At 56.4% G+C, this 57,671-nt stretch carries 53 protein-coding genes and 1 riboswitch (1 of these 54 running past the window's edge); of the genes, 50 read left to right on the plus strand and 3 right to left on the minus strand.

What is annotated here, in order from left to right; genetic code table 11:
• The first annotated feature begins 88 nt into the window (after window positions 1-88).
• The 24 genes from D7024_RS08225 to D7024_RS08345 all read left to right on the plus strand — a co-directional run bounded on the left by D7024_RS08225 (window position 89) and on the right by D7024_RS08345 (window position 25,615).
• Window positions 89-316, plus strand: a complete 228-nt coding sequence (locus D7024_RS08225) for a hypothetical protein (RefSeq protein WP_121451352.1) — start codon at window positions 89-91, stop codon at window positions 314-316.
• A 114-nt stretch (window positions 317-430) separates the two neighbouring features.
• Window positions 431-1,282, plus strand: a complete 852-nt coding sequence (locus tag D7024_RS08230) for a radical SAM family protein (RefSeq protein WP_125185637.1) — start codon at window positions 431-433, stop codon at window positions 1,280-1,282.
• Window positions 1,283-1,579: 297 nt separating this feature from the next.
• Window positions 1,580-1,990 (plus strand): glycosyltransferase, encoded by a 411-nt coding sequence (locus D7024_RS08235; protein WP_121452519.1) that lies wholly within the window; start codon window positions 1,580-1,582, stop codon window positions 1,988-1,990.
• A gap of 36 nt (window positions 1,991-2,026) precedes the next feature.
• Window positions 2,027-3,958: a hypothetical protein gene (locus D7024_RS08240; protein ID WP_125185638.1), complete on the plus strand. Its 1,932-nt coding sequence runs from the start codon at window positions 2,027-2,029 to the stop codon at window positions 3,956-3,958.
• Between the two features lie 19 nt (window positions 3,959-3,977).
• Window positions 3,978-5,114 (plus strand): glycosyltransferase family 4 protein, encoded by a 1,137-nt coding sequence (locus tag D7024_RS08245; protein WP_121451355.1) that lies wholly within the window; start codon window positions 3,978-3,980, stop codon window positions 5,112-5,114.
• Window positions 5,115-5,203: 89 nt separating this feature from the next.
• On the plus strand, window positions 5,204-7,144 hold the full coding sequence (locus D7024_RS08250) for a GmrSD restriction endonuclease domain-containing protein (RefSeq protein WP_121451356.1): 1,941 nt from the start codon (window positions 5,204-5,206) through the stop codon (window positions 7,142-7,144).
• 58 nt (window positions 7,145-7,202) lie between these two features.
• Complete coding sequence (locus D7024_RS08255; protein ID WP_207666911.1) at window positions 7,203-7,535, plus strand: DUF1848 family protein; 333 nt, start codon at window positions 7,203-7,205, stop codon at window positions 7,533-7,535.
• A gap of 1 nt (window position 7,536) precedes the next feature.
• Window positions 7,537-8,535, plus strand: coding sequence for an AAA family ATPase (locus tag D7024_RS08260; protein ID WP_121451357.1), 999 nt, complete (start codon window positions 7,537-7,539; stop codon window positions 8,533-8,535).
• A 23-nt stretch (window positions 8,536-8,558) separates the two neighbouring features.
• Window positions 8,559-10,880, plus strand: coding sequence for a S8 family peptidase (locus D7024_RS08265; RefSeq protein ID WP_121451358.1), 2,322 nt, complete (start codon window positions 8,559-8,561; stop codon window positions 10,878-10,880).
• Between the two features lie 130 nt (window positions 10,881-11,010).
• The gene (locus D7024_RS08270; RefSeq protein WP_121451359.1) at window positions 11,011-12,441 is read left to right on the plus strand and encodes a sugar transferase; all 1,431 of its coding nucleotides are present in this window, start codon (window positions 11,011-11,013) and stop codon (window positions 12,439-12,441) included.
• Between the two features lie 295 nt (window positions 12,442-12,736).
• Window positions 12,737-13,015: a sugar phosphate nucleotidyltransferase gene (locus tag D7024_RS15370; RefSeq protein WP_279221021.1), complete on the plus strand. Its 279-nt coding sequence runs from the start codon at window positions 12,737-12,739 to the stop codon at window positions 13,013-13,015.
• The gene (locus D7024_RS08280) at window positions 13,012-13,437 is read left to right on the plus strand and encodes a sugar phosphate nucleotidyltransferase (protein ID WP_165859315.1); all 426 of its coding nucleotides are present in this window, start codon (window positions 13,012-13,014) and stop codon (window positions 13,435-13,437) included. The genes D7024_RS15370 and D7024_RS08280 overlap by 4 nt, the downstream gene beginning before the upstream one ends.
• A 24-nt stretch (window positions 13,438-13,461) precedes the next feature.
• On the plus strand, window positions 13,462-14,850 hold the full coding sequence (locus D7024_RS08285; protein WP_121452521.1) for a phosphomannomutase/phosphoglucomutase: 1,389 nt from the start codon (window positions 13,462-13,464) through the stop codon (window positions 14,848-14,850).
• Window positions 14,851-14,943: 93 nt separating this feature from the next.
• Window positions 14,944-15,912 (plus strand): Rpn family recombination-promoting nuclease/putative transposase, encoded by a 969-nt coding sequence (locus D7024_RS08290; protein ID WP_121451362.1) that lies wholly within the window; start codon window positions 14,944-14,946, stop codon window positions 15,910-15,912.
• Between the two features lie 53 nt (window positions 15,913-15,965).
• Window positions 15,966-17,045, plus strand: coding sequence for a mannose-1-phosphate guanylyltransferase (locus D7024_RS08295; protein WP_243113734.1), 1,080 nt, complete (start codon window positions 15,966-15,968; stop codon window positions 17,043-17,045).
• Between the two features lie 398 nt (window positions 17,046-17,443).
• Window positions 17,444-19,186, plus strand: a complete 1,743-nt coding sequence (locus tag D7024_RS08305) for an SWIM zinc finger family protein (protein ID WP_125185639.1) — start codon at window positions 17,444-17,446, stop codon at window positions 19,184-19,186.
• A 114-nt stretch (window positions 19,187-19,300) separates the two neighbouring features.
• Window positions 19,301-20,302, plus strand: a complete 1,002-nt coding sequence (galE, locus tag D7024_RS08310) for a UDP-glucose 4-epimerase GalE (RefSeq protein WP_121451366.1) — start codon at window positions 19,301-19,303, stop codon at window positions 20,300-20,302.
• Window positions 20,303-20,418: 116 nt separating this feature from the next.
• Window positions 20,419-21,201: a sugar phosphate nucleotidyltransferase gene (locus D7024_RS15170; RefSeq protein ID WP_243113735.1), complete on the plus strand. Its 783-nt coding sequence runs from the start codon at window positions 20,419-20,421 to the stop codon at window positions 21,199-21,201.
• Window positions 21,202-21,343: 142 nt separating this feature from the next.
• Complete coding sequence (locus tag D7024_RS08320) at window positions 21,344-21,610, plus strand: type II toxin-antitoxin system Phd/YefM family antitoxin (protein ID WP_121451367.1); 267 nt, start codon at window positions 21,344-21,346, stop codon at window positions 21,608-21,610.
• Entirely contained in the window at window positions 21,607-22,044 is a 438-nt protein-coding gene (locus D7024_RS08325; RefSeq protein ID WP_121451368.1) for a type II toxin-antitoxin system VapC family toxin, read from the plus strand. Before D7024_RS08320 ends, D7024_RS08325 begins: the two co-directional genes overlap by 4 nt.
• A gap of 106 nt (window positions 22,045-22,150) precedes the next feature.
• Complete coding sequence (locus D7024_RS08330) at window positions 22,151-22,732, plus strand: Uma2 family endonuclease (protein WP_121451369.1); 582 nt, start codon at window positions 22,151-22,153, stop codon at window positions 22,730-22,732.
• Window positions 22,733-22,802: 70 nt separating this feature from the next.
• Entirely contained in the window at window positions 22,803-23,159 is a 357-nt protein-coding gene (locus D7024_RS08335; RefSeq protein ID WP_125185640.1) for a hypothetical protein, read from the plus strand.
• 92 nt (window positions 23,160-23,251) lie between these two features.
• Window positions 23,252-23,617: a hypothetical protein gene (locus D7024_RS08340; RefSeq protein ID WP_125185641.1), complete on the plus strand. Its 366-nt coding sequence runs from the start codon at window positions 23,252-23,254 to the stop codon at window positions 23,615-23,617.
• Between the two features lie 114 nt (window positions 23,618-23,731).
• On the plus strand, window positions 23,732-25,615 hold the full coding sequence (locus D7024_RS08345; protein WP_121451372.1) for a tetratricopeptide repeat protein: 1,884 nt from the start codon (window positions 23,732-23,734) through the stop codon (window positions 25,613-25,615).
• Between the two features lie 83 nt (window positions 25,616-25,698).
• Here D7024_RS08345 and mntA read toward each other — a convergent pair whose 3' ends face one another.
• A complete protein-coding gene (gene mntA, locus D7024_RS08350; RefSeq protein WP_165859316.1) occupies window positions 25,699-26,145 on the minus strand; it encodes a type VII toxin-antitoxin system MntA family adenylyltransferase antitoxin in 447 nt (148 codons plus the stop codon).
• Between the two features lie 258 nt (window positions 26,146-26,403).
• On the opposite strand from mntA, the gene murJ reads away from it, so the two are divergent.
• Complete coding sequence (gene murJ / locus D7024_RS08355) at window positions 26,404-28,008, plus strand: murein biosynthesis integral membrane protein MurJ (RefSeq protein WP_279221022.1); 1,605 nt, start codon at window positions 26,404-26,406, stop codon at window positions 28,006-28,008.
• Between the two features lie 153 nt (window positions 28,009-28,161).
• Here murJ and D7024_RS08360 read toward each other — a convergent pair whose 3' ends face one another.
• Complete coding sequence (locus D7024_RS08360) at window positions 28,162-29,520, minus strand: DUF1015 domain-containing protein (protein WP_121451375.1); 1,359 nt, start codon at window positions 29,518-29,520, stop codon at window positions 28,162-28,164.
• Entirely contained in the window at window positions 29,513-29,860 is a 348-nt protein-coding gene (locus D7024_RS08365) for a nucleotide pyrophosphohydrolase (RefSeq protein ID WP_121451376.1), read from the minus strand. Before D7024_RS08365 ends, D7024_RS08360 begins: the two co-directional genes overlap by 8 nt.
• 231 nt (window positions 29,861-30,091) lie before the next feature.
• On the opposite strand from D7024_RS08365, the gene D7024_RS08370 reads away from it, so the two are divergent.
• The 25 genes from D7024_RS08370 to gatA all read left to right on the plus strand — a co-directional run.
• Window positions 30,092-30,793, plus strand: a complete 702-nt coding sequence (locus D7024_RS08370) for a hypothetical protein (RefSeq protein WP_121451377.1) — start codon at window positions 30,092-30,094, stop codon at window positions 30,791-30,793.
• Between the two features lie 108 nt (window positions 30,794-30,901).
• The gene (hpt, locus tag D7024_RS08375) at window positions 30,902-31,465 is read left to right on the plus strand and encodes a hypoxanthine phosphoribosyltransferase (RefSeq protein ID WP_121451378.1); all 564 of its coding nucleotides are present in this window, start codon (window positions 30,902-30,904) and stop codon (window positions 31,463-31,465) included.
• A gap of 36 nt (window positions 31,466-31,501) precedes the next feature.
• On the plus strand, window positions 31,502-33,046 hold the full coding sequence (guaA, locus tag D7024_RS08380; RefSeq protein WP_121451379.1) for a glutamine-hydrolyzing GMP synthase: 1,545 nt from the start codon (window positions 31,502-31,504) through the stop codon (window positions 33,044-33,046).
• Window positions 33,047-33,401: 355 nt separating this feature from the next.
• A riboswitch (guanidine-I (ykkC/yxkD leader) is annotated at window positions 33,402-33,515 on the plus strand.
• 362 nt (window positions 33,516-33,877) lie between these two features.
• Window positions 33,878-35,254 (plus strand): NCS2 family permease, encoded by a 1,377-nt coding sequence (locus D7024_RS08385; protein ID WP_121451380.1) that lies wholly within the window; start codon window positions 33,878-33,880, stop codon window positions 35,252-35,254.
• Between the two features lie 58 nt (window positions 35,255-35,312).
• Window positions 35,313-35,846, plus strand: a complete 534-nt coding sequence (gene purE, locus D7024_RS08390) for a 5-(carboxyamino)imidazole ribonucleotide mutase (RefSeq protein ID WP_121451381.1) — start codon at window positions 35,313-35,315, stop codon at window positions 35,844-35,846.
• The gene (gene purB / locus D7024_RS08395) at window positions 35,843-37,135 is read left to right on the plus strand and encodes an adenylosuccinate lyase (protein WP_121451382.1); all 1,293 of its coding nucleotides are present in this window, start codon (window positions 35,843-35,845) and stop codon (window positions 37,133-37,135) included. The genes purE and purB overlap by 4 nt, the downstream gene beginning before the upstream one ends.
• A 25-nt stretch (window positions 37,136-37,160) precedes the next feature.
• Window positions 37,161-37,865, plus strand: a complete 705-nt coding sequence (purC, locus tag D7024_RS08400) for a phosphoribosylaminoimidazolesuccinocarboxamide synthase (protein WP_121451383.1) — start codon at window positions 37,161-37,163, stop codon at window positions 37,863-37,865.
• A 21-nt stretch (window positions 37,866-37,886) separates the two neighbouring features.
• Window positions 37,887-39,308 carry an amidophosphoribosyltransferase gene (purF, locus tag D7024_RS08405; RefSeq protein ID WP_121451384.1) on the plus strand — a complete coding sequence of 474 codons (1,422 nt, stop codon included), beginning with the start codon at window positions 37,887-37,889 and terminating at the stop codon, window positions 39,306-39,308.
• Window positions 39,309-39,376: 68 nt separating this feature from the next.
• Window positions 39,377-40,417 (plus strand): phosphoribosylformylglycinamidine cyclo-ligase, encoded by a 1,041-nt coding sequence (gene purM, locus D7024_RS08410; RefSeq protein WP_121451385.1) that lies wholly within the window; start codon window positions 39,377-39,379, stop codon window positions 40,415-40,417.
• Window positions 40,418-40,432: 15 nt separating this feature from the next.
• Window positions 40,433-41,047 (plus strand): phosphoribosylglycinamide formyltransferase, encoded by a 615-nt coding sequence (gene purN, locus D7024_RS08415; RefSeq protein ID WP_121451386.1) that lies wholly within the window; start codon window positions 40,433-40,435, stop codon window positions 41,045-41,047.
• A gap of 13 nt (window positions 41,048-41,060) precedes the next feature.
• Window positions 41,061-42,593 carry a bifunctional phosphoribosylaminoimidazolecarboxamide formyltransferase/IMP cyclohydrolase gene (gene purH / locus D7024_RS08420; protein ID WP_121451387.1) on the plus strand — a complete coding sequence of 511 codons (1,533 nt, stop codon included), beginning with the start codon at window positions 41,061-41,063 and terminating at the stop codon, window positions 42,591-42,593.
• Window positions 42,594-42,614: 21 nt separating this feature from the next.
• Entirely contained in the window at window positions 42,615-43,877 is a 1,263-nt protein-coding gene (gene purD, locus D7024_RS08425) for a phosphoribosylamine--glycine ligase (RefSeq protein WP_121451388.1), read from the plus strand.
• Between the two features lie 153 nt (window positions 43,878-44,030).
• Window positions 44,031-44,342, plus strand: a complete 312-nt coding sequence (locus tag D7024_RS08430; RefSeq protein ID WP_121451389.1) for a YerC/YecD family TrpR-related protein — start codon at window positions 44,031-44,033, stop codon at window positions 44,340-44,342.
• 120 nt (window positions 44,343-44,462) lie between these two features.
• Entirely contained in the window at window positions 44,463-45,770 is a 1,308-nt protein-coding gene (gene hisD, locus D7024_RS08435) for a histidinol dehydrogenase (RefSeq protein ID WP_121451390.1), read from the plus strand.
• Window positions 45,767-46,840, plus strand: coding sequence for a histidinol-phosphate transaminase (hisC, locus tag D7024_RS08440; RefSeq protein ID WP_121451391.1), 1,074 nt, complete (start codon window positions 45,767-45,769; stop codon window positions 46,838-46,840). The genes hisD and hisC overlap by 4 nt, the downstream gene beginning before the upstream one ends.
• Before the next feature lie 3 nt (window positions 46,841-46,843).
• Window positions 46,844-47,446 (plus strand): imidazoleglycerol-phosphate dehydratase HisB, encoded by a 603-nt coding sequence (gene hisB, locus D7024_RS08445; RefSeq protein WP_279220977.1) that lies wholly within the window; start codon window positions 46,844-46,846, stop codon window positions 47,444-47,446.
• 28 nt (window positions 47,447-47,474) lie between these two features.
• Complete coding sequence (gene hisH, locus D7024_RS08450; protein WP_121451393.1) at window positions 47,475-48,086, plus strand: imidazole glycerol phosphate synthase subunit HisH; 612 nt, start codon at window positions 47,475-47,477, stop codon at window positions 48,084-48,086.
• Window positions 48,080-48,826 (plus strand): 1-(5-phosphoribosyl)-5-[(5-phosphoribosylamino)methylideneamino]imidazole-4-carboxamide isomerase, encoded by a 747-nt coding sequence (gene hisA / locus D7024_RS08455; RefSeq protein WP_121451394.1) that lies wholly within the window; start codon window positions 48,080-48,082, stop codon window positions 48,824-48,826. Before hisH ends, hisA begins: the two co-directional genes overlap by 7 nt.
• Window positions 48,820-49,584 carry an imidazole glycerol phosphate synthase subunit HisF gene (gene hisF / locus D7024_RS08460; protein ID WP_121451395.1) on the plus strand — a complete coding sequence of 255 codons (765 nt, stop codon included), beginning with the start codon at window positions 48,820-48,822 and terminating at the stop codon, window positions 49,582-49,584. Before hisA ends, hisF begins: the two co-directional genes overlap by 7 nt.
• Before the next feature lie 56 nt (window positions 49,585-49,640).
• Window positions 49,641-50,390 (plus strand): bifunctional phosphoribosyl-AMP cyclohydrolase/phosphoribosyl-ATP diphosphatase HisIE, encoded by a 750-nt coding sequence (hisIE, locus tag D7024_RS08465; RefSeq protein WP_121451396.1) that lies wholly within the window; start codon window positions 49,641-49,643, stop codon window positions 50,388-50,390.
• A 192-nt stretch (window positions 50,391-50,582) separates the two neighbouring features.
• Window positions 50,583-52,784, plus strand: a complete 2,202-nt coding sequence (gene pcrA / locus D7024_RS08470; protein ID WP_121451397.1) for a DNA helicase PcrA — start codon at window positions 50,583-50,585, stop codon at window positions 52,782-52,784.
• A gap of 86 nt (window positions 52,785-52,870) precedes the next feature.
• Window positions 52,871-53,731 carry a lipid II flippase Amj family protein gene (locus D7024_RS08475; RefSeq protein ID WP_121451398.1) on the plus strand — a complete coding sequence of 287 codons (861 nt, stop codon included), beginning with the start codon at window positions 52,871-52,873 and terminating at the stop codon, window positions 53,729-53,731.
• A gap of 25 nt (window positions 53,732-53,756) precedes the next feature.
• Window positions 53,757-55,769 carry an NAD-dependent DNA ligase LigA gene (gene ligA, locus D7024_RS08480; RefSeq protein ID WP_121451399.1) on the plus strand — a complete coding sequence of 671 codons (2,013 nt, stop codon included), beginning with the start codon at window positions 53,757-53,759 and terminating at the stop codon, window positions 55,767-55,769.
• 365 nt (window positions 55,770-56,134) lie between these two features.
• Window positions 56,135-56,416: an Asp-tRNA(Asn)/Glu-tRNA(Gln) amidotransferase subunit GatC gene (gatC, locus tag D7024_RS08485; RefSeq protein ID WP_121451400.1), complete on the plus strand. Its 282-nt coding sequence runs from the start codon at window positions 56,135-56,137 to the stop codon at window positions 56,414-56,416.
• A 13-nt stretch (window positions 56,417-56,429) separates the two neighbouring features.
• A protein-coding gene (gene gatA, locus D7024_RS08490; protein WP_121451401.1) for an Asp-tRNA(Asn)/Glu-tRNA(Gln) amidotransferase subunit GatA crosses the window boundary here: on the plus strand, window positions 56,430-57,671 show its 5' portion. Its footprint extends 216 nt past the window's final position; the window shows 1,242 of its 1,458 coding nt (coding positions 1-1,242); it begins with the start codon at window positions 56,430-56,432; the stop codon falls past the right edge of the window.

The following is a 57,671-nucleotide window of genomic DNA, read 5'->3' on the forward strand; positions in this document are numbered from 1 at the left end:
GCCCTAGGGTACAAGGTTACTCTGGAGAAGAAAGAGGATGAGACTGCGGCTTAGGGTAAAGTAGATTTTCGAAGGAGTAGTGATGTGAATGACCCTCGAGGAAATGCGAAGGCACTGCCTTAAGCAAATAGAAATCTGCGGCCCAGACGCCGACGTCGGGTTCGTCCTGCCGCGGATCTGGCGCGGCCAAAAGAAAATGAAGCTGGCCAACGTACCGGGCGCGCCGGTCGGCGAACCGGTCGGGCACGTCAACGGTGGAACAATGTGCTTCTTTTCGGCAAAGGAAGTACTGGTATGGCTGGATAAACTCGCATAAGAATCCTTATGCGAAAAAATCTCCTGGAAAAGTTCGCTTGAGTTGCAGGATCTCGCCCCCTTAAGGGCGAATTTTTTGTTCGCATAAGTTAGCGAAAGGAAAGGGGTGGCCATTTTGCAGGTGAGATCGCCTTCAGGAGTAGTAATGCGGGAGAGAAAAAGTCCGTTTGTCCGCCTGTTTAACAAGACGCCGGCAGGTGTCTGTTGCCCGCATTTCTATGAGCTGATTCTTTCCAACGGCTGCCCCTACGATTGCGCTTATTGCTACTTGCGGTTGACGTTCCGCGGCAATAAGGGACCGGTGATGTTTACTAATCCCTGGGAGCGGGTAAGGGCTGAGATTGACAAGTCCAGTTCGGGTGTTTTTTCTACGGGCGAATTGGCAGACAGCCTTGCGGTGATTCCACCCCTTTTATGGGAGGCTGTGGAATATTTCAGAGAGCAAAAGCACAAGTACCTGCTTTTAACAACGAAAAGTTGTAATATTGGGCTTTTCAGAGAGGTAAAGCCGACCCCGCAAGTTATTATCAGCTTCTCGATCAACGCTCCGGAAATTGCGGCGAAGTACGAGCGGCTGGCCCCTCCTCCGGTTGCACGACTGAGGGCTGCGTTAGAGCTCCTGGAACTGGGTTGGCGGGTTCGTATCAGGCTCGACCCTGTAGTTGTGGAGGGTGGGTTAGAAATATACCGCCCGATTTGCCGGGAGATCTCCAGTATCGGGGTAGAGCGGGTGACGGTGGGTACGCTCAGACAGTATCCGGGACTTTACCGTTTTGCTCCTGATGCCCCGCGGTGCGGTCTCCGTAAAGCTTTGGACGGGAGGATGAGGTATCCCGTATCGGTACGTGCGGGAGTATATCGAGCGATAGCTGAATGGCTCGGCTTCGAACCCGCTCTTTGCAAAGAAACGGATGAGGTTTGGAAATTACTTGGCTGGCAGTTTCAAGGATGTAATTGTACTTTTTAGCAGGAAAAGGTGATAAAAGTTCCTTCAGGAAACCCTCTTTTTTTATTATGGGGTCTTTCCACTAGAATTTTAGGAGTCCCCCATGCCGCTAATATGCGGCACCACGAAGGATGAAAATGGTTAGGAAGCGAACTTCTGGTGTACCACGGCTATTCGGGTTTCCCATAGCGCTTCCCGTTCGGCTTTGGTCATAAGAAAAAATCCTCCTCATCGAGCTTATTTTTTGAGGAAGATTATCCCTTAAACTTGGGTATTGTGCCAAGGTGGGTTGTGTTTGACGCTTACGATATAAAAAGCATGGCCCATTCTTTGGGTCTAACCGAAAGAGTGCGTTTTTTAGGTGTGCGGCGCGATATTCCAGAACTTATGAGTTCGGCAGACGCATACGTAATGTCGTCTGCCTGGGAAGGTCTGCCGATGGTTCTTTTAGAAGCTGCTGCGTGTGAGTTACCTGTTGTATCCACAGATGCTGGGGGTAACAGCGAAATAGTATTAGATGGCGTCAGCGGCTATATCGTGCCTCCGCGCGATCCCCAAGCCCTGGCGGCGGCTATGCTGAAAATGATGTCCCTTCCTGAAGAAGAAAGAAGGGCCATGGGCCGGGCCGGTAGGGCGCATATTGAAGCAAATTACAGCCTGGATCACGTGGTTGACCAGTGGGAGAAGCTTTACCGGGATTTATTGCTTAAGAAGGGTATAAGCGTTTAATGGATTTTTGTTCGTTCGTGCTCGAGGTGTTCCGCCGTGTTGATTGAGCGGTATTATTTGGAGCGTGCGCTTCTTTTTCGTGTGCCTGGAATTGCAAAAATTAATTCTGTTGCCGAAAAACCTTACTCGGTTACGGTTTATATCGGGGATGAGAAAGGCGAAATTTCGCCGCAGGTGCTCGAGACGGCCGAAAGGGTCGCAGAAGAAATAAGGCCAGCGACATCACTCGTCGTTGTTAAGCCTTATAAGGATGGCCCCGGTGATGCCTTGCCCCCTGTGATCCTGCCTAGGGAAATCAAGAGGGCTGCTGTTTTCACTCCGCCCATAAAATCGGACTTGGAGTATTTGCTAAAGAGTGCCGTTGGTGGCTGCATTTTTGCCGAAGTGGTTACCGTCAGAGGAGGAGAAATTGCCGTCTATATCGGCGGTGAGGATAAGGCAGCTTCCCCGGAGATGCTGAAAAAGGCCAAACAGCTTTTGGAAGTAATTTACGGAAATGCGGTTAAGTACGAGGTCCACGGATACAATGATTACACGGAATCTGCCAGTGCAAATCATTCAATTACGCCCTTTATCAGAAGCTCAAGGTTTGACCCCCAAAGATACGGTGACGGCAGTCTGCTGAAACTGGCAAAAGATGATGAGGAAAGGTATTGCGACCTGTTGCCGAAACTGATCGACGGCGAAGCCGATCCTGAAAAGGAGCTCGGCTGCAGGTTTACAAAAAGAGGAGCGGCGCTGGTGGATCTAGGTGCCTCAGAAGGCGATTTGGAAGCACTGCTGACGATCTTCTCCACTATTTACCTTTATATACCCCAGGATAGGAAGGATTTTCCCGGTGCAAAAGCTATCTCTTTTCCCTTTTCGATTAACGATAAAACATTTATTAACCTTGTCAAAGCGGGAAGGATAATACCTGTTTTTCATGCCCCTCTCCACCAGTATGTCCCAAATACTGTTGTCGAACTGGTTGAGGCCTCGAAAGGGAGAGCTATTCTGCCGAGACAGCTCGATGGCTTGACGGTATTAACCATGGCACGGCAATTTCCTTTTTGGAAGACCATGCGCCGCAAGCCCGGGACAGTTGCGGAGATCTACCATTTGCTAAATTATCAAATCCATGATCTTAGTGATGACGATTTTGGAGCATTGGTACTAAGGAGTATAAAGCCGGTTTTCGAAAATCATCTATTGGTGGCAGAACGAGGCGAGCAGTGGTTTCTTGATGTCGGTCGTTTGGCAGCGGGGAATTTGACTGCAGGAGGGTTAGTCGCTTCGTTTCTCAATGATTTTGTAAAGACATTAGATAAAAAGATTCTTGATACCGTTATCATCGAAACAAATAACTATGCGATGAATCTGACTGCTGCTCGCGCCTTGGGCGCGGTCTATTCTCCGGCCGTGGTGCTCAACGAAAAGTTGCTGAATATGGTTGCCCATATGGAGGCCGGCCCCCGCCAGCAGCTTTCGGCAACTTCAATAAATCGGCTGAACGAAGTGCTCAAAGGCCTCCATTTGGTGAGACCGGAGCACGTTCCGCTGGGGGAGTACGTGGATGTACTCAATTCGTCAGAAGCGGAAAGGGTGCGGGGCGTTGTTTTCGATATCATTTATCGGGCGCAGGGTGATCCCCAAAAAGTGAAAGAAGAAGTAGAGCGCTTCAACCGAGAAGTTTTAAAGTGGAGAAGATCGATAGTTGGTAAGGCTGCAGAACGTGAGATAGGTATAATCGATATTGTTGGTACACTGCTGGATGTGGTGCCAATTCCGCTGGGTGCCTTTGGCAAGCCTGTGCTATCTTTTTTCGGCATGGCTTTAAAGGCACTATTCGGCGATATGCTCAAAAAGGCAGTTGATGCCACTGTCTTTGCTGACCTTGAGGATAGGATCTTTGCTGCCTTAGGGGGCGTTTCTCCGGCTGCCGTCAGGATTAGCAAAATCAGGAGCAAGATCGGATCAAAGTATTGAGAAGAGGAGAATTGACTTTATGCCATCCGGCAAAATCCTTTTCCTCGCTACCGTTTATACCCATCTTGCTGCCTTTCACATTCCCTTTATGCGGTTTTTTCAGGAGAGGGGGGTTGAGGTCCACGCCGCGGCCTCTTCGGCTAAGGGGCATAAAGAGAATGTGGAAGCAGCAGGGGTCATATGCTGGGAGATCCCATTTGCCCGTTCTCCTTATAGCCCTGCTAACTTAAAGGCCTATCGGTGTTTAAAGGATTTATTGTGGAAACATCGCTTCGACCTCATCCACGTCCATACCCCGGTGGCCGCTTTCCTGGGAAGGTATTTAGCCAAGATCACTCACCAGGGACCCGTTTTATACACGGCTCACGGTTTTCATTTTTATAAAGGCGCCCCGCGTCGCAATTGGCTTATTTATTATAATGCCGAGCGCCTGGCCGCCAGGTGGACGGACGGCCTTATCGTCGTGAACGGGGAAGACTACGAGAACGCCCGCCGCATGGGTTTTGAACCGGGTAGGAACCTTTTTTACGTGCACGGCGTGGGCGTGGATTTAAGTTTCTTCGGCGCGCCGTCTTATGAAAATGCCGTGCGCCGGGAGTTAGGCCTTGCGGTGACTGATGTGGTCGTCACCTGCGTGGCGGAAATGAATCCAAATAAAAATCATATTTTTCTTCTGAACGCATGGAAGCAAATTGCCACCAGGGAAACCCACTCCAACAACCACCTGCTGCTGGTGGGATCGGGAGAGCTTAAAAGCTACCTTGAGGAGAAGGTAAAGCGAGAGCATATACCTCGTGTCCACTTTTTAGGCTTTCGCCGGGACGTGCCCGCAATACTTCACGCAAGCGATATTGTCACCCTTACTTCAAAGCGTGAGGGACTTCCCCGGTGCATTATGGAGGCCATGGCTGCCGGCAAACCCGTGGTAGCCACCAATGTCCGCGGCAGCAGGGACCTGGTGGATGACGGGCACACCGGGTTTTTGGTGGAACCTGGAGACGTGACGGGGCTGGCGGCGGCCCTGGAAAGGTTGATGCGTGACCCTGAACTGCGGGCTTCCATGGGCGCTGCTGGAAAAGCGAAAATCCAGGACTATTCCCTGGACAGGGTTCTGGCCGAAATGGCCGCCATTTATAACCGATATTTAGATGAATGAAAAAATTATAACTTTATCCTATCCTGTAACCATTTTGGGCGGTGCAAATCAGAACGGCATGATGAGTTTTAGAGAAAGGAAGATGCCCTTTGAAAATCGCTACCATCCTTGATCAGATCGATCTGGGGAGCATGGCCCTGCCCGAGTTTCAGCGGGGGTATGTCTGGAACCGCGACCAGGTGCGCAGCCTGATGCAGTCCCTTTACCGCCGCTATCCCATCGGCAGCCTTTTAGTGTGGGTTACCCGTGCGGAAGGGGCCGCCTCCAGAGGCAACCAGGCCCCGGCGCCGGGGGTGGTAAAACTGCTCCTTGACGGCCAGCAGCGGATAACCACTTTATATGGCATCATCAGGGGCAGGCCGCCCCGCTTTTTCGACGGCAACGCCCAGGCCTTCACCGGCCTCTACTTTCACCTGGAGGATGAAACCTTCGAGTTCTACATGCCCTCCAAAATGAAAGGCAATCCCCTCTGGATCAATGTAACTGAGCTGATGCAGACGGGTGTGGGCAGGTTTATCGGCCGCCTTTTCAGCCAGCCGGAACTGACGCCCCGGATGGACACGTACATCCAGCGCCTCACGGCCATTGAAGGTATAAAGGACGTCGATTTGCACGTGGAAGAGGTGACGGGCGAGGACAAGACCATAGACGTGGTGGTGGACATTTTTAACCGGGTCAACAGCGGAGGCACCAAGCTCTCCCAGGGCGACCTGGCCCTGGCCAAGATATGCGCCGGCTGGCCGGAAGCCAGGCAGGCCATGAAAGAAGTTCTTGCCGGATGGGAAAGGGCGGGTTTTCACTTCAACCTTGACTGGCTGCTGCGCAACATAACCACCATTCTCACCGGTGAAGCGTTTTTCTCGGCCTTAAAAGATGTGGACGCCCAGCAGTTTCAAAAGGGCCTTGCCCTGGCGCGGGACGCCTGCAATTACCTGTTGAACATGATTTCCGGCCGCCTGGGCCTGGATCATGATCGGGTTCTTGGCGGAAGGTATGCCTTCCCGGTGATGACGCGCTACCTCGTCCTTAAAGGCGGGAAGCTGGAGGATGCCAGGGAACGCGATCGCCTGCTTTACTGGTACGTCCACAGCTTCCTCTGGGGCCGTTTCGCCGGCTCCACGGAAACTGTTTTGAACCAGGATCTGAAGGTGCTGGAACCGGTGGACGGCGCCCTGGACCGGCTGATCGAGCAGTTGCGGCTTTCCCGGGGTAGCCTTGAAATCCGCCCGGAAGACTTTGCCGGGTGGAGCCTGGGGGCCAGATTTTACCCCATGTTGTACTTGTTAACCAGAGTATGCGGTGCCCTGGATTGGGGCAGCGGTGTGCCGCTTTCGGCCAATCTTCTGGGCAGACTCAACGCCATGCAGGTGCACCATATCTTTCCTAAAGCCATTCTATATGAACACGGCTACCAGAAAGCTGAGGTCAATGCCATCGCCAATCTCTGCTTCCTCACTCAAGGGGCTAACCTGGCCATCAGCGACAGCAGGCCCGAGGTTTATTTGGGGGAAGTGGAAAAGAGGTTCCCCGGAGCCCTGGCCTCCCAGTGGGTTCCCCTGGACAGGGAGCTCTGGCGGGTGGAAAACTACAGGGAGTTTCTCGCCGAGCGGCGGCGCCTGCTGGCGGCGGCAGCCAACCGCTTTGTAGAGGAGTTGCTCAACGGTTCGCTCGAGGCCCCGGCGGTGGTGAGCTACTCGACAGCCCTGGAGGCAGCCCCCGCATCCGTGGCGGCGGAAGACGACGAAGTTCGCGCCCTGTTGGAATGGCTGCAGGCAAACAAACTTCCCAAACCGGAGCTTGATTATGAAATATGCGGTCCTGCCGGGGAGGTACTGACCGTGGTGGACCTGGCCTGGCCCGCCGGGGTACAGGAGGGCTACAGCCAGCCGGTGGCTCTTGTCTTACAAGGTGATCGGGATCAGATCAACCTGCTAAATCAGGCCGGCTACCGCTTCTTTGGAAGCGTGAATGAGCTGCGTGCTTACCTTGAAACGCTGCTGGATGGTCGGGAAGAATTGCAAGCTGTATGAATTATTTTAACTTAAAAAATGAAAATGGGCGAAAGTACAGGGGGTAGAAACCTTCCCGATGGAAGAAAAGATGACGCTGTTCAATATTCCCCAGATCGTTTCGGTCAGCCGGCGCACCGACATTCCCGCCTTTTACGATGAGTGGTTTAGGCAGCTGGTTCGCCAGGGGTGGGCGGTGAGTTGCAATCCCTTTAGCCGCCGGGTCGTCCGGGTCTCGTTACGGCCGGAAAACGAACGTCTATCCGGGCAATTAATTCGCGGTTATTTGAATTGGGGTTCTATGGTAAATAAAGGTTTTGAAAGACCGAATGGAATTAAAATACGAATGGAATCAAAATATTATGTTAATAGAACTGTTTATAGAGAAATAATAACCTGGTGGGTGAAGTAAAATGACAAGCGGCAGGCTGCTGAGGCAGCTGATTAAAATAGGCGCCCGGGACGGCGGGGAGGAGTTTCGCCGGGTGGCTGAAGAAGTTATCCGGGAAGAGCGCTTAAAAAATCATCATCTTTTGGCTAATGATCTGGAGCGTATCCTTTATGGAGAACATTCGGACCCGGGTAGAAAAAGTTTTCCGAGAGTATTGTATGATATTCCCAGGGACCGGGAAAGGGGATTGCCGCTCCTTGCAGTTCGTGAGCCGGTGCGGTATCTGCAGGACATAGTTCTTTCTGACGTTAACAAATCCATATTGGAAGAAGTGTTGCTTGAAAATAGCCGTGCCGAAGTGCTGGCCAGTTACGGTCTAAAACCCATTTCCCGCCTTTTGTTTTGCGGGCCGCCGGGATGCGGGAAAACTTTAGCGGCAGAAGTTTTGGCCGCCGAATTGGGTTTGGAACTGGCGGTTGTCCGTTTTGATGCGGTAGTTTCTTCCTTCCTGGGGGAAACGTCTGCCAATCTTCGGAAAGTATTTGATTTTTTGGAAGCAAGCTGCTTTGTTGCTTTGTTTGATGAATTTGACGCGATTGGAAAGACCAGGGATGATCTTGGCGAACATGGAGAACTCAAGCGGGTTGTCAATTCTTTTTTGCAGATGATGGATGGTTTCCGGGGAAAAAGTATTTTAATTGCTGCTACCAACCACGAGCGGCTTCTGGACAAAGCTTTGTGGCGTAGATTTGATGAGGTACTGTTTTTTGAGCGGCCTAACTTAGAACAGATTCGGCAGTTGCTGATTGTTAAACTGAGGGGTGTCCGGTACGATCTGCCGCTGGAAGACCGTTCGTTTCTTAACCAGTTTAAGGGCTTTTCGCATGCCGACATCGAGCGCATCCTGATCCGGGCCATTAAAACAATGGTTCTCAAAGGAAGGGAGTTTCTTACTTTGGAACTGGTAGAAGAAGCGCGCAAGCGTGAGGAGGAAAGGCAGAATATTGTATTAAGGTTGTAAGGTCAGTCAAGAGGTGAAATTTTGTGTTAGAGCGATATAACCATTTGATATTGCAACGCTTAGTGCCTGTTAATCCCCGGCGTGTTCGACCGGGAAGAAGTAACGTAACTGTACCGTCAGATCCGCAGGCTCATGCACGGGAACTTTCCAGGCAACTGGAAAAGGTTGTCATAACGGCAGATGAGCAAGAACCGGGATTTGACCCCAATCTGCTGTTAAAAATTAAAGCGGTTGGAATTCAACCTGACGACCTGGAAAGCATTGAGGGCCTTCGGGTAGTCAGCCAGGAAGGGAGCGAACTGGTAGTTCTTTTTGCTTCTCAAGAAGGTCTGGATGAGTTCAGAAGAAGGCTGGCACAAATGTCGCGTGGCGAGGTACCCACCAGAAAAGATATAATTTTTGCCGTAAAAGGGATTGAAGGCTGGACGCCCGAAGATCGCCAGGGACCGGCACTTCGCCAGGAGGGTATCCCGGAAGAGGAGCCGTTTATTGTGGATGTAGAACTTTGGCCTCTGGAGAGGGGGCCGCGGCGGGAACAAATGCTCAATTATTTCGAAAACTGGTATACAAAGAAAAACATAGTGAAAATAGACCGCGTTAACCAGGAAAATATCGTCATGTACAGGTTAAAAGTTACCCGGGAGTCGCTTCAGGCAATTCTGTTGCATCGTGATGTTCGTCTTGTGGACCTTCCACCCCGTTATCAATTGTCTGTAAGTTTGGTGCATATGTCTTTAAGGGATTTGCCGGAAATTCCTTCCCCGCCGGATGGTGCTCCTGGTGTTGTCGTCCTCGACAGCGGTGTGGCAACGGGGCATCCTTTGCTGGCACCGGCCATTGGTGATGCTCAGAGTTTCTTCCCTGGTTTGGGGCCGCAAGACGAGTCCGGTCATGGTACAATGGTTTGTGGTCTTGCCTTGTATGGAGATATTGAGAAGTGCCTTAATGAGGGGCGCTTTATACCAGAGTTTCGTATTTTTAGTGGCCGGATTATAGATGCTGCTAACCGGAATGATACTGGCTTTGTCGAGAACCACATTATTGCAGCAGTTAAATATTTTGTTGAACACTATAATTGCCGGATATTTAACCTATCTTTTGGGGATTTACGCAAAATATACCTGGACGGTCACGTTCGGGGGCTGGCAACGGTACTGGATAGCCTGGCCAGGGAATACCAGGTACTTTTCGTGGTTTCAGCCGGAAATTTTGAGGGTACTGACGTTATTCCGGTCGATTGGCGATCAGAATACCCAGATTATCTTTTTTCTCCCGAGGCACGGGTAATTGACCCCGCACCGGCCTTAAATGTTTTAACTGTGGGCAGTATAGCCAGATATGAGCAACCACGTATGGGGCAAAGATATCTTCATGATGTGGGATACCAACCGATCGCCCGTCGTGATCAACCGTCACCTTTCACACGAACGGGACCTGGTCCCCGGAAAGCGATTAAACCTGAGGTGGTGGAGTATGGCGGGAATTTCTCGGTAGACCTCAGGCTTAGTAATCGCGTTGCCGGACCAACTGATGGGCTTGGTGAAATAAGTACTGCGCATAATTTTGCTACCGGTAATTTGTTTAAAGTTGATCGGGGAACCAGTTTCGCAGCTCCTAAAATAGCGTACCTAGCCGGATTGTTGCTGCGGCGATATCCTGATGCCGGTTCCAACCTTTTGCGGGCATTGATTGTAGCTCATTCCAGGTGCCCGGAAGCAACAATAAAGCTTTTTAATGGCGATCTAGAGAAAATATTTAACGTTGTTGGCTACGGAAAGCCGGACTGGCAAAAAGTTGTATATTCTTTTGAGAATAAAGTAACGTTAATTAATCAAGAAGAAATAGAGGGGGAAAGCCATCATTTCTATGAAATTCCTCTGCCGAAGGATTTCTTTGGCCCGCCAGCGAGAAGGTTGCGGCGGATAACAGTTGCTCTGGCTCACACCCCGCTCGTTCGCAGGACCAGGATTAACTATAAAGCAAGTGCAATAAATTTTAGGGTCGTTAAAAACAATAGTTTGGACAATGTTGTACGCGTTTACCGGTATACTCCACGAGAAGAACGGGAAAAGTTAATCCCGGAAGCAGGGGATTTTATCCCCAAAGCAAGGTTTCGAAATAATGGAACTGTCCAGGCGGCCACCTGGGATTTGTCCCAGGTTGATTCACGGTGGGGGAATAATAAGCTTTTTGTCGTGGTCACGAGAACAGTAGAACCATGGGCCAAAGATATTTTTGACCGCGAACCGTATGCTCTGGTGGTTGTTATTGAAGATTGTTCCAATCAACAGGTTAAATATTATTCACAAGTACGGCAAATGTTGCATGCAAGGGTGAGAGTTTAACTTGTTTCTCTACCCGGAGATTTTATCCATAGCTGGCAGGAGCGGGGTCATTTTTGTCGAATTTTTACCTGGAACCCATTTTTTAAGGTAGATTTACCTTAATGGAATCAATTTTCGAAGGAACGGTAAAATGTTTCGCTCCCGTGCTTTTAAATCAATTTTCCCGTATTTACTTGCCGTTGGTGATCTGGTTCTGGTCCTGGCCGGTTTCCTGGCGGCGTTTTTGATCCGTTTTTCGGGACCGGCGCCTGCAATTAACTGGGAGCCTTTTCTGAAGGTAGCGCCTTGGGTTGCTTTGGTAACTGTTATTCTTTTTGCTGGCCTGGACCTTTATCACCTTCACCATAACGGGTTTGCTTCGTTGTTGCGGGGCGTAGTCACCGGTATTTTCGGCGTGCTGGTGGCTACCATGGCGCTGACTTTCTGGTTCCGGGGTTTTGCCTTTCCCCGCAGCGTTTTACTGCTGGCGGCTCTCTTGCAGGTAGTGATGGTTTGCGCCTGGCGGTATTTGTCCTGGCACTTCGAGAAGCAGCTGTACGGGCGGCGCAAGCTGCTGGTGGTGGGGCCGCCCCAGGAAGCGGCCAAGGTTTTGGGGAAGCTTTTTGATCTGCCCCGCGGCTGGTTTGAAGTGCGGAGAGTGCTGGCGCCCGAGGATTTAAGCGCTTTAACTTCTCTGTTGCACCAGGTGGATGCTGTTTTGGTAGTGCCTTCTCTTTCCCGGGAGGATAAGGCGGTGGTTTTATCCAAATGCCTGCAGGCGCGGCGGGAAGCCTACGTGGTGCCGGACCTGTATGACATCATGTTGAGCCGGAGTAATATGCTACAAATTAATGACCTGCCGGTAGTGGAGGTGCAGGATATCCGCCTTACATGGCTGCAGCGGGCGACCAAGCGGGCGCTGGATCTGGTTTTGGCTGGACTGGGGCTGGTTTTGGGCCTGCCGTTGCTGGTTGGCTGTGCCTTGGCGGTGGCGGCTACGTCTTCGGGACCCGTATTTTACGTGCAAGAACGCGTTGGTTACCGGGGGCGGCCCTTTTTGCTTTATAAATTTCGCACCATGATTAGGGACGCAGAAAAACTGACCGGCCCCGTGCTGGCGCACGAGAAGGACCCCCGCATTACCCCCGTAGGGCGAATCCTGCGCGCCACCCGTTTGGACGAACTCCCCCAGTTGATTAATGTGGTCAAGGGAGATATGAGCATTGTAGGTCCCCGTCCGGAAAGACCCTTTTTCGTTGATCAATTTGCCAGCGAAATACCGGATTACCACTACCGACACCTGGTCAAACCGGGTTTAACCGGCCTTGCCCAGATTTACGGCAAATATACTACCTCGGCGGAGGACAAGCTGCGATATGACCTTTATTATATCCGGAATTATTCGCTGTGGCTGGATTTAAAGATTATCCTGCAGACCATTCCCGTGGCTTTAGGCGGTGAAGGGGCGCAGGGGCAAAGAAAAGATACAGATCCGGAAAAGCGGGCCGCCATCCACGCCCTGGTCAACGGTCAGCAAGAAGTAGCAGCGGCGGAAGATTCCTCGAAGCAACTTGCCAGGTGAGCCAGGAAATGATATACCCCAGAGCTAGGATGGAAGCGTCGCACTACACCGAATTACAAAAAATTGTCGCTACAGACTGATGGCACTGTACACATCCACAAAGCTACAACAGCCAGCACTCTATTGAAAAGGACAATCGTTAAGCGATAAACATACCTCGTCAAATTCTAAGGCAATCTTTTTTAGTTGCCACACCCACCGCTTTGCTTGCCCCCTCCTTCATGACACTCAATTTTTTTTCTTTTTTTCTCGCATATCATAGTCATAAACGGGTGGTCAGGAGTGTTGGGGGGTGATGGAGAAGCGTTTTAAGCTTCCGAAAAAAGGTATGCGGGATAAAAACGTGAGTAAAAAACTGCACAAGCGGCGCATGCCCCGCCGTACGGGGGGATGTGCCTTGTTTTATGCCGTAATTATGGCCGGTGGGGCGAGGGAGCGCTTCTGGCCCCTCTCCCGGCGGGATAGACCCAAGCAGTTCCTCTCCCTGGTGGGGGAACGCACCATGCTGCAGCTTACCTTTGACCGGTTGGCAGGGTTGGTACCGCCGAGAATGTGCTGGTCATTACTGGTGTGAATTATATCGAAACCGTACGCCAGCAGTTGCCGGAGATTCCGCCGGAAAACATTGTGGCCGAACCGTGCGGCCGGGATACGGCTGCTGCCGTGGGTCTGGGAGCCCTCCATGTTTTGCGAAAGGATCCCCGGGGGATAATGGCGGTGCTGCCTGCTGATCACTATATTGCCCATGTGTGGCGGTTTCAATCGGTGCTGCAGGCGGGAGTAACCTTGGCAGCCAGTGGACAGTGGCTGGTAACCATGGGCATTACCCCTACCAGGCCGGATACGGGTACATATGCCAGGGCGAGCTGCTCGAATACCATGAAGACATACCAGTTTACCGGGTGGAAAGGTTCACGGAAAAGCGGGCCGGAAAAGGCCCGGCAGTTTAGCAGGTCTCGAAGATGCTTTATAAGGGAAAATAGTTTTGTGATGTAGGGAGGTTTTTTCGACTTGCCGAAGATATCTCCTTTTTTAAACCCCTCCATCTTCCGGGAATACGACATCCGGGGCGTGGCCGGAAAAGACTTGACCTATGAAACTGCCCGTATCCTGGGAAAAGCCTTCGGCACCTTTCTTTTAGAACAGGGCTTAAGGGAAGTGCTGGTGGGCCGGGACAACCGGGCCAGTTCCGGAGAACTGCGAAACGGAATTTGCGCTGGGCTTTTATCAACGGGATGTGATGTTATTGATCTGGGCCTGGTGGTTACCCCCATCGTATATTTCGCCCGCTACCACCTGGGCGTAAAAGGCGCCGTGATGGTCACCGGCAGCCACAACCCGCCGGAGGAAAACGGGTTTAAGCTGGCCGCGGGCGGTGCGGGGACTATTTACGGTAAAGAGATCCAGAAGCTAAAGGAAATCTGCACGCTCGGTTCCTTTGCCGAAGGGCGGGGGGAAATTAAAACTGCTGACGTTGTTCCCGCCTACCTGGATGCGCTGGCCGATAAAATTGAGCTTGGTCCCCGCCAGTTAAAAGTGGTCGTGGACTGCGGCAGCGGTACGGCGGGTTACTTCGCGCCGCAGCTCCTGCGCCGCTGGGGTTGTAACGTGATAGAGCTTTATTGTACTCCCGACCCGGCCTTTCCCCACCACCACCCCGACCCGGTAAAAACGGCCAACCTCCGCGATTTGCAAAAAAAAGTTCTTGAGGAGGAGGCGGATCTGGGCGTGGCCTACGACGGTGATGCCGACCGCCTGGGGGTTGTGGACGACCGGGGGAACGTGGTCTGGGGGGACAGGCTGATGATCCTCTTCTGGCGCGAAATTCTTCCCCGCTTCCCCGGTGCCCCGGTGCTGGTGGAAGTCAAGTGCTCCCAGGGCCTGGTGGAGGAAGTTGCCCGCCTGGGGGGTAAGCCCGTTTTTTCCCGCACCGGGCATTCCCTGATCAAGGCCAGAATGCGGGAACTTAACGCCCCCTTTACAGGGGAAATGTCCGGCCACATGTTTTTCGCCGACGAATATTACGGCTACGACGATGCGCTGTATGCCACCGGGAGGCTTTTGCGTATTTTATCAAATACGGAAAAACCTCTTTCTTTGCTTTTGGCCGATGTGCCGCAATATTACTCAACGGCGGAGACGCGCGTACCCTGTCCGGACGAGGTTAAATTTGCCGTTGTAGAGCAGCTTGTCAAGGAGTTTCAGCGCCAGTTCGAAGTTATTGACGTGGACGGCGCGCGGGTGCTTTTTGAGGACGGCTGGGGCCTGGTGCGGGCTTCCAACACGCAGCCCGTGCTGGTAGCCCGCTGCGAGGCGAAAACGCCGGAAGGATTGCAAAGAATTTGCGACTTGATGAAAAAAGCAATTACCGCCCACCCCCAGGTGGAAGATTTCGAGTGGGAGTTTTAGCCGGGGGATGCCTGCAAGCAGAATGACCGCTTCTTGAAACCCTGCTGAACCTGAGGTAAACTGTAACCAGAAAGAATATAAGGAGACGGCTCGATGACTGAAAATCAGATCGACCATGACCGCCTTTTTAAAGAATTGCTGGAAACATTTTTCGCAGAATTCATGGAGTTGTTCTTTCCGGAAGCCGCCCGATCCATAGACCTGACCCAGCTCAGGTTTCTCCAGCAAGAAATCTTCACCGATGTTACAGCCGGTGACAGACACAAAGTGGACATTCTGGTGGAAACCAGTCTTAAGGGCCAACCCGGTTTGATTCTGGTGCACATTGAACCACAATCGTATGTGCAAAAGAATTTTAACGAGCGGATGTTTATTTACTTCAGCCGGTTATACGAGAAGTACCGGCGGAAGATATTACCGGTGGCCGTGTTCGGCTACGACCGGGTACGGGATGAACCGGACAGTTTCGGGATTACCTTCCCTTTCCTGGATGTCCTGAATTTCCGGTTTTACAAGCTGGAGTTGAAAAAACTTGACTGGCGGGAGTACATACATAGTGATAATCCGGTAGCAGCGGCATTGTTGAGCAAAATGGGCTTCAGGCTGGAAGAAAGGGTTCGCGTAAAGCTGGAGTTCCTGCGCATGCTGGCCCGGATGAAACTGGACCCGGCGCGGATGGAACTGCTGGCCGTTTTTTTCGAGACCTACCTGAAGCTGAACCGCGAGGAAGAAGAACAACTTTACCGGGAATTGGGCAAAATGGACAAAAAGGAGGTTGACACCATTATGCAGATAACCACCAGCTGGCATGAAAAAGGTCGTGCGGAAGGCCGTGCGGAAGGTCGTGCCGAAGGCCGTATGGAAGGGCGTATGGAGAAAGCGCGGGAAATCATTTGTAAATATCTGTCCCGTAAGTTTGGGGATAAGTCGGCCGACTTGCAGCAAAAGGTCTGGCGGATGACCGATTTAGAAACGCTGGACTATATCCTGGAGCAGCTGTTCGCCGCCAGCACTCTGGAAGAAGCTTGGGTCATCATCAATAACGGCGTTAGAGAGCGATAAAGACCGGGGTAAGGACTGCACAAAGCGGTGTATGCCCCGCCGTACGGGGGGATGTGTTTTTGTTTTATGCTGTAATTATGGCCGGTGGGGCGGGGGAGCGCTTCTGGCCCCTCTCCCGGCGGGATAGACCCAAGCAGTTCCTCTCCCTGGTGGGGGAGCGCACCATGCTGCAGCTGACCTTTGACCGGCTGGCAGGGTTGGTACCGCCGGAGAACGTGCTGGTCGTTACCGGTGTCAATTATATCGAAACCGTGCGCCAGCAGTTGCCGGAGATTCCGCCGGAAAACATTGTGGCCGAACCGTGCGGCCGGGATACGGCGGCCGCCGTGGGTCTGGGAGCCCTCCATGTTTTGCGAAAGGATCCCCGGGGGGTAATGGCGGTGCTGCCTGCCGACCATTACATTGCCCATGTGCGGCGGTTTCAATCGGTGCTGCAGGCGGGAGTATCCCTGGCGGCCGGTGGACAGTGGCTGGTAACCATGGGCATTACCCCCACCCGGCCGGACACGGGATACGGGTACATATGCCAGGGAGAGCTGCTCGAATATCAGGATGGGATACCAGTTTACCGGGTGGAAAGGTTCACGGAAAAGCCGGGGCCGGAAAAGGCCCGGCAGTTTCTGGCCGCGGGGTGTTACCTGTGGAACAGCGGGATGTTTATCTGGCGGGCTGATTTAATTTACCGGTTGATTGAGGAACACCTGCCGGCCCTGGCGGCCGGATTGGCGGAAATAGGGCGGGCCATGGACCGCGGCTCCTGCCAGGAAGTCTTATCCCGTGTGTATCCCGGCCTGCCGAAGGTTTCCATTGATTACGGGGTCATGGAAAAGGCACCCAACGTGCTGGTCCTGCCGGGTGACTTCGGCTGGGACGACGTGGGTTCCTGGCCGGCCCTGGAGCGGTGCCGGGAAACGGAGGAAAACGGCAACGTAATAGAAGCGCGGGGGGTTTTTCTGGAAACCTGCAACAGCATCATCCACGCCCCCGGCAGGCTGGTGGCCACCCTGGGGGTGGAAAACCTGGTAGTGGTGGACGACGGGGAGTGCCTGCTGGTGTGCCGCAAGGATCGCGCCCAGGAGCTGAAGCGTCTCACCGCCGCCCTCAAGGAAGCAGGTCTCGAAGATGCTTTATAGGGAAGGCCCTGCCTTCCCTATAGTTTCCCCGCCGGTATGTTTATCCAACTACCTTTTGGGGCGACATGTTCTTTGCGGGAGGAATGCTGGCAAGCTTCTCATGATTTTTGCTTTCTTCTTCACGGATAAACTTGAAGAATTTGTCCAAATCACCTTTGAATTGTTCGAGAATAAGCTCACGTGACTTTCTGACTTCGTTGACAATATCGCCAACGTTGGTACCAAATGAAACAGGCAGCAATGACCGGGTGAATAAAGGAATGGCTGAATGAACTGGGGATCGAACCCGTAGAAAGAAAAGCTTAGATGCATGCTAATAGCCGTGGAGAAGGCGGTTGTTCTACTATAGGCAACTTCTATGAGTTTGTCCAAATCCTGAAAGATAAGGTAGTGTGGCCGTGACTGGAAGAAAGAGCAAAACAAAGAAGGATAATTTGCCGCGACTAACCGAATCCCACATCCGCGACATGGCGGACCCTCAGAGTTTTGAGCGCGGCAGGAACTATTATAATGATGGAGCTATCATAGACCCCGTCCGCCAGGGGATGGAACTGCGCGCGGAATGTAGCGGTTCCCGGTACCAGCCATACAGGGTCAGGGTCAGGTTTAGCGATAAAGGCATTGTGGAAGCTTCCTGCACCTGCCCCCGGGGCGGGTTCTGCAAGCACATCGTGGCTCTGTTGCTTGCCTATGTCCATGAGCCGGAATCATTCCGGGAACTGGCACCTCTGGAGGAAATGCTTGCCCGGCTGAACAAGGAAGAGCTTATATCTTTAATTAGTGAGATGATTGAACGGGAACCGTCCTTGCTGGCCCTGGTGGAACTGTCGGCATCCGCAGCCCGGGGGCATGTGGATGCGGCATCGTGCCGCCGGCAGGCGTTACGTGTGCTGCGGCATGAGGATCCGCTCCTTATCGAAGCTGATTTACGGGGAATGCTTAACATGGCCGAACGTATGGCCGCAAAAGAAGACTGGCTCGGCGCGGGTACGGTTTGCCATGCCCTGTTGAGCGTGCTGTCATCCGAATATGAGGATATTCAGTTCATGGACGAGGAGGGGTACATCGCGGTTGTTGCCGGCGATTGCGCCGAACTTTTGGGCGAGTGTCTGGCCCAGGGACGGGTTGACGCCCGTACGCGGCGGGAGTGGCTGCAGACGCTGCTGGAAGCCGAACTGGCCGACATCAGGCTGGGCGGTATTGACTTTGCGTCCGGCGCCTTTGACGCCATTCTGGAGCATGCCACCGAAGAGGAATGGGCCGTACTCGAGGAACGAATACGTGAGGCCATGGGGGAAAGCAATGACTGGAAGAAAGAAATGCTGGTCAGGATGCTTGTCTCCTGGCGGGAGAAGCACGGCCGGCATGAAGAAGCAGGCGATATCATCTGCGAACTGGGCACCCCGGAACAGCGCATGCTGTGGTTGGTCGGGAACGGAAAACCGGCTGAGGCTGTGGCCATTGCGCGGCAGCATTGCCTGGAAAAACCCGGTTTGATTACCAGGTTTGCCGGTGAGCTGGTGGAAGCCGGCGCCCGGGAACAGGCCGTAACCCTGCTGACCGAACTGGCGGAGGGGGCTGACTCCCACTGGAGCTATGTGGAATGGCTGGCGGAATATTACCGGGTACACGGAGATTGGGAAGCGGCCCTGAAGTGGCAGCGCAGGTTTTTTCTCCAGAACCCACGGGTTAAATCGTTCATAGACCTGGAATACATTAGTAAAAAGCTTGGTGTTTGGGAACAGGTGCGCTCCGAAGTACTGCACACTCCGGAGATTGAGAAAAAACCGCACGTGTTGCTTGAAATCGCCCTGCATGAGGGCGACGTAGCGAGGGCGCTGGAGTTATTGCCCCGGGTTTCCGGTTGGGGAGGGCGTAATTACAAGGAGAAGGTGGCCGGGGCCGCTGAAAAAGAACGGCCGGAAGACGCCATAGCGTTGTACAAAGAGCTGGTGGAAGAGACCATCGGCCGCCGTCAGCGCGGGGCCTACCGGGAAGCCGCAGGCTACCTGTGCCGGATTAAAACTCTCTGCCAGCGCACCGGCGCGCAGGAGAACTGGGAAGATTACTTCGCCGCGTTGAGGAGAAAATATGCCCGTTTTCCGGCGCTTCAGGAAGAGCTGGACGGAGCGGGGTTATAAAAACGGGACGAACTGTATTGTTCCTTAATTACACTGGCGAAAAATCCTTTGGTAATCCGGAAATCTCAAAAAGGGCGACGGTGCATAAGTGGTAATTTAAGGGAGCGTGGATAAATGCACATTCTGGTCACCGGTGGGGCCGGTTACATCGGCAGCCATACAGTTCAGGAACTTTTGCGGGCGGGGTATCGGGTGACGGTGCTGGACAATCTTTCCCGGGGCCACATGGCGGTGGCGCAGGTGCTTGATGGTGCGGAATTCGTCTGGGGGGACATTGCCGACCGTGAACTGGTGGTGGGGCTGGTGAGATCGCGCGGCATTCAGGCCGTGCTTCACTTTGCCGCCCTGAGCCTGGTGGGGGAGTCAATGGCCGAGCCGTCCCTTTATTACCATAACAACGTGGTTAAGGGCCTGTCTCTCCTGGAGGCGGTGCGGGAGGCGGAAGTTCCCTACTTCATTTTTTCTTCCACCGCCGCCGTCTACGGCGAGCCGGTACAGGTGCCCATTGAGGAAGACCACCCCCTGGCTCCTACCAACCCCTATGGTGCCACCAAGCTCGCCTTTGAGGAAGCGCTGCGCTGGTACGGCGCGGCTTATGGCATAAAGTACGTCAGCTTGCGGTACTTCAACGCCTCCGGTGCGGACCCGGAGGGCGGCCTGGGCGAGGACCACCAGCCCGAGACCCACCTGATTCCCCTGGTGCTGCAGGCGGCCCTGGGGCTGCGGCCTGAAGTCACCGTTTTCGGCACCGATTATCCTACGCCGGACGGGACCTGCATACGGGACTACATCCACGTCACCGACCTGGCGGAGGCCCACGTGCTGGCATTGCGGGCCCTGGAGGGCGGGCTTGTTTCGGGTGCATACAACCTGGGCAATGAACGGGGGTATTCGGTCCGGGAGGTGGTGGAGGTCGCCCGCCGCGTTACCGGCCGCGATTTCCCGGTGGTGGAGGGAGCGCGGCGCCCGGGAGACCCGGCGGTGCTGGTGGCCTCCTCCCGGCGTATCAGGGAAGAATTGGGCTGGCGCCCCCGCTACGGCGACCTGGAAACCATCGTCCGCACGGCCTGGGAGTGGCACCGGCGGCACCCGGAGGGCTATGAAGGTGGGACTTGAGGCGGGTTTTCATGATTGACCTGGCCGTGTAAAATTTAAGTAGGTACCAGAAGGAGAATGACCGCGCTTCTTGAAACCTCCTGGATGTCCTGAATTTCCGGTTTTACAAGCTGGAGTTGAAAAAACTTGACTGGCGGGAATACATACTTAGTGATAATCCGGTAGCTGCGGCGTTGTTGAGCAAAATGGGCTTCAGGCCGGAAGAAAGGGTTCGCGTGCGCCAGCAGTTGCCGGAGATTCCGCCGGAAAACATTGTGGTCGAACCGTGCGGCCGGGATACGGCGGCGGCCGTAGGGCTGGGAGCCCTCCATGTTTTGCGAAAGGATCCCCGGGGGGTAATAACCGTACTGCCGGCTGATCACTACATTGCCCATGTGCGGCGGTTTCAATCGGTGCTCCAGGCGGCAGTATCCCTGGCGGCCGGCGGACAGTGGCTGGTAACCATGGGCATTACCCCTACCAGGCCGGATACGGGATACGGGTACATATGCCAGGGAGAGTTGCTTGGGAGGCTTTTGCGTATTTTATCAAATACGGATCAACCTCTTTCTTTGCTTTTGGCCGGCGTGCTGCAATATTACTCAACGGCGGAGACGCGCGTGCCCTGTCCGGACGAGGTTAAATTTGCCGTTGTAGAGCAACTTGTGAAGGAGTTTCAGCGCCAATTCGAAGTTATTGACGTGGACGGTGCTCGGGTATTGTTTGAGGACGGGTGGGGACTTGTGCGCGCTTCCAATACGCAGCCCGTGCTGGTAGCCCGTTGCGAGGCGAGAACACCGGAAGGGTTGCAAAGAATTTGCAACTTGATGAAAAAAGCCATTACCGGGCAGCCCCAGGTGGGAGATTTCGAGTGGGAATATTTAGCCGGGAGATGCCGGCAAGCAGGCGGGATTTTGTAAAAAGATAGAGGTTCCTGTTTTTGATTATGGTAAAATTTCCACAGTATTCGGATGGTAATGCTTTTAGCTTCAGGTGGAAACTCAGATTGTATTTGCTATGTAGCCTCCTGCGTGCTATAATGTGGCTACCGGAGGTGATTCCATGAAGGCAGGTATCAGGGAAGTCAAGAACCGCCTCAGCGAATACCTGAGGCGGGTTAAGCAGGGCGAAATACTTGTCATCACCGAGCGTAACGTCCCCGTTGCCAGGCTGGTGCCGGTTCAGGAAAAGGAGCAGTTTCCCGTTTTAACCCTGGTGGAGGAGAAAGTGGCTTCCTGGCAGGGGGGTAAGCCACGCGGTGCGGCAGTGCCGCCGGCGGTTCCCGGCACTGCCTCGATCGCAGCGCTGGTCGTGGAGGATCGCCGGTGATCTGTTACCTGGACACCAGCGCGCTGGTGAAGCTCTATGTGCACGAACAGGGCTCGGAGACTGTGCGTAAACTGGTGGACGCGGCTGCGGTGGTGGCTACCAGCAAGGTGGCTTACCCGGAAGCACGGGCCGCCTTTGCCCGGGGTTTCCGTGAGGGTCTGCTGGAGGAAAAGGATTACCGCCTGGTTGTGGCGGCCCTGCAGCACGATTGGCCAAGGTATCTCGCCCTGGAAGTATCGGATTCCCTTGCCTGGCTTGCCGGGGAACTGGCCGAGAAACACCGCCTGAGGGGTTTTGACGCAATACATCTTGGTGCCGCGGTAACCCTGAAGACACAGGTTAAAAGCCGGGTCATAGCAGCCTGCTGGGACGTGAGGTTATGGGAAGCCCTGTGTGCTGTGGAGCTTGAGGTGGTGCCGGAAAACAAGCCATAATCCGCACCGCATTAAGCGAGGGGATGAGATCGAGGTGGTGTTACAATAATGCCGCGAAAGAGCCAGTCAGGGCCTTTTCCCGCAAGCATCCAGGGGGGTGAAATCGATGAAGGCAGCACTTGCAGAGATCGCCGCTGCCGGCGAAAAAAAATACACCTACGCAGACTATTGTAAGCTCCCCGAGGGGGCACCCTACCAGCTCATTGGAGGTGAATTAGTCGTGACGCCTGCACCGGGAACTTACCACCAGACTGTTTTGTTTAACCTGGGATTGGAAATGGGAAATTTTGTGCGGCAGGAAAACCTGGGAAGAGTGCTCTTCGCCCCAGTTGACGTCTACCTCGGTGAAACCGAGACTTACCAGCCGGACATCATCTTTATCGCCCGGGAGAGAATGAATATCATCGAACCGCAGCGGATAAACGGCGCTCCCGACCTGGTGGTGGAAATTCTCTCCCCGGCCACCGCCTATTACGATCTGCGGAAAAAATTCAAGGTTTACGAACGGTGCGGCGTCAAGGAATACTGGATCGTGGACCCGGAAGAAAAATCGGTACAGGTTTTTCTGCTCAAGGAGGACAGGTTCGTCCTCGACCAGGAGGCAGAGCGAACAGGCGAAATTTCATCCCGTGTCCTTTCCGGGTTCACCATTCGTTTGGAAAGTATCTTCGAAGATTGGCCAGGTTAAACCTTCCCTGTTACAGGGCAATTGACTTCCCCACGTTGAGAATCAGTAACCCGCTGGAACCAACCGGAGAATGAGATCAGAAGCGGACTCTCACCCCCCGTATCCTGTGTTCGTGCCCTTAAAAAACGCCGGACTCCTGGAGACCTGGATCAACCTGCTGGAGGAACGGAAGACAGCAGGTAATACAGAGAAAGTAACCGGTTCGGTGAAATCCGTAGTCCTGGGTGAAGATAACCTGCTGGTATTGAACGATTTGAACTGCGAGGATTGCATTTTTCCTCTGGCCTGGGATGCGGTGCTGGTGGGGAAAAGGGCCAAGCAGGATTTCCGCTCCCTCAAACCGGGAGACTTTGTGGAAGTGGAGCTTGACGGCGGCCGGGTAAAGCGGGTTACCCTGCTCGAGGTGAAAAAATCTCGGGTACCGTAGGTACACTCACCGGCAAAACGCTGGGGCTGCTGGGCAGGTCCGGCCAGAAGGGCAATCCGGATCGCTTCGATTACTGGGACCGGGCCAGGATAGTGGACAAGGAAGACCGGCGCGCCGGGGGCGTTATGCGGGGTGACCGGGTGGAAATTACCTACCTCGATCCTGTCCCTGGGGAGATTCAGGACGAACGGGTGCTTCAAATTAAGATAACCTCCCGTCCCGGCCTGAAAAAACAAACGGGCAAACTGCAGGCCATCAAAACAACTGGAGGGACTTACCGCATTGTCCTGGAAAAGGACAAGGAGTATGATGTGGGCCCCGCGGTGAGGGTAACTGACCCTTCGGGCAACAAAATTGCCTTTTCCGACCTGGACCGGTACATCAAATCCCAGGTCGAGCTGTGGCTGGATGGAGCCGGCGTGGTCATGGAAGTCCGGATTACTGCAATCTCTCGTTGAGGAACAGAAATAAAGGACTTCCCGCCGAATTACGACAGGAGTGGAAAATCACGAGGATGATAAGCTCTGGTCTGGTAATATTCAGTTTTTTTAAGGAGGCAATCCAGCGGAATAATGAAGGTCAATAAAGCTGAGGAACTTGTTTCAAAAGGTAGAGCGTTCCTGGAGAAGGGCGACTTCCGGGCTGCGGAAAAAGCGTTTGCTGATGCCCTGAAAGAGGATGAGGCCGTTCCCATACGCAACAACCTGGCGCTGGCCGTCTTCATGGCCGGGGAGCCCACCCGCGCCCTGAAGATTCTTGAGCCGTACCTGGACCTGGAAAAGGGCAATACCATGGCGAATCCCTTTACCTACGCCCTGGCCGCCAGGATTTACTGCGCCCTCGGCCAGGAAGAACAGGCCCGCCGGCATCTGCGGCAGGCCGTACAGAGCTTCGAGGCGGGATTATCGGTACTGGGCCGCCGCCTGGAAAATGTCCCCCACTCCTTCCGTGAGTACACGGTGGCCATCATGCACGCAGCCGCCTGCCTCAGAGATTACCAGCAGGTATACGACCTTTACCGCCGCTGGGAGATTTACCATGTTTCGTGGGAAAACAAATACATGGCGGCGGCGGCCTGTTTCAACCTGGGCCGCTACAAGCAGGCCGCAACCCTGTTTTCCTCCCTGGCACAGGTGCACAGGTCTTTTTCAATGATGCAGCAGGTGGCCTTCCTGGTGGAGTGGGGCGTTATTCCGCCCTTTGAAATAGGTTGCGAGCCTTATCCCCATAAGATAATACAAAAAATGGTCAAAGAGGCTGCAACCAGCGAGGAGGCGCGCCGCAGGTACACGCAGGAAGGTCTTTTCCGCATGGCGCTTCTTTCCGCGCTCCTGGAAGACGAGGGCTCCAAAACGGCTGAACTAGCCGTGCATACACTGGTGTATTACGGCGGCGAATGGGGTGAAAAGCTGGGGCGGCAGGTGCTGGAATACCCCGGGTTTTCCGCTTCCCTGAAAATTGTTGCGGCGGAAGCCCTCACAGCCAGGGGTGTCCTGCGGGAAGACGAACCCATCCCCATGTTTATCGACGGGGAGCGGCGGCTGGTGAAGCTCAAAAAGACCGAGGTAATAATGGAGCCGGACGAGGAACTGGACCGGATAGTGGACCGGGCCCTGCAGCTGAAAAAAGAAGGGCAAATAGACGAAGCCATGAAACTGCTGGAAGACATCTACCAGCAAGGTGAGTTTTACCCCCGGGCTATGTTGGACCTCGCCAATCTGCTGCGCCAGAAGGGCGAGCTGGAGAAAGCCCTAGGTATAATGAAAATACTGGAGGATGTGGACCCGGATAACCCGGTTTTCCTGTTCAACCTTTCCTCGTTGATGCTGCAAATGAGAGAGATAGGGAAAGCCCGCGAATATTTGGACAGGATCGATGATGAGGAATTTAAGAAAGAGTACAACGAAAAGTTTAAAATGCTGGAAAGGGAAATAGAGCGCTATGAAAATGTTGCTCGCTTGCCGGAAATGATTATGCAGGCCTATGAGGAAGACGAGCGCCGGAAAATAGAGGAAAAACCGCTGCCCGTGGACGCCTCCCTTGCCCGGGGATTGAAAAACATGCCCGCCCACTGGCTGGAGGGCGCCTGTATATACTACGGCCTCGAACCAGCGCGGCAGCGCCGTCAGCGGGAGGAGCAGCTGCGGGACTTTCTCTCCCGCCGCGACAACCTGGAAAAGGAAGTGGGGGAACTGGAAGAGGAAGAAAGGGAACTTTTAAAATATCTTTTGCAGCGGGGCGGCTGGAGCCGGTTGAACGCCGTCACCCGCAAATTCGGCTCTATGGAAGGGGACGGTTTTTTCTGGCATGAGCGGGAACCGGAATCTTTTCTGGGCTTCCTGTGGTCCCTGGGCCTGGTGATGGTGGGTAAAGCTGCGCTGGAAGGGCGCCGCGTCAAGATCGCCACAATCCCCCTGGAACTGCGGCAACCCCTGAAGGAAATACTGGGCATATAACATTTAACTTACGTGGGACTGTTCCTCCAGGTCGGAAATGTACTCCATTAACAGTTTGCATTTCTCCCGCAACAATTCACGATCTACCATTTTTCATCTCCCAGTTTTTTTAACCGTATATCCAGGCGCCGCCGGTCGTACCATTGCATGTCCAGGTAGCGGCGGCGTGACCGCACCTCAAAAGCAATGCGGTAGGACCTGTCTTTGTCCACCAGAAGGAGCCCGTATTTGCGCACCTGATGCTGCAATCCGGGGGAAGCTGTTCCGAGGTCGACCACCTGCACAGGGCGCTTGAGCTTTTCTTCCAGGGCAATCTCCATTTCCAGGCGCCGGTCAAAGCGGGCAAATTTGTCCTGCATGGAAGGGGTAAACAGCACCGCTATATCTACGTCACTATCCTGTTTGCCCCGGCCCCGGGCCAGGGAGCCAAACAGGTAGGCCGCCAGCACATCCGGTTGCTGCTCCAGGTACGGAGCAACGGTACTTATAATACTATTGACATCCGGGATTTCTTTTAAGTCAGAACACAAAATGGACACATCCCTTACAAGCTTTACCCCAGGATTACCACTACCTCTGTAGGCGGCTTTTCCCTGACAGACCATGCGGTATCCAGAATAGCAGGTTCTATCCTGCATGATTATTATACCGCACCCTTGACTGACCCAAAAGGGGGAACATTTCGGAAGTACTCCTTGCCCGTCCCATTGCGGACGTGTTATCATTTGAACGTACCCGAATGTTGCCAGAAATCGAGGTGAATTTACGCACTGACTAACCAGGAACGGATCGCCCGGGCCACGGCGCTGGTCATGGGCGCCACCATTTTAAGCAAAATCATGGGATTTGGCCGGGAGGCGGTTTTAGCGGCGGCCTTCGGGGCCAGCGCGGCTACCGATGCTTACCTGGTGGCCATGATCATTCCGGCACTGTTATTTGGCCTGGTGGGCACCACCATTACCACTGTCGGCATTCCCTTTTTCAGCGAGTACATACACCGGCCGGATAAAAGGTCCGAGCTGCCGGTATTGATCTGGACCAGTTTTCACGCCGTCACCGGCGCCCTCCTGGTCATCGCCCTGCTGGGGCTGCCGGCGGCTCCCTGGCTGGTGCGCATCCTGGCCCCGGGATTCACCCCGGAGCAGGCGGCGCTTACCACCCAGCTGGTGCGGGTGTTGCTGCCCATGGTGGTGATCATGGGCATGGTGGGCTGGGCCCAGGGGGTGCTCAATGCCCACCAGCACTTCGCCGCCCCGGCTTTTATGGGCATTCCCTATAATATCATCATGATCGGGGGCATTTTGCTGGCCGGGGCTTACGGGGGCATTGCCGGAGTGGCCTGGGCCACGGTGCTGGCTACGGCAAGCCAGTTTCTCATCCAGGTACCGGCCCTCTACCGGCGGCGTATCACCTACCGCCCGGTCTTTAACTGGCGCCACCCGGCCTTAAAGAAAATGCTCTGGCTGGCCGGGCCGGTGTTGATTGGCGTGGGGGCCAACCAGTTAAACGTGATTGTAGACCGTATGCTGGCTTCAAGCCTGGCCGAAGGCAGCATTTCCGCCCTTAATTACGCCCAGCGGGTTTTAAACCTGCCCCAGGGCCTTTTTGCCATTCCCCTGATTACCGTGCTTTACCCCACCCTGACGGAACGGACGGCCCTTGAGGATTCCACCGGCTTTTTGGCGGGTTTAAGCAGAGGTTTAAGGGTGCTGGCCTTTGTTTTGATTCCCCTGACGGTGGGAATGATGATTTTACGGGAAGACCTGGTGCAGTTTATCTTTCAGCGGGGTGCCTTTGATGCCCGGGATGCCGGCATGACCGCCGTGGCGCTCCTCTTTTACACTCCGGGCCTGCTTTTCCTGATGTGGCGGGAGTTCCTCAACCGGGCCTTTTATGCCCTGCAGGATACCTGGACTCCCATGGGTACGGGTCTGGTGGCCGTGGCCGTTAACATCGTTTTAAACCTGATCCTGGTCCGGTACACCGGCCTGGCCGGGCTGGCCCTGGCCACATCCGCGGCCGCGGGAATTGGCTGCATGCTTTTGTTCTGGCTGCTGCGCCGGCGGCTGGGGCATATTGGCGGGGCAGCCCTGCTGCGGGAAACGGGGCGCATTTTGACGGCCTCAGTAATGATGGGGCTCTTAGTGTGGTGGCTGGATGTACGGGGACTGGCGCTAATGGGCTGGCCCTTCCTGGAAGGCCTGGCGGTGGATTTCCTGGGCAGCGGTGGCGTGACCAGTTTTGTGCTGCAGGGCCTGCGCCTGGGAGCGCTCATCACCTCCGGCGGGTGTTTCTATTTCTTAGGCTGCTGGCTGTTGCAGGTGGGGGAGATGAATTACGCCCTGGAACTGGCCCGGAACATCTTACACCGCCTCCGCCCGGCGGCCCGGTAAAGAACGCACCAACACAGGCGTTTTTGGAGGACAGGCGTTTTTGGAGGTACGTAGCAGGTAGCTTGCACAGCAAGGGAAGTAAACAGGGGCGGCGGCCGTTCCTTCAGCTACGGGGGACGGCCGCCGCCCAACCAGTTTAACAATGAGTTAACATCAAAAAAGCGGATTGATAACCAGACCCGTTATCAGCTTGGGGTAAAAGAAGGTGGATTTCTGGGGCATTTTTTCGCCATTGGCGGCCACTGCCGTGACCTCCTCCACCAGGGTGGGGTTCAGGAAGAAGGCCAGCTGGTATTCGCCTTCGTCCACGGCTTTCAGTGCCCCCGCCTCTTCCCGGGTGTAGGTGAGGTGGCTCTCCCTGGCCCGCTCCGCGCCGCCGATGCCCAAAAGGCGTTCCAGGATCAGGTGGTGCAGCACCGAAACATCCAGCCCCTGCCAGGCGGCGGAATGGCCGTCAGGCATCAGGCGGGGCAACGCCCCTTCATCCCGCAGGGTCAAGAGATACAGGCGCCCCCTGCCGCAGTACAGGCCGAAGGAGTGGCGGTAGGAAAGGGGGCCCGCGCCGGGCCGGGCATCTCCCGTGAAGCCCCCCCGGGCAGCCAGTTCTTTGATGAAACCGGCAAAGTTGCCGTAGCCGGGGGCAAGAGGGAAGACCTCTATCTCAAAATGCTCCTTTATCTTACCCAAAAGTTCATCCACATCCAGACCCTCAACGTTGCGCACCAGGCGGTGGGTCGGCAGCACCACCAGGCCGGGATCGTACAGGTTGACCAGGGTCATCATCACGTAATCATAAGGTCCCGGTTCGGCGGGGTTGCCCTCCTCTTGCCGCATTTCCCGGCTGTAAGCCAGGGCCGTTTCGTAGCGGTGGTGGCCGTCGGCAATGAAAATGCGCCTGCCGGCCATGGCCTGCTGCACCTGCTCGATAACGGCGGGGTCCGTGATCACCCACAGGCGGTGGGCATGGCCGTTTTCATCGGTAAAGTCCAGGTCCGGCGACCGGCCGGCTCGTAGCCGCAAAAGGTTGTCCACGGTCATTTCCGCATCGGCATATAGGCCGAAAATGGGGCTAAAATTGGCCCGGCAGGCCCGCATCAGCGCCAGGCGGTCGGCCTTGTGCTTGGGCAGGGTCTCCTCGTGGGGCAGGACCACGCCCTTCTCATAGGGCTCCAGCTTAACTGCGCAGATCATTCCGCCGCGCACCAGACGTTTCCCACCAACGCTAAATTCCTGTTCGTAAAGATACAGTGCCGGGGATTCTTCCGGTACCAGCACGCCCTTCTCCCGCCAGGCGGTAAAATCGGCTGCCGCCCGGGTGTAACGGTTGTTGCTTTCGTCATCCCCGGGATAGACCTTGCCGTATTCCAGGCGGATGATATTATAGGGGTGGCGGTGGTAATAACCGTCCTGGGCTTTTGCATCAATGACATCGTAGGGCGGGGTCACCAGGTCGGCCAGGGGCCCCACACCGGGGGCGTAGCGCAATCCCCTGAAGGGTTTGATTTCAGCCAATCTCCTCACACTCCTTATTCTCGCTCTTTTTCCTCGTCCAGCGGTCACTGTCCCGCTGCCGGTATTTTTGCATCATACGGCAAAAGGCCTCTTCCAGGTCAATGCCCAGGGAGTTGGCATAACAAACGATAATGAAAAGCACGTCGGCCAGTTCCAGGGCCAGATCCCCCGGGGGTTCCCCGGGTTTTTTCGGTTTCTGGCCGTAGAGATGGTTGACCTCCCGGGCCAGCTCGCCCACTTCTTCAGTCAGGCGGGCCAGCATGGCCAGCGGGTGCCAGTAACCCTCTTCAAACTGGCTGATCCAGCGGTCCACTTCCTGCTGCATTTCCCTGATCTCCACGCCAAACCTCTCCCGTCGTTAAAATACTTCCAAAGCGCCTGCGAGGCTCACCGTAGAACGCGTGCAAACGGCAGGCAATTGGCCTTACCTTTGCCATTATACCCTGCAAGATAGAATGTGAAAAGATCTATTCCCAGATTTCCCTTTGAGAGGGCCATATCTTTCCACTTAATGGTCATATTTTCCCCCACCGGAACATATTGTTTTCACAGCAGGAAGGAGGGAAAAGCCATGGAACCAATGCGCGGGCCGCACTGGTTGATTGTGCGCAAGAAATACCTGCTGGCCATCCTTGGCCTGCTCCTTTTCCTCCTGGCCCTCTGGGGATTATCAGGGGGACTGGCTCCCGAACCAGAGATAGCTCCCGAACAGCTGCTGGCGGAAGCCCTGGAAAAGACGGCAACCAGCAAAAGCTTTCGTTATCAGGTGGAAGCCAGGCTGGGCCAGGACGGCGTACTCAGCCGGGTGGAAGGGGAAAAGGTAGCCCCTGACCGGATTCACATTAAAGGTACCATGTATAACAACCCCGTAGAATTTATCCAGGTAGGAGATACCACCTATATGCGGGATCTCTGGACCAGAAAGTGGCTCAAGCTGCAGGGAAACCGGCTGGCCCAGTCGGAACTTTTTGTGGCTGAATTTAACCCCCTGGGGTTTTTAAAATTCAAAGATGCCCTGGGTGTCCGCTACCGGGGCAAAGAAAAGTTAAAGGAAGGCCAAATGCTGGTGCTGGAATGCCAGCCCCTTTTGGATAATTCCTACCTGGAATTGAAGTATACGGACTACTATTGCAAGTTGTGGATTGATCCCGAAAACCACCGCATTCGCCAGGCCGTTTTGGAGGCCAAAGGACCGGGGAACAAAACGGGCCTCTCCGTGGGCCTGAAGCTGTGGGATTTTGACCGGGAAATGAACATCAACCCGCCGGTATGATTTTCGACAAATAATTGACGCTACCCCGTTTTTCCTTTATTATAAATTAAGGACTTTAAATAACGCGGCATTGCTGCTGCATTTTTTGTTTTCAGGAGTGGTGTTTCTTTGCACGAAGATATGGAAAGGGTGTTAATTGCCGAAGACGAAATTGCCCGGCGGGTACGCGAGCTGGGGGCGGAAATTTCCCGGGACTATGCCGGGAAGGAACTACTGGTGGTTGGCATATTAAAAGGTGCGGTAATCTTTATGGCCGACCTGGTACGCTGCCTGAACATCCCGGTACGCCTGGACTTTATGGCCGTCTCCAGTTACGGTGCTTCCAGCGAGTCCTCAGGGGTAGTGCGCATTTTAAAGGACCTGGAGCAGAACATTGAGGGCCTTGATGTCCTGATCGTTGAAGATATCGTTGATACCGGCCTGACCCTGAACTACCTGCGGGAGAACCTGCTCACCCGGGGGCCGGCCAGTTTAAAAATCTGCACCCTCCTGGACAAGCCCAGCCGGCGCAAAGTAGACGTGCAGGTGGACTACAACGGTTTCGTCATCCCCGATGAATTCGTGGTCGGATACGGCCTGGATTACAACGGCCGCTACCGCCACCTGCGGGATATTCTGATCCTGAAACGACAAGTTTATAGTGGCAAAGAGCAAAGGGAAAACTGTTCTTAATATTTAAGGCAGGAAAACCGGGAGGTTATCCACACCATGTCCGTCCAAGACCAGCAGGAAATGGTCATTGTCCTGGACTTCGGCGGCCAGTACAGCCACCTCATTGCCCGCCGCATCCGGGAGTTGAAAGTATTTTGTGAAATGCTGCCCTACAACACGCCCCTTGATGAAATCAAAAGACATCATCCCCGGGGCATTGTTTTTTCCGGCGGGCCGGCCAGCGTCTACCAGCCTGGAGCTCCCACTGTGGACCCGGCTATTTATGATCTGGGCATCCCCATCCTGGGCATTTGCTACGGCATGCAGTTAATGACCAGGCAGCTGGGGGGAGTGGTTACCCGGGCCGAACATCACGAGTACGGCAAAACGGCCCTGGAAATACTGGATACCCACGACCTTTTCTACGGCTTTGAGCCCATTGAACAATGCTGGATGAGCCACGGCGACCGGGTGGAGGCCCCGCCCCCGGGGTTTCAAGTCATCGCCCGCACGGAACTGGCTCCCGTGGCCGCCATGGCCAACCGGGAGCGCAGGCTTTATGCCGTGCAGTTCCACCCGGAAGTAATACATACCCCCAAGGGCCAGGACATCCTGCGCCATTTCCTTTATGATGTCTGCGGCTGTCAGGGCCGCTGGACCATGGGCTCCTTTATTGAAGAATCCATCAGGGAGATCCGCGCCCGGGTGGGGGACAGGCGCGCCCTCTGTGCCATCAGCGGCGGCGTGGATTCCTCGGTGGCCGCCGTGCTGGTCCACCGGGCCATCGGCGACCAGTTGACCTGCATTTTTGTGGACCACGGCCTGCTGCGCCGGGGCGAGGCCGGGCAGGTGGTCAACATTATTCGGGAACAGTTTCACATCCCCCTGATTCACGTGAACGCCAGCCAGCGGTTCTTGAAACGCCTGGCGGGAGTAACCGACCCGGAACAAAAGCGCAAAATCATTGGTGAGGAATTCATCCGGGTCTTTGAAGAGGAGGCTGCCAGACTGGGACAGGTGGACTTCCTGGTCCAGGGGACCCTTTACCCCGACGTGGTTGAAAGCGGCACAGCCACGGCGGCGGTAATTAAATCTCACCACAATGTGGGCGGCCTGCCCGAAGACATGCAACTGGAACTAATTGAACCCTTGCGCTGGCTTTTCAAGGACGAGGTGCGGGAACTGGGCAAAGAGCTGGGCCTGCCGGAAGAAGTGCTCTGGCGCCAGCCCTTCCCCGGACCGGGACTGGCTGTGCGCATCCTGGGGGAAGTAACCCCGGAAAAACTGGAAATCCTGCGCCATGCCGACGCCATTGTCACGGAGGAAATCCGCCGGGCCGGCCTGCACCGGCAAATCTGGCAGTATTTCGCCGTGCTTCCGGACCTGCGGAGCGTGGGAGTGATGGGTGACGGGCGTACCTACGCCTATACCGTGGCCGTGCGGGCGGTACACAGCCACGACGGCATGACGGCGGACTGGGTGCGCCTGCCCTACGAAGTTCTGGAACGCATATCCAGCCGCATCGTCAACGAAGTGGCGGGCGTAAACCGGGTGGTCTACGACATCACCTCCAAGCCGCCGGCCACCATTGAATGGGAGTGAAATGGCTGAAGTATCCCCGGTTTTTTAAAGCCCCTGTTTTGGCTCGGTAGCGAGCGACTTGAGCTGAGCGGCCAGCCAAACTTGGCGAGGCGAAAAGCGAAGGCAGGCCCGAGGGCATGGATGCCCGAGGCCGGCAACTGAGGCAGGATGCCGAATTTGCCGGGAAGCCTGCCGGAGCTTTGAGCCGAGCAATAGTTTGGCCCGCGAGGCTCACCGGAGCGAGCGGGAGCCAAAACAGGGTAGTTGGAAAGTGGGGATAACTCAGGTGAAATGGTTATTGACAGGCCCGTTCCCGCCTTGCTAAGATACACTTGTAAGGATGGCTATTTTCCTCGATTTCAAGATAAAATTTTCGAGAAAGTGTACCTAGGGTTCCACACCCGGTTTTCAGGGTGGTTCGGTCCGAGCGGTACAGGCCCGGAATTGCAGTTTTCCGGGTTACACCGGCAGGGAGAAAAGCCCAGGCGGTAGGTTTCTCACATTTAACGGAAACCTGCCCGCCTGGGCTGATTGTTTAACCCTTAATTCCGGCGTATATTCAGTAAAACCGATATGACAAGGATGCGGTGCTGTCCGGAGCGAACGACTTGCGAAGCGCCGTTAACAGCACCCGGTGAAGCGAGGCCGCCGGCTCGGCTCTCGAGGACGCAAGATTAGCTAACCGAAATAAAAGTTTCAAACACATTAATTAAGAGTTTACAACGAAGCGCAATTAGTCGCGGGCAATCCGCAGAGAGCCAGAGCCGGCCCGAAGCGAGCCGCGGTGCTGTCGGCGCGAAGCACTGGAGTGAGCGAGGACAGCACCGCATCCAACAAGGAGGAGGGTAAAAATTGCTGGAGAAACTTTTTCAACTGCGCAAGTACCATACCAATGCGCGCACGGAAGTCATTGCCGGACTGACCACCTTTATGACCATGGCCTACATCCTGTTCCTCAATCCCAACATCCTGGCCGCTACCGGCATGGACAAAAACGCCGTCTTTTTTGCCACTGCTGTTAGCGCGGGCCTGGTCACCATTGCCATGGGTCTTCTGGTCAATTACCCCATTGCCCTGGCCCCTGGTATGGGCCTGAATGCCTACTTTGCCGCCGTGGCCGCCCAGCACGTGGGCATGCCCTGGCAGGTGGCCCTGGGTGCGGTATTCATCTCCGGTATCCTATTTGTTCTTCTCACCGTCACCCGGATCCGCCAGCTGCTGGTGGTGGCCGTGCCCAACTCCATCAAACGGGCCATTATTGTGGGCATCGGGCTATTCATCACCATGCTGGGCCTGAAAATGGCCGAATTCATGGTCATCAAAGCGGGCCCGGTGATCCCGCCCACCATGGAGGCGCTCTCCAAATCCGGGGGCATTGCCACCCTGCGTTTCTTTGAGTGGAATATTTTTCTGGGCAGCTTTGCCAACCCGGTTACCCTGCTGGCCCTGATTGGCCTGGTTATAACGGCCCTGTTAATGGCCAGAAGGATCAAGGGGGCCCTGCTGCTTGGCATTATTCTCACCACCCTCATTGGTATCCCCCTGGGCGTTACCCAAATCCCGGCCAACTTCCAGCCCTTTGCCCTGCCCGATTTTTCCCGACTGGCGGTGGGCAAGCTAGATCTGGCCGGGGCGCTGCACATGGGCCTCTGGACGGTAATCTTCACCTTCACTTTTGTAGAGCTCTTTGATACCTTCGGCACCCTGGTGGGCACTGCCGGTAAAGCGGGGCTTCTGGACGAAAACGGCCAGTCCCCCCGCCTGGGCCGGGCCATGCTGGTGGATGCCTGCGGGGTGGCCTTTGGCGCCCTGATGGGCACCAGCACCGTTACCGCCTACATCGAAAGTACCGCCGGCATTGCCGAGGGTGGCCGTACCGGGCTAACGGCCGTAACCACGGGTATTTTGTTCCTCCTGGCTTTGATCCTGGCACCGGTGGCCGGGTTGATTCCGGGCGCGGCCACCGCACCGGCGCTAATCATTGTCGGCCTGCTCATGGCCCAGGCCATCAAGGGTATTGATTTCGAGGACTTTACCGAAGGAATGCCGGCCTTCTTAACCATAGTTTTAATGCCTTTCACCGGCAGCATCGCCAACGGCATTGCCGCCGGGATCATCTTCTACAGCCTGCTTAAACTGGTCAGCGGCCGGGCCCGGGAAGTGCACTGGCTGATGTGGATCCTGACCGTCCTGGTACTGGCCCGCTACCTGTTCCTGGCGGAACACTAAAAGCCCGGAGCGACTTCCGCTACGAGGCATGACAATAATAATTTAAAGAGGTGAAACCATGACCAAACCGCTGGTTGGCATTGTCATGGGCAGCGACTCGGATCTGCCCGTAATGAAAGAGGCCGTGGATATGCTGGAGAAATTCGGCCTGCCCTACGAAGTACGCATTTCCTCCGCCCACCGGGCACCGGAACTGACCGCAGAGTACGCCCGGTCGGCGGTGGAGCGGGGGCTGGCGGTAATCATCGCCGCCGCCGGGGTGGCCGCCCACCTGCCGGGGGTCATTGCCGCCCAAACCCCCCTGCCCGTAATCGGCGTACCTATCAAAAGCGGGCCCTTAAGCGGAGTGGATGCCCTCTACTCCATGGTCCAGATGCCCCCGGGCATTCCCGTGGCCACCGTAGCCATTAACGGTGCCAGAAATGCGGCCATTCTGGCGGCCCAGATCATCGGCGCCACAAACCCGGAAGTGCGGGAAAAGGTCCTGCGCTACAAGGAAGAACTGGCCCGGGCGGTGGAAGAAAGGGCCCGGCGGCTCCAGGAGCTGGGTGTGGCCGGTTATCTTGAACAAATGGGAGGAGCCAGGGGATGATCGAGCGTTACACCCTGCCGGAAATGAAGGCCATCTGGTCCCAGGAGAACAAGTTCCGCAAGTGGCTGGAGGTAGAAATTTACGCCTGCGAGGCCATGGCCGAAATGGGACTCATTCCGGAAGAAGCCTTCAGGCAGATCAGGGAAAAGGCGGACTTCAACGTACGGCGCATTGAAGAAATCGAGGCACAGGTCAACCATGACGTGATTGCCTTTCTCACCTGTGTAGGGGAATATGTGGGTGATGCGGCCAAGTACATCCACATGGGCCTTACCTCCTCCGATGTGCTGGATACGGCCCTGGCGGTACTGATGAAGGAGGCCGGCCAGCAGATCTTAAGGCGCCTGGAGGAGCTGCGGGCAGTGCTTTTGGAGCGGGCCAGGGAGCACCGCTACACCTTGATGATCGGCCGTACCCACGGGGTGCATGCCGAACCCATCACCTTCGGTTTGAAAATGCTTCTCTGGGTGGCAGAGACGGAACGAAATATAGACCGTATGAAGCGGGCCATCGACGTCATCAGTGTCGGAAAAATTTCCGGTGCGGTGGGTACCTACGCCAACATAGATCCCCGGGTGGAAGCCCATGTCTGCCGCCGCCTGGGCCTGCGCCCGGCCCGGATTTCCACCCAGGTGCTTCAGCGGGACCGCCACGCCGAGTTTATGACCACCCTGGCCGTCATCGGCAGCTCCCTGGACAAGTTTGCTACGGAAATCCGCAACCTGCAGCGCACGGACATTCTCGAGGTGGAGGAATACTTTGCCAAAGGGCAGAAGGGCTCCTCGGCCATGCCCCACAAGCGCAACCCCATTACCGCTGAGCGCATCAGCGGGCTGGCCCGGATCCTGCGGGGCAACGCCCTGGCCGCCCTGGAAAACGTAGCCCTGTGGCACGAACGGGATATCTCCCATTCCTCGGTGGAACGGGTAATCATTCCCGACAGCACCATTACCCTGGATTACATGCTCTACAAGATGACGGCTATCATGAAAAATCTCCTGGTTTACCCGGAAAACATGCGCAAAAACCTTGAGCGCACCCACGGCCTGCTCTTCTCCCAGCGGGTGCTCCTGGCCCTGGTGGAAAAAGGCCTGTCCCGGGAACAGGCCTACGAGCTGGTACAGCGCAATGCCATGCGCTCCTGGCGGGAGGGCACCGGCTTTGAGACGCTGTTAAAGGAAGATGCGGACATTACCTCCGTTCTCTCCCCTCAGGAAATTGAATCCCTCTTTAATTACGACTATCACCTGCGCCATGTTGATGACATATACCGGCGTTTCGGCCTCTAAATTTTGCCAGAAGGGAAGGATTAACTTGCAAAAGGGAGAAATGCTCTACGAAGGAAAGGCCAAGAGGATTTACCGCACCGGCGATCCAGGCGTATACCTGGTGGAATACAAGGACGACGCCACCGCCTTTAACGGGTTAAAAAAGGGAACCATTTCCGGCAAAGGTGAACTAAACAACAAGATCTCGGCCCACTTCTTCCGCCTTTTGGAACACAGGGGCATTGCCACCCATTTTTTGGAACAGGTGAGCGAGCGGGAGATGCTGGTCCGGGCGCTGGAAATAATCCCGGTGGAAGTGGTGGTGCGCAACATTGCCGCCGGCAGCCTGGCCAAACGTTTGGGCCTGGCCGAGGGCACGGACCTCCCCCGCCCGGTAGTGGAGTATTACTATAAAAGCGATGAGCTGGGAGATCCCCTGATTAACGATGACCACATCGCCGCCCTGGGTCTGGCCAGTGCGGAGGAAATGAACATTATAAGAAAGACGGCCCTGGTGGTAAATGACATCCTGCGGGAATACCTGGCCGGGCGCAATCTGGTACTGGTGGATTTTAAGCTGGAATTCGGCCGCAGTGACAAAGAGATCCTCCTGGGGGATGAGATTTCTCCCGATACCTGCCGTTTCTGGGATGCCCAAACAAAGGAAAAACTGGACAAGGACCGCTTCCGCCGGGATTTGGGCGGCGTGGGGGAGGCCTACCAGGAGGTCTGGTGCCGGCTGGTTGGTTAACCAAAAAGAGGGGGGAGAACGGTGGGAGCCACCAACGACTGGTGGACGGACAAGCCTAAGGAAGAATGCGGCGTTTTTGGGATCTATGCCCCCGGTAAAGATGTGGCCCGGCTCACCTATTACGGTTTATACGCCCTGCAGCACCGGGGACAGGAAAGCGCCGGTATTGCCGTGGGCGACGGCAGGCATGTTCGGCTGCATAAGGCTATGGGGTTGGTGCCAGAGGTTTTCCATCAGGGGGACCTGGATGAACTGAGGGGCCACGCGGCCATCGGCCACGTGCGTTATTCCACCACTGGAGCCAGTTCCCCCATTAATGCTCAGCCCCTGGTCTTCCGTTATGCCGGCGGCATGCTGGGTCTGGCCCATAACGGCAACCTGACCAACGTCAACGAATTAAGGGCCAGGCTGGCCTCCACGGGTTCTGTCTTCCAGTCCTCCACCGACAGTGAGGTAATTGTCAATCTGATAGCCCGCTACGGCCAGACGAGCCTGGTCGATGCCATCATGAAATGCATGATCGACCTTAAGGGCGCCTATTCCCTGGTCATCCTCACCGAAAAAAAACTGCTGGCCGTGCGGGATCCCCATGCCTTTCGCCCCCTTTGCCTGGGCACCCTCCCGGGCGGGGGCTATGTGGTGGCCTCGGAATCCTGCGCCCTGGACACCGTGGGTGCCCACTGGCTCCGGGACGTAGCCCCGGGAGAAATAATCATCATCGATGAAAACGGGTTGACCAGCCTGCAGGGAATGCTCCCCCGCCGGCGTGCCCACTGCATCTTTGAATATATCTACTTTGCCCGGGCCGACAGCCTGATGGACGGCTTTAACGTCAACCGGGTGCGCCGGGAAATGGGACGCCAGCTGGCCCGGGAATACGCGGTGGAAGCCGACCTGGTCATTCCTGTCCCGGACTCGGGCATAGCCGCCGCCCGGGGTTATGCCGAAGCCTCAGGGATCCCCTTTGAGGAAGGGTTGATGAAAAACCGCTATATTGGACGGACCTTTATCCAGCCCAGCCAGGACCTGCGGGACCTGGGGGTGCGGCTGAAGCTAAATCCCATCCGGGAAGTGCTGGCCGGCAAGCGGGTGATCATGGTGGACGACTCCCTGGTCAGGGGTACCACCAGCAGCAAGCTGATCGCCATGTTACGGGATTGCGGCGTCAAAGAGGTACACCTGTGCCTGTCTTCCCCGCCGGTGGTACACTCCTGCTACTACGGCATTGATACCTCCAACGAAGAGGAGCTGATTGCCGCCCGGATGCCCCTGGAAGAAATTCGCCGCATGATTAATGCCGATGGTTTGTATTATTTAAGCATCGAAGGCTTGCTTTCCGTCTTCGGTGAACACCGCAATGACTTCTGCACCGCCTGTTTTACCGGAGACTACCCGGTAGCAGTACCGCAACCCGAAAAAGCGGGAAAATTCAGCCTGGAGTAGCCGGGGCAACGGGAACGACGCCGGCAGGGCTGCTTTTCACAGTATTGACCAAATAGGGGGAAGGAACCGTGACCCTAAAGAAAGGGCTCACCTATGCCGATGCGGGAGTGGATATCGCCGCCGGAAACCGGGCGGTGGAACTGATCAGGGACAGCGTGCGCAGCACCTTCCGCCCGGAAGTGCTTACAGAAATCGGCGGATTCGGAGGGCTCTTTGCCCTGGATACCACCCGCTACCGCCAACCCGTGCTGGTATCCGGCACCGACGGGGTGGGCACCAAGTTAAAAATAGCCATGCTCATGGACCGCCATGACACCATCGGTATAGACGCCGTGGCCATGTGCGTGAACGACATCCTGGTTCAGGGGGCGGAACCTCTCTTTTTCCTGGATTATCTGGCCGTGGGCAAACTGGTACCGGAAAAGGTGGCGGCCATTGTGTCCGGGGTGGCCGAGGGTTGCCGGCAGGCCGGCTGCGCCCTGATTGGCGGGGAAACGGCGGAAATGCCCGGTTTTTACGGCCCCGGAGAATATGACCTGGCAGGGTTTGTGGTGGGCGTGGTGGAAAGGGAGCGGATCATCGACGGCTCGACCATTCGCCCCGGCGACCGGCTGGTCGGCCTCCCTTCCTCCGGCCTGCATAGCAACGGTTATTCTCTGGCCCGGCGGGTGCTGCTGGAGGTGGCCGGATATGGGGTGGACACCTACCAGGAGGACCTGGGACGCACCGTGGGCGAGGAAATGCTGCAACCCACCCGCATTTACGTCCGCACGGTACTGCCGCTGCTGGAACAATTCGACATCCGGGGCATGGCCCACATTACCGGCGGCGGTCTTACCGAAAATATACCCCGCATTTTGCCCCCGGGTACAGCCGCGGTTCTGGAACGCCGGTCCTGGCCCGTGCCTCCGGTTTTCTCCCTCATCCAGTCCATCGGCCGGGTGGCGGAGGAGGAAATGTTCCGTACCTTTAATATGGGCCTGGGACTGCTAATGGTGGTCCCGGCAGAACAAACCGACGCCCTCTTAACACACCTGTCGCAACTGGGCGAAAAAGCCTACCTTGTGGGCGAAATAGCCGGAGGCGGGCGGGAAGTAAAGTATGTTTAAGTCGGGGGGAGGATAATGAAAAAATTGCGTTTGGGCGTCCTGGCCTCGGGAAGGGGCTCCAACCTGCAGGCCATCATGGATGCCATCGACGAAGGGCGCCTGTCGGCCGAGGTAGTGGTGGTGATCAGTGACAACGGGGAGGCAAAAGCCCTGGAACGGGCCCGCCTCCGCGGTATACCGGCCATTCATATTAACCCGGCCCAATTTCCCGACAAACACACGTATGAAGAAGCCATTGTGGACACCTTAAAAAAACACCAGGTTGAACTTGTTTGCCTGGCCGGCTACATGCGCCTGGTGGGCAGGGTTATGCTGGAAGCATTCCCCAACTGCATCATGAACATCCACCCGGCCCTTTTGCCGGCCTTTCCCGGCCTGCACGCCCAGCAGCGTGCCCTGGAATACGGCGTCCGCTACAGCGGCTGCACGGTGCACTTTGTGGATGAAGGAATGGATACCGGGCCAATCATTCTGCAGGCTGTGGTTCCGGTTTTACCCGACGACACCCCCGAAACCCTGGCCGACCGCATTTTAGAACAGGAGCACCGTATTTATCCCGAAGCCATTGCCCTTTTTGCCGCCGGCCGGCTGGAATTACGGGGCAAACGGGTTTACATCAAGGAAGCATAAAAGGAGGCTTTATATGCGCGCCCTGATCAGCGTTTCGGACAAAACGGGACTGGTAGACTTCGCCCGGAATCTGGTAGAACTGGGGGTAGAAATCGTCTCCACCGGGGGGACCGCCCGCACCCTGAAAGAAGCCGGTCTGCCCGTTACATACATTTCAGAGGTCACCGGCTTTCCCGAAATTTTAGACGGCCGGGTAAAAACGCTGCACCCCGCCGTCCACGGGGGCATTCTGGCCCTGCGCACCCCCGACCACCTGAATCAGCTAAAAGCGCACCACATCACCCCCATCGATATAGTGGTGGTTAACCTGTACCCGTTCCGGGAAACCATTGCCCGCCCCGGCGTGACCCTGGAAGAAGCCATAGAAAACATTGATATTGGCGGCCCGGCCATGGTGCGGGCGGCGGCGAAAAACCACCGTTACGTACTGGTAGTGGTGAACCCGGCCCGCTATCCCCAGGTGCTCAAAGCCCTCGCGGAAGGAAAAGTCGGCGATGATCTGCGCCTGGAACTGGCCCGGGAGGCCTTTGCCCACACCGCCGCCTATGACACCGCCATTGCCGCCTACCTGCAGAAACAGATCCAGGGGGATGAACCTTTCCCGCCGGCCTGGCACATTTCCGTTGAGCTGGCCCAGCCCCTGCGTTACGGGGAGAACCCCCACCAGCGGGCCGCCTTTTACCGGGATCCTACCGTTACCGGCCCCTGTGTGGGCAACGCCGTGCAACTGGCCGGTAAAGAGCTTTCCTTTAATAATATTCTTGATTTAAATGCCGCCCTGGAACTGGTGCGGGAGTTCATCGATCCTTCGGTGGTAATTATCAAGCACAACAACCCCTGTGGGGCAGCCAGTGCCGGCGACCTGGCCACGGCCTACCGCCTGGCCTACGAAGGTGATCCCGTATCGGCTTTTGGCGGTATAGTGGCCTGCAACCGCACCGTGGATAAAGAAACGGCCGAGCAAATGGCCGCCATATTCCTGGAAGCCGTGATTGCCCCCGACTTTACCCCTGAGGCCCTGGAAATACTGACCCAAAAGGCCAACCTGCGCCTTTTAAAAACCGGCCCCCTGACCGTCCGGTCCACCGACCGGCTGGACATCCGTAAAGTTAACGGCGGGCTGCTCATTCAGGAGGCCGATCTGGAATTAACCCGTCCAGATGAGGTGAGGGTGGTCACCGAGAAACAACCCTCTGAAGAACAGCTGGCCGAGATGGCCTTTGCCATGGCCGTGGTCAAGCACGTGAAGTCCAACGCCATTGTGGTCACCAGGAACCGCCAGCTCATCGGCGTGGGGGCAGGGCAGATGAACCGGGTGGGAGCGGCCCGGATTGCCCTGGAGCAGGCCGGCGAAAAGGCCAGGGGTGCGGTGCTGGCTTCGGACGCCTTTTTCCCCTTCCGGGACACGGTGGATGAAGCAGCTAAAGCCGGCATTGCCGCTATTATCCAGCCCGGGGGGTCGCTGCGGGATGAAGAGTCCATTGCCGCCTGCAACGAGTACGGCATAGCCATGGTCTTCACCGGCATGCGCCATTTCAAACACTAGTGCAGTGGGAGGACTGATCAAATGAAAGTGCTGGTGGTAGGCGGTGGCGGCCGGGAACACGCCCTGGTATGGAAGCTAAAACAGAGCCCCCGGGTAAAAGAAATCTTTTGCGCCCCGGGCAACGCCGGCATTGCTTCCCTGGCCCGCTGTGTACCCATCGGGGCGGAAGATATCTCCGGCCTGGTGGCCTTCGCCCGGCAGGAAAAAATCGACCTCACCGTGGTGGGACCGGAAGGCCCCCTAACCATGGGCATTGTGGATTCCTTCAACGAAGCGGGCCTGGCCATTTTCGGGCCTACCGCCCGCGCCGCCGCCATTGAGGGAAGCAAGGTGCTGGCCAAGGAGCTCATGGCTAAATACGACATTCCCACGGCGCGGTTTGCCGCCTTTAGCGATGCCGGGGAAGCAGCCGCCTACATCCGGAAATTAAATGCTCCCTGTGTGCTGAAGGCCGACGGCCTGGCCGCCGGCAAAGGAGTGATTGTCTGCCGGACGGTGGAAGAGGCCCTGGGGGCAGTGGAAGACATCATGGTTAAAGGTGTGTTTGGTGCCGCCGGCAGCCGGGTGGTGGTGGAGGAATACCTCACCGGCCAGGAAGTAAGCATTCTGGCCTTTACCGATGGAGAAACGGTTATTCCCATGCTTCCCGCCCAGGACCACAAACAGGTTTACGACGGCGACCGGGGCCCCAACACCGGCGGCATGGGGGCCTATGCGCCCGCTCCCGTCTGCACACCGGAGGTTTACCAGACCGCCCTGGAGAAGATCCTTATCCCCACCGTGCGGGCCATGGCTGCCGAAGGGCGGCCTTACCGGGGAGTTCTCTACGCCGGATTAATGGTCACCGACGAAGGCCCCAGGGTCCTGGAATTCAACGCCCGCTTCGGCGATCCGGAGGCCCAGCCGGTGCTCATGCTCCTGGAAACCGACCTGGTGGAGGTCATCGAAGCGGTATTGTCCGGTCGTCTGGCGGAAAAGGAAATCCGCTGGCAGCCGGGAGCAGCCGTGTGTGTAGTGCTGGCCTCGGGGGGCTACCCCGGCCCTTACCGTAAGGGTTACCCCATTTCCGGCCTGGACCGGGTGCCTTCTGACGTTCTGGTCTTTCACGCCGGCACGGCCCTGGAAGACGGCCGGGTGGTTACCGCCGGCGGCCGGGTCCTGGGTGTAACCGCCGCGGCCGAAACCATTGCCGCAGCCATCGAAAAAGCCTATGCCGCCGTGGAACAAATCCACTTTGAAGGCATGCACTACCGCCGGGACATCGGCCGCAAGGCTTTAATGTAAAGTGTATTAACATACTATGTAAAAAAGGGGGCGGTGTACTGGCCCCCTTTACTTTTGTAAAGAAGAAAAGGATTTTTTCCCCGCATGTCGAAGTCCATTGGAAAGAACCCTGTTCCCTTTGGGAATAATAGGATAAACCAGGGGGAGTGGCCAATGGCATATACGGGCAAACTGAAGGACCCATTGTTGGACGAATTATTTGAAGCGGTGCTTACACTGCGGGATATAGACGAATGCTACCAGTTCTTTGAAGACATCTGTACCGTGGCCGAGCTCAAAGCCATGGCCCAGCGCCTGGCCGTAGCCAAGATGCTGCAGGAAAACCGCACCTACACGGAAATTGCCGCCCAAACGGGGGCCAGCACGGCTACCATCAGCCGGGTTAAGCGCTGCCTTAATTACGGTGCCGACGGCTATAAACTGGTCCTGGCCCGGCTGGCCGTAAAGGAGAAAGCCCTCCGGTAAGGGCAGGCTATTGACATAATCCGCACCGTTAGTTTATTATGGTGTCGTAGTAGTAATTTAACTAATTAAAGTAAAGATGTCCGGTCATTTTCCCCGGGCTGTCCTGAAGGAGGGACCCGCTTGATTGAAATTATTGGTGCGGAAGATCCGGCTTTGGAGCAACTGCTAACCCGCCACCCGGCCGGCCGGGAGGAGGCTATTGCCAGGGTAAGGGAGATCATAGCCGGTGTGCGGGACGGAGGGGATGAGGCCCTCTGCCGGTATACGGCCCGTTTCGATGGAATTAACCTTACCCCGGAAGAACTGAAGGTAAAGCCGGAAGAAATCTCCGAAGCAAAGAAGCAGGTTAAAGAAGACTTTTTAGCCGCCCTGGCGGTGGCGGTAGAGAACATCACCGCCTATCACCGGCGCCAGTTGACCAACTCCTGGATGGAGCCCGATGCCCGGGGCCTTTTGGTAGGACAGCTTGTGCGTCCCCTGGCCCGGGTTGGTGTTTACGTGCCGGGAGGCACGGCAGCCTATCCCTCCTCGGTGTTGATGAATGCCCTTCCCGCCCGGGTGGCCGGGGTAAAGGAAATCGCCATGGTCACCCCTCCCGACCGCGAGGGAAAAATTAATCCCCACACGCTGGTGGCTGCCGACCTGGCGGGAGTAACGGAAATTTACAAGGTGGGCGGGGCACAGGCCATTGCCGCCCTGGCCTATGGAACGCAAACCATCCGGCCGGTGGACAAAATCGTCGGGCCGGGCAATCTTTACGTTACCCTGGCCAAGCAGCAGGTCTTTGGCCTGGTGGATATCGACATGCTGGCGGGGCCCAGCGAAGTGCTGGTAATCGCCGATGATTCGGCCGATCCCCGGCATGTGGCAGCCGACATGTTATCCCAGGCCGAACACGATCCCCTGGCCCAGGCCCTGCTTCTCACTCCGGACAGTCAACTGGCACAGGCCGTCAAGGAGGAACTAAAGCGCCAGCTGAACGATTTGCCGCGGCAGGAAATTGCCGCCGAATCTTTAGCCAGCCACGGAGCCATTATCCTGACCCGGGACATTGCCCAGGCCGTGGACCTGGCCAACCGCTTCGCCCCGGAACATCTGGAGCTGGTGGTGAGGGAGCCTTTCTCCTGGCTGGGACGCATTACCACAGCCGGAGCCGTTTTTTTGGGACCCCATGCCCCGGAACCATTGGGGGATTATCTGGCCGGCCCCAGCCATGTTCTGCCCACCGGGGGTACCGCCCGTTTTTATTCCCCCCTGGGCGTGGATGCCTTTTTAAAAAGAATCAGCGTTATCTCCTGCTCCCGGGAAGCGTTCCTGGAAATGGCTCCCCACATTATCCGGCTGGCCCGGGTGGAAGGTCTGGACGCCCACGCCAGGGCTGTAGAGGTAAGGCTGGACAAGTCATGCCGGGAGAGTGAAAAATCATGAATGCTGCCTTTGATCCCGCAGCGCTGGTGCGTCCGGACCTGGACGGACTGGTACCCTACCAGGTTCATGTCCATCACAACGTAATTAAACTGGACGCCAACGAAAATCCTTACGATTTTCCTCCTTCCATCCGGGAGGAAATCTGGCGGGAACTGGGGAATCATACCTTTACCCGCTATCCCGACCCCGTGGCCGGTGAGCTGGTCGACCAGCTTTCTGATTACACCGGCGTACCGGCCGGCGGCATCCTGGCGGGCAACGGCTCTGATGAGCTGATCCTCACCCTGTTATTAACCTTTGGCACCGGAGGGCGGGTGGTCATCACCCCTCCCACTTTTTCCATGTACGAGGTACATGCCCGCATAGCGGGTGCCCGGCCAGTAAACGTACCCCGCAGGCAAAACTTTGCCCTGGACGTACCGGGCGTGATCACGGCGGCCCGGCATCCCGAAACCCGGGTGATCTTCCTGTGTTCACCCAACAACCCCACGGGGAACGTCACCCCGCCGGAGGAAGTGGCCGAAATACTAAAGAACAGCCGCGCCCTGGTGGTGGTGGACGAGGCCTACCAGGAATTTGGCGGGGAAAGCTGTGTACCCCTGTTGAAGGAATATTCCAACCTGGTGGTCCTGCGCACCTTTTCCAAAGCTTTCGGGTTAGCCGGCCTGCGGGTGGGCTATTTGCTGGCCGATCCGGCAGTGGTTCAACAACTGCTGCGCATCAAACAGCCCTTTAATTTGAACGCCTTTTCCCAGCTCGCCGCCCGCACGGTAATGGCCCGCCGGGAAGAGTTCAACCGTTTGATCAAACTGATCCTGCAGGACCGGGAGGAACTTTACCGGGAACTGGCTGCCCTGCCGGGGGTTGAAGTTTTTCCCACGGCGGCCAATTTTATTCTTTTCCGTACTCCTTTGCCGGCGGAGCAGGTATACCGGGAGTTGCTGGCGAAGGGGATCTTGATCCGCAACATGCACGGCCCCGGGCTGGAACAATGCCTGCGGGTAACGGTGGGGAAAAGGGATGAAAACCGACTTTTCCTGGAAAAGCTAAAAACGATTTTAGGGCTGTAGGGGGTGGGGAAAATAGGTTCACAGAGGGTGGCCGGGATGAAGCGTCGCACCGGTGAAACGGAAATCCGGGTGCATCTGAACCTGGATGGGACGGGCAATTACCAGATCAAGACGGGCATCGGCTTTCTGGATCACATGCTTTGCCTTTTCACCCGGCACGCCTGTTTTGACCTTGAGCTTAACGCCCGGGGTGACCTGGAAGTGGACGGTCACCACACGGCAGAAGATACGGCCATTTGCCTGGGCCGGGCCTTGAAGGAAGCCCTGGGCAAAAAGGAAGGCATTAATCGTTACGGCCATGCCCTTTTGCCCATGGATGAGGCTTTAGTGCTGGTGGCGGTAGATTTAAGCGGCCGGGGCTTTTTAGCCTACGATGTTTCCTTGCCGTCACCCCGGGTGGGGAATTTCGATACCGAGCTGGTGGAAGAATTCCTGCGGGCGCTGGCCTTAAACGGGGAGTTCACCCTGCACGTACGCCTCCTGGCCGGGCGGAACACCCACCATATCATTGAAGCCATATTCAAGGGCCTGGGCCGGGCGCTGAAATCCGCCCTGGCCGTAGATCCCCGAACGTCGGGGGTGCCCTCCACTAAAGGGTTGTTGTAGTGTTTTGGCGGGGGAGGGGACGAAAGTTTTGATTGCCATCATTGATTACGGGATGGGGAACCTGCGCAGTGTACAGAAAGCCTTTGAGAGGGTGGGGTTTGGGGCCGAGGTGGTGCAGGATCCGGCCCGGGTGGGACAGGCCCGGGGGGTGGTCCTGCCGGGAGTGGGAGCCTTCCGGGATGCCATGGACAATCTTAAAGCTGCCGGCCTGGACCGGGCGGTGAAAGAGGCCATTGCCGGAGGCAAACCCTTTTTGGGCATCTGCCTGGGACTGCAGCTCCTGTTTGAAGTGAGTGAGGAGTTTGGCTCGACACCGGGCCTGGGTATTTTTCCCGGCCGGGTGCGCCGTATTCACTGGGAGGTTAAAATCCCCCACATGGGGTGGAACCAGGTATTTTTCCAAAAGGAGATTTCCCTGACCCGGGGAATACCTGACGGATCAACTTTTTATTTCGTTCATTCATATTATGTAGACCCGGGGGACCAGGACCTGGTGGCGGGGGTAACCACCTACGGTCAGCCCTTTACCTCCATGGTCAATCGGGGTAACGTTTTTGGCATCCAGTTTCACCCGGAAAAGAGCAGCACCCTGGGGCTAAAAATTCTGCAAAACTTTGGGGAGTTGGTGGCCAAATGTTAATTATCCCGGCAATTGACCTGCGGGCAGGCAAATGTGTGCGCCTGGTAGAGGGCCGGCTGGACAGGGAAACCGTTTACTCCGATGATCCCGTCGCTGTAGCCCGCCTTTGGGAAGACCAGGGCGCCCGCTGGCTGCACGTGGTGGATCTGGATGGAGCCTTTACCGGCGAGCCCAAGAACTGGGACATGATCCGGGGCATCCTTTCCGCCGTCCGCATACCCGTGCAGGTGGGAGGGGGCATCCGGGACATGGCGGTAATTGAACAACTGCTGGGGCTGGGGGCTGCCCGGGTGATCCTGGGCACGGTAGCCATTATCAATCCCGGTATGGTGGCCGAGGCCTGTGCCCGTTACGGCGAGTCCATTGTGGTGGGCATTGACGCCCGCAACGGCAAAGTGGCCATTGAAGGCTGGGGAGTGACGGCCGAAAAGAACGCCCTGGAACTGGCCGCCGAGATGAAAGGCCTGGGTGTCAAACGGGTGGTGTTTACCGACATCTGGCGGGACGGTACACTGAAAGGCCCGAACCTGGCCGTGGTGGAAGAAGTGGCCCGGTCCACGCAGTTAAAGATCATTGCTTCCGGGGGGGTTTCCAGTCTGGCCGACCTGCGGGCACTGAAGGCCATGGAACCCCTGGGGGTGGAAGCGGTGATTATCGGTAAGGCCCTTTATGCCGGCACCATAAATCTGCGGGATGCCCTGGAAATCGCCCGGGAGGAATTGGAGGAACAGGTGTGCTGACCAAACGCATCATCCCCTGTTTAGACGTTACCGATGGCCGGGTGGTGAAAGGAACCAATTTTTTAAACCTGCGGGATGCCGGGGATCCCGTGGAGCTGGCCGCTCTTTATGACCGGGAAGGGGCCGACGAACTGGTCTTCTTAGACATCACTGCCTCGGCCCGGGGCCGCAAAACAGTCCTGGACATGGTTTACCGCACGGCGGGAGAAGTATTCATCCCTTTTACCGTAGGCGGCGGGATTGGCTCCCTGGAGGACATCCGGGCCATCCTATCTGCGGGAGCCGACAAGGTGTCCATAAATACTGCGGCGGTAAAAAACCCCCGGCTGGTGGCGGAGGCGGCCCAACGATTCGGCAGTCAATGCATTGTGGTGGCCATTGATGCCCGCCGGGTTGGTGAAGCAAAATGGGAAGTGTACATACACGGCGGACGTACCCCCACCGGCATCGACGCCGTGCAGTGGGCCAGGCAGGTGGAAGCACTGGGGGCAGGGGAAATCCTGCTCACCAGTATGGACAGGGACGGCACCAAAGACGGCTATGACCTGGAACTAACCCGTACCGTGGCCCGGGCGGTAAACATACCGGTAATTGCTTCCGGTGGGGTGGGCACTTTAGAACATATTGCCCAGGGGCTGACCACCGGCGAAGCCGATGCAGCTCTGGCGGCTTCCATCTTTCATTTTGGTGAATATTCCATCCGCCAGGTAAAGGAATACCTCAAGGAACGGGGTATCTCCGTACGGCTGCCCTGTTAGGTAAAGGCACACGGCACTTACGCGGCATAGAATATACAAAAACAGGAGGATAAACCATGACCTTTGACGCTGGCTGTTTGAAATACGATAGTGCTGGTTTGATCCCGGCCATCATCCAGGACGCCGATACCAATATAGTGTTGATGATGGCCTATATGAACAAGGAAGCGCTGGAAAAAACCCTGGCCACCGGGGAAACCTGGTTTTGGAGCCGCAGCCGGCAAAAGTTGTGGCACAAGGGGGAAACCTCCGGCAACGTGCAAAAGGTACAGGAGATAACCTACGATTGCGACCGGGACACCCTGCTGATCAGGGTGAAGCAAACGGGAGCCGCCTGCCACGAGGGTTATTACACCTGCTTCCACTACCGCATCAATCCGGAAACGGGGCAAACGGAAGTGATTGGAGAGCAGCAGTTTAACCCGGAAGAGGTTTACGGCCCCAAATCCCAACCGGAGGATACACCAACAGTTGACGACACGGGCAACGCACCGGCCCCTGGTGCCGCCCCCGCAGTCAATGCCCTGATATTGGAGGAGCTCTACCAGGTAATCAAGGAACGGCAGGAAAAACGCCCCCCCGGTTCCTATACCGCCAAACTCTTCAACAAGGGCCTGGACAAAATGCTCGAAAAGCTGGGAGAAGAGACCACCGAGCTGATCATCGAGGCCAAGAACCGGGACCGGGAAGAGGTCATCAAAGAAAGCGCCGATGTCCTTTACCACCTGCTGGTAATCCTGGCCGAACAGGGCATTACACCGGCAGAGGTGTTTGCTGAACTGGCCGAGCGGAGAAAAGATGACTAGTTGAGCACTGGAGTGAGCATGGACAACGCCATGCCTCATCGCAGACAAGCTTTGGTTCTGTTATAGAACAACGAGTCTTCCGTAAAAATTTCCCCGGTCTTGTCGTTAAATACGCCGGGTTTTTCTTTTGCAGTGGTACCGAAAGGCCAGGGCCTGTGGTATAATGCACCCTGGATGGGAAGTGATCAGAAAATGGACCTGTTGAAAAACCTCAATGAAGCCCAGAAAGAAGCAGTACAGCACAAAGACGGGCCCCTTTTAGTGCTGGCGGGCGCGGGCAGCGGTAAAACCCGGGTACTGACCACCCGTATTGCCTATCTCCTGCAGCAGGGGGTGGACCCCCACCATATCCTGGCCATCACCTTTACCAACAAGGCGGCCAGGGAAATGAAGGAGCGGGTCCAGGCCATGGTTCCCCATGTGGCACAGGACCTGTGGGTTTCCACCTTCCATTCGGCCTGCCTGCGCATCCTGCGCAAGCAAGCCCGTTTTCTGGGCTACTCCGAGAATTTTGTGATTTACGATGAGCACGACCAGCAAACGGTACTGAAAGATTGCCTGAAAGAATTAAACCTGGATGAGAAAAAGTTTCCGCCCCGGGCCGTGGCCGCAGTCATTTCCGGAGCGAAAAATAAACTGCTAGGACCCGATGCTTACCAGGACGAGGCCTTTGATTTCTATTCCCGGCATGTGGCCCGTGTTTATGCCCTGTACCAGGACAAGCTTTTCCGCAACAACGCCCTGGATTTTGACGACCTGATCATGCTCACGGTGCGCCTGTTCCGGGAAAACCCCGCGGTCTTACGCTATTACCAGAACCGCTTTCGTTACATCCTGGTGGACGAGTACCAGGACACCAACCACGCCCAGTACGTGCTGGTGAACCTCCTGGCCCGGGAACACCGCAACCTCTGCGTGGTGGGCGACCCGGACCAGGGTATTTACAGCTGGCGTGGGGCGAATATCCAGAACATCCTCGACTTTGAAAAAGACTACCCCGATGCAAAAGTGGTCAAACTGGAGCAAAACTACCGCTCTACCCAGACCATTCTGGATGCCGCCAATCACGTCATCCGGCGCAACCGGGGGCGCAGGGAAAAAAGGCTTTGGACGGCCGCCGGCGCGGGGAACCCGGTGGTGGTTTACCTGGCCCACGACGAGCGAGCCGAGGCCAATTTCGTGGCCGACCGTATTACCCGGCTCCACCGCCTGGGAGTACCTTACCGGGATATGGCGGTGCTTTACCGCACCCACGCCATGTCCCGGGTGCTGGAGGAAATCCTGCTGCACCGGGGTATTCCCTACACCATTGTGGGCGGCCTGCGCTTCTACGACCGTAAGGAAATCAAAGACCTGCTGGCCTACCTCCGGCTGGTGGTGAACCCGTCAGACACGGTAAGTTTAAGGCGCATTATTAACGTACCACGGCGGGGCATCGGGGAGGCTTCTTTTAACAAGCTGCTTGCCTTCAGTGCAGCCAGAGAAATTCCGGTACTGGAAGCCCTGACCCGGGTGGAGGAAATACCCGGCCTGACCAAAAACGTACGGGCGTCCTGCATGGAACTGGCCCGCCTCTTTGGCTGGCTTTATGAACACCAGGACGAGTTAACCGTAACCGGTCTGGCCTGGGAAGTGCTCCAGCGATCGGGATACTGGCAGGAGCTCCTGTCCGAAAACACGGTTGAATCCCGCACCCGGCAGGAAAACCTGAAGGAATTTCTCTCGGTGACCCAGGACTTCGACCGCCAGGCCGGGGAACGAACCTTGAGCGCCTTCCTGGCCGAGCTTTCCCTGGTCAGCGACATAGACCGCTACGACGAGGAAGCGGATCAGGTGGTGCTGATGACCCTGCACAGCGCCAAGGGACTGGAGTTCCCGGTGGTCTTTCTGGTGGGGATGGAGGAGGGGGTTTTCCCGCACTCCCGTTCCCTGGTGGAACCGGCGGAACTGGAGGAGGAAAGGCGCCTCTGCTACGTAGGCATTACCCGGGCCAGGGAACGGCTTTATTTAACCCACTGCTGGCAGCGCACCCTGTACGGGGCCACCCGGCACAACGACCCGTCCCGTTTTCTGGAAGAGATACCGCCCCACCTGGTTACAGTCGATGACCCCCTCGATAGCGGGAACGGGGAAAGGCGGCCAAAACCCGCCTCCGGCGGTACCGGACTACTCCGGGGAGCGGGCAAAGACAAAGAACCCGGCATCCCGCCCGTCCGGGAGCAGGCTCCAGTGTACGCCTTCAGCCCCGGTGACCGGGTCAGGCACCGCAAATGGGGGCAGGGTACGGTGGTCGATGTAAGGGGACACGGCGAAAACGCCGAATTACAGGTGGAGTTTCCCAACCTGGGCACCAAAATCCTTTTGGCCCGCTACGCCCCCCTGGAACGGGTTTAAGTCTGATCCATGCATTTTCCCGGCAATAATAGAAACAACGGCAACTACCGCCAGGTAGATTTGCGTCCTATCTTCCGGAGGCCAACATGACCCGTTTGCTCATTGTGGCCCTGTTAACGGCCATTATTCACATGATCAATACCCTGATTTATTCCGTGCGCCTGGCCGGGGTGCGCACCCAGCGCCTGGCCACGGCCCTGTCCCTTTTCCAGGTGATCTTTCTCATTGCCAGCACGGCCAACCTGATTCAGGCACCCCTTATGTCCTCCATTGTGGAACACGCCATTAACGCTGGCTTAAGGCACGCCGGCGGCGGGGACATCCTGGCCGATCCCTACTACCAGGACCAGCTTGCCAGGTTAAACATGGAAATCCGCCTCGTCATCCTGGCTGCCACCGGGGGAACCATCCTGGGGGGTCTTTTTATCCCTACCTTCGTTTGGGTTTTCACCCGGGGGATAATGCTCCTGGAGGATCTGGGTTCGGTACCCCGCATGATCTTAAAAATGATCCTCTCCCCACGGCAGCTCTTAGCCATGGCCAAAAAGGTTAAACTACCGGGAGTGGGCCGTTTCCGGGACGCCCTGCGGGGACCGCTGAACATACCCCGGCACTTCCTGGTGGCCAATATTTTAATCACCGGCATCTGGACCACCGGTGTGCTCTCGGCCCTGTATGCGGGGGCGTTGATACCCCAGTTCCGGTCCACGGCCACCCTTACTTCGGGAATTGTTAACGGCGTGGCCGCCGTTCTGGCGGCCACCGTGGTGGATCCCACAGCGGCCATGATCACCGACCAGGCCATGCGTGGGGTGCGCCCGGAGGAAGATGTGAAGCAAATGGCCGTCTACCTTGCCCTGACCAGACTTGCAGGTACCCTTTTGGCCCAGGCCCTCTTTGTTCCCGGGGCACTGGTGATCCGCTTTGTGGCCGAACTAATTACCTGATCCAGTTTTCTTGGGGGTGTACTTTTTGGACAGCGCTTTGGAAAGAGCCCGCCATCGGATTGAGGAGCTGCGCCGGGAAATTGAATACCACAATTACCGTTACTATGTGCTGGACGACCCGGTAATTTCCGACGAGCGCTACGACGCATTGATGCGGGAACTGATCAAACTGGAAAGCAAATACCCGTCCCTGGTCACTCCGGATTCACCCAGCCAGCGGGTGGGGGGACAACCCCGGGAAGGCTTTGCCACCGTGCGCCACCGCATCCCCATGCTCAGCCTGGCCAACGCCTTTGACGAGGGAGAACTGCGGGATTTTGACCGCCGGGTACGTTCTTCCCTGCCCGGGGAACCGGTGGAGTATGTGGTGGAGCTGAAAATAGACGGGCTGGCCGTTTCCCTGCGCTATGAAAACGGCCTGCTGTTTACCGGGGCCACCCGGGGGGATGGGGAGACCGGCGAGGACATTACCGCCAACTTGAAAACCATCCGGGCCGTCCCCTTACGCCTGCGCCGCCCCGTTCCCCTGCTGGAAGTGCGGGGGGAAGTCTACATGTCCAAAGATGCCTTTATGCGTCTAAATGAAAGCCGGGAAGAAGCGGGGGAGCCCCTCTTTGCCAACCCGCGCAACGCCGCTGCGGGCAGCCTGCGCCAGCTGGACCCGGCCGTAACAGCCTCCCGCCAGCTGAGCATCTTTGTCTACGGGATCGGGGAGATCGATGGGGTTAGTGTAAATACCCATGCCGAAACCCTGGCCCTGCTCAAGGCGCTGGGCTTTCCCGTTAATCCCCATCACCGCCTTTTGCCCGATATCCAGGCGGTGATTGATTACTGTAACCGGTGGCAGGAAGAGCGCTTTAACCTCCCCTATGTCATTGACGGCCTGGTCATTAAAGTCAACTCCCTGGATCAGCAGGCCCGGCTCGGTGCCACCATGAAGAGCCCCCGCTGGGCCATTGCCTTCAAGTTTCCGGCCGAACAGGCCAAAACCAAAGTGCGGGACATTATCCTGCGGGTGGGACGTACCGGAGTCCTGACCCCCACCGCCATTTTAGAACCGGTCCGTCTGGCCGGCACCACCGTCAGCCGGGCCACCCTGCATAACGAGGACATAATCAAGGAGAAGGACATCCGGATCGGGGACACGGTAATTGTACAAAAGGCCGGCGATGTTATTCCGGAAGTGGTCGCGGTGATCCCGGAAGAGCGCACCGGAGACGAAAAACCCTTTGTCATGCCCCGCCGCTGTCCCGAATGCGGCGCGGAGGCCATCCGTCCCCCGGGAGAAGCGGGAACCCGCTGCACCAACATCGCCTGCCCGGCCCGGCTGCGGGAGGAATTGATCCACTTTGCTTCCCGCAATGCCATGGATATTGCCGGCCTGGGGCCGGCGGTAATCGGCCAGTTGCTGGCAGCGGGACTGGTGCGGGACCCGGCGGATCTTTACACCTTGCGCATGGAGGACCTGGTGCCCCTGGAGCGCCTGGGCAAAAAATCGGCCCAAAACCTCCTGGAGGCAATTGAAAAAAGCAAGTCCAACCCCCTGTACCGCCTGATTTTTGCCCTGGGCATCCGGCACGTGGGGGAAAGGGCCGCACGCATTTTAGCCCAACGCTTCGGTTCCCTGGACCGGCTCTCCCGGGCCACTTATGAAGAACTGGTAGCCATTCCGGAAATCGGCCCCAAGATTGCCGAAAGCGTGATAACCTTTTTTGCCCAGGAACAAAACCGCCGGGTGCTGGAAAAACTGGCCGCCGCCGGTGTAAATACCCGCCAAGAGCCAGAAGGAGAGCCCGGCGACAAACCCCTGGCGGGCAAAGTTTTCGTCCTCACCGGTACCCTGGAGCATTTCACCCGGCAGGAGGCCCAGGAGTTAATTGAGCGCCTGGGCGGGCGCGTGAGCTCCAGTGTGAGCAAAAAAACCGATTATGTGGTGGTAGGGGAGAATCCCGGCAGCAAATACGACAGGGCCCTGGCCCTGGGTATCCCCATCCTGCGGGAAGAAGACTTTCGCCGCCTGGTGGAGCAGGCCATGTAAAATTTGAGTAGGAACTCATGACCCATTCAATGTCACTAACAACGGATAAAATGGCCGCTGTTTTGCACGAAGCGAGCGACCTTGAGCCGAGCAGGTGCCAAACTTAGCGAGACCGAAGGCGGAGGCGGGGCCGAGGGCATGGATGCCCGAGGCCGGCCCCTGAGGCATGGATGCCGAATGGGCCGGGAACCCCGCCGGAGCCCGAGGTCGAGCGTTAGTTTGGCCTGCGAGGCGAACGGAGCGAGCGTGTGCAAAACAGCAGGCGAGAATCTTGATACGGGCGATGGAACAGTTAAATTGCAACCTCCCCCATGGAGCGCTATAATATTGTCATTTAAAGTCTTGAAAGTAAGGAAGGTGCTGGTATGATAACCATCAAGGACGTGGAGCATGTGGCCCTTCTGGCCCGCCTGGAATTGAACGAAGAAGAAAAGCAAATGTACACCAAACAGTTGAACGCTATCCTGGAATACGCCCAGATGCTCAACGAACTGAACACCGACGACATCCCGCCCACCGCCCACGTGCTGCCCCTGAAAAACGTCTGGCGGGAAGATGAAGTGGGTGAACACCTGCCGCCCGAAGAGGTACTGGCCAACGCCCCGGAAACGGAAGGCCAGTTCTTCAAAGTGCCGCGGATAGTTTAAGGAGGGAATTTTGTTGGAGCTGTACTACCTCACCGCCCACGAACTGCACGATTTGCTCGTCAAAAAGGAAATCAGCGCCGAGGAAATTTGCCGCGCCGTCTTTGACCGCATTGATGCCGTAGAGGACAAAATCAAAGCCTATGTCACCCTGACCAGGGACAGGGCCTTTGCCCGGGCACGGGAAATCGATCGTAAAATTGCCGCCGGGGAAGAAATCCCGCCCCTGGCCGGCATCCCGGTGGCCATTAAGGACAACATGTGCACCCGCGGAGTACGCACCACCTGCTCCTCGAAAATTCTCTACAACTTTGTGCCCCCCTACAACGCCACGGTGGTGGAAAAGCTGGAGGCCGCCGGCACGGTAATGGTGGGCAAGACAAATATGGACGAGTTTGCCATGGGTTCTTCCACGGAAAACTCGGGCTTTTTTGTGACCGCCAACCCCTGGGACCTGGAGAGGGTACCCGGCGGGTCAAGCGGCGGCTCCGCCGCGGCGGTGGCGGCAGGGGAAGCCATTACCGCTCTGGGTTCCGACACGGGTGGCTCCATCCGCCAGCCGGCAGCGCTCTGCGGGGTGGTGGGATTAAAACCTACCTACGGGGCCGTTTCCCGCTACGGGCTGGTGGCCTTTGCCTCCTCCCTGGATCAAATCGGACCCTTTACCCGGGATGTCACCGACTGTGCCCTCATGTTAAACGCCATCTGCGGGCACGATCCCATGGATTCCACCTCGGCACCCCAGGACATCCCCGACTTCACATCCTGCTTGAGGGATGACGTGAAGGGCCTGAAAATCGGCGTACCCAGGGAATACATGGGGGAGGGGATTGACCCCGCCGTAAAAGAAATCATTGGACAGGCCATCAAGCTGCTGGCCTCCCTGGGGGCAGAAGTCGAGGAGACCACTTTGCCCCACAGCCGTTACGCCCTGCCCACTTATTATTTAATTGCCCCGGCAGAAGCCAGCTCCAACCTGGCCCGCTATGACGGCGTCCGTTACGGCTACCGGGCGGAGGACGCCCGGGATGTGGTGGACATGTTCATGAAGACACGCAGCCAGGGCTTCGGCCCGGAAGTAAAACGGCGCATTATGCTGGGCACGTACGCCCTGTCCGCGGGCTACTACGACGCCTATTATTTAAAGGCCTTGAAAGTGCGCACCTTAATCAAGCAGGATTTTGACCGGGCCTTCGAAAAATTTGATGTGCTCCTGGCTCCCACCGCCCCGTCCCCGGCCTTCAAGCGGGGAGAAAAG

This window comes from Desulfofundulus salinus (genome assembly GCF_003627965.1).
GTDB lineage: Bacteria > Bacillota > Desulfotomaculia > Desulfotomaculales > Desulfovirgulaceae > Desulfofundulus > Desulfofundulus salinus.

Bases quoted from the DNA above. Each gene is read 5' to 3' on its own strand.
- D7024_RS08225 (WP_121451352.1), top strand. From the start codon at position 89: ATGACCCTCGAGGAAATGCGAAGGCACTGCCTTAAGCAAATAGAAATC.
- D7024_RS08235 (WP_121452519.1), top strand. From the start codon at position 1,580: ATGGCCCATTCTTTGGGTCTAACCGAAAGAGTGCGTTTTTTAGGTGTG.
- D7024_RS08245 (WP_121451355.1), top strand. From the start codon at position 3,978: ATGCCATCCGGCAAAATCCTTTTCCTCGCTACCGTTTATACCCATCTT.
- D7024_RS08255 (WP_207666911.1), top strand. From the start codon at position 7,203: ATGGAAGAAAAGATGACGCTGTTCAATATTCCCCAGATCGTTTCGGTC.
- D7024_RS08260 (WP_121451357.1), top strand. From the start codon at position 7,537: ATGACAAGCGGCAGGCTGCTGAGGCAGCTGATTAAAATAGGCGCCCGG.
- D7024_RS08270 (WP_121451359.1), top strand. From the start codon at position 11,011: ATGTTTCGCTCCCGTGCTTTTAAATCAATTTTCCCGTATTTACTTGCC.
- D7024_RS15370 (WP_279221021.1), top strand. From the start codon at position 12,737: ATGGAGAAGCGTTTTAAGCTTCCGAAAAAAGGTATGCGGGATAAAAAC.
- D7024_RS08290 (WP_121451362.1), top strand. From the start codon at position 14,944: ATGACTGAAAATCAGATCGACCATGACCGCCTTTTTAAAGAATTGCTG.
- galE (WP_121451366.1), top strand. From the start codon at position 19,301: ATGCACATTCTGGTCACCGGTGGGGCCGGTTACATCGGCAGCCATACA.
- D7024_RS08320 (WP_121451367.1), top strand. From the start codon at position 21,344: ATGAAGGCAGGTATCAGGGAAGTCAAGAACCGCCTCAGCGAATACCTG.
- D7024_RS08330 (WP_121451369.1), top strand. From the start codon at position 22,151: ATGAAGGCAGCACTTGCAGAGATCGCCGCTGCCGGCGAAAAAAAATAC.
- D7024_RS08335 (WP_125185640.1), top strand. From the start codon at position 22,803: ATGAGATCAGAAGCGGACTCTCACCCCCCGTATCCTGTGTTCGTGCCC.
- D7024_RS08345 (WP_121451372.1), top strand. From the start codon at position 23,732: ATGAAGGTCAATAAAGCTGAGGAACTTGTTTCAAAAGGTAGAGCGTTC.
- D7024_RS08370 (WP_121451377.1), top strand. From the start codon at position 30,092: ATGGAACCAATGCGCGGGCCGCACTGGTTGATTGTGCGCAAGAAATAC.
- guaA (WP_121451379.1), top strand. From the start codon at position 31,502: ATGTCCGTCCAAGACCAGCAGGAAATGGTCATTGTCCTGGACTTCGGC.
- purE (WP_121451381.1), top strand. From the start codon at position 35,313: ATGACCAAACCGCTGGTTGGCATTGTCATGGGCAGCGACTCGGATCTG.
- purB (WP_121451382.1), top strand. From the start codon at position 35,843: ATGATCGAGCGTTACACCCTGCCGGAAATGAAGGCCATCTGGTCCCAG.
- purN (WP_121451386.1), top strand. From the start codon at position 40,433: ATGAAAAAATTGCGTTTGGGCGTCCTGGCCTCGGGAAGGGGCTCCAAC.
- purH (WP_121451387.1), top strand. From the start codon at position 41,061: ATGCGCGCCCTGATCAGCGTTTCGGACAAAACGGGACTGGTAGACTTC.
- purD (WP_121451388.1), top strand. From the start codon at position 42,615: ATGAAAGTGCTGGTGGTAGGCGGTGGCGGCCGGGAACACGCCCTGGTA.
- D7024_RS08430 (WP_121451389.1), top strand. From the start codon at position 44,031: ATGGCATATACGGGCAAACTGAAGGACCCATTGTTGGACGAATTATTT.
- hisC (WP_121451391.1), top strand. From the start codon at position 45,767: ATGAATGCTGCCTTTGATCCCGCAGCGCTGGTGCGTCCGGACCTGGAC.
- hisA (WP_121451394.1), top strand. From the start codon at position 48,080: ATGTTAATTATCCCGGCAATTGACCTGCGGGCAGGCAAATGTGTGCGC.
- hisIE (WP_121451396.1), top strand. From the start codon at position 49,641: ATGACCTTTGACGCTGGCTGTTTGAAATACGATAGTGCTGGTTTGATC.
- pcrA (WP_121451397.1), top strand. From the start codon at position 50,583: ATGGACCTGTTGAAAAACCTCAATGAAGCCCAGAAAGAAGCAGTACAG.
- D7024_RS08475 (WP_121451398.1), top strand. From the start codon at position 52,871: ATGACCCGTTTGCTCATTGTGGCCCTGTTAACGGCCATTATTCACATG.
- gatC (WP_121451400.1), top strand. From the start codon at position 56,135: ATGATAACCATCAAGGACGTGGAGCATGTGGCCCTTCTGGCCCGCCTG.